Raw genomic sequence first — 46,207 nt, 5'->3', positions numbered from 1 at the left:
GTCATCGTGGACGTAGGTTTCCTCAGTCCCATCGACGTAATGCACCGTGACGCTGCCGGCGTCATCCCAGACGTAGCGCGTGTCCATCTGCGAAAACGACGCCCAATGCCGCACGCAGCGCGCCGCCTTGCCAGCACGCTCCCACTCCCAGAAGAAGCTCGCGCCACCGCTCAGTTGACGTTGCAGGATGACGTGCCGGTCGTCGTAGTCGTAACGCTCGGTCTCGCCGACCGCGTTCGACGCCTCGATCAATCGATGACGCGCATCAAAGCGGTAACTGGCCAGCGTCTGCTCGGTACGCCAGGCCGCCTCGCGCCAAACCTGATAATCGACCGCGACCAGATGCGCCCGCTCATAGCGCAACAACAAGGAACGGCCAGCGCCGTTATCCAGGCGCTGCACACGGTCGGAAAAATCCCGCTGCACCGTCAGACGATTGCCGTACGCATCGCTGATAGTGGTAAGACGCCCAGCCCGAAAGTGATAAAACCGCGCCGCGTCCCCCGCCAGCGCAACAATCAGCTCCTCCGGCTCATCCCCCAAAAAGATCGCCGCCCGCGACAAGCTGTTGTGAATCGCCGGACGCTCAACGCTCGGTAACGGAAACCGCGTGCGCCGGTTCTCATGGTCAACCCAGACCACGCCATCGCCATCAACTTCCAGCCGATGCGCCAGCGAATGACTCCAGCCAAACCCCAACCCGACATCAATCTCGGCCGCACTGGTGCGATACAACCGGCTGAACTCAAACGGCAGCAGCCCATCGAGCACGCCGTCAGTCAGCGTCAGCAGCTCTTCGCCGGTGACCATCGACACCGGACAGCCGTTGGTGCAGGTCAGCGGCGCACAATCGGCGCTGTCACCGTTGGGATTTTTCGCCTGATCCGAAGCGTCATCCCGAGGCTCATGCCGCTCCATTCGCGTCATGCCGTGGGACTTGTCACGCGCAACGGCCGCCGGATTGGGCACCGTCAGTACCTGCGCATCCGCCGTGCGAATCTCCAGCGGAATGGCAGGTGTCGGCCGCAGCGGTGCCGGATGTGCATTGACCACCAGCGGTTTCAAAACGCCCGCATGCCGGGTCAGATCGGGCGCCGAGGTCAGCTCCGCCAGCCGCAAGGCCGAAGCCGCCAGCCATTCCCGGGCGCGCGGCGACTTGATCTTGCCGAGCACCTTGGCGCTCAACCGCAGCGGCACCCCCATGCCCGCCGACACGCGCATCAACAGAAAACCGATCAGCAATTCAACCCGAACTTCAGCCACCACCTCGGCCAGATACTGCGGTGGCAGCATCTTCAGCCAACTGGTGAAGGCCGCCAGATGAATGAACAGCAGCGGTTCGTCGCTGAGCATCAGCAGGCCATTGGCGATGGCCTCGGAGGAGGCCTCGAGCAAGGCTTCCAGCTCGACGCTGGACAGGTATTGCAGAAGTTTTTCGCTGTTGGCCTGCAAGTCGGCGAGCAGGGCGAACAGCTGTTTCACGTCATCCCAGACGCCATTCAGCGCCGTTTCGAAACCGCGCCAGTCGGCTTGCTGCAACTGACCGTAACGCTCCAGAAAACCCGCGCTGGAAAACTCGGCCCATTGCGGTTGAAACCCGACCCATTCCTCACGTAACCATTTTTCCAGGCCATCGATAAGCCCCTGATACGAGGCATACAACGTCTGGATATGCGCGGTGGAAACATCGGGAAAGAAGGTGATGCGATAACGCTGGCCCCGGTCGCAGTCGCTGACCTCGAGAATGCCGCTGGGGCCAATGGTGTAACGCCGCGGCTCGCCAAAACCCAAAACGCCGTCGACATCGGAAATGACCGGTTCAAGGATCACCGGTGTGTCGCCGATCGGCACGAACCGCGCGGCTTCGAACATGTGTACCAGCGTCAGGGAGCCGCTGGCGGAACACATGGCCACGGAGGAACTGATGGGCTTGCGGCTGGCAACCGGTGCACTGAGCCGGACATCGTTGCCGACCTGGAACACTTGCTCGACAGCCAGCGCGGTGCCCGTCCAGAACTGCTCGGCCCAGGCGTCATAGTTATTGAGGCAAAGGCGAAACTCCTGAAACAGCTTTTCGACGTCGGGCTGATCAGGGTTCAGCGCAGCGACCACCAGCAAACCAATGCTGTTGTTCAGTTTCAGGAGTTGGTCAGATGGAAGCATTCGCAGTCACTCGCGCGCATCAGGGGAATGGCGCGAAACTTTGCGGGGGATCAAACAGGAAAGAAGTCAGCCGAGTAGGCGATGTCTGTAGGGCGATTCTCTAAATGTGCGGGAGGGCGTTCGGCGGACAACCGACATTGCCCGTTGCTCAACCTTGGCCGCGCTCGTTATGCTGCTGAACCCTTTAATCAGATCCGAGCAGCGGCGCTACCCGCGCCGCCCGGGATGTCTTTGATAACGGATCCGATGATGAATGCACCGCTGAAGGCGTTCGGCCCGATCAAGGCCGTGATTTTCGATATGGACGGTTTGCTGCTGGACACTGAAGGCATCTACACCGAGGTCACCTCGCTGATTGCCGAGCGTTACGGGCGCACCTTCGACTGGAGCATCAAGCAGAACATCATCGGCCGTGGCGCGGGCGACCTGGCGCGTTATGTGGTCGAGGCGCTGGACCTGCCGATCACCGCCGAAGAGTTTCTGGTGATTCGCGAGCCGCTGATGCGCGAGCGCTTTCCCACCGCGCAAGCGATGCCGGGCGCCGAGGAGCTGATCCGTCACCTCAAGGCGCACAACATTCCGATTGCGGTCGGCACCAGTTCATCGCGTCAGTCGTTCGGTCAGAAAACCACGTTGCACCGCGACTGGTTCGCGTTGTTCGACTTCATCGTCACCGCTGACGACCCGGAAGTCGGCGCCGCCAAGCCTGCGCCGGACATCTTCCTCACCGCCGCGCGCCGCCTGGGTGTAGCGCCGGAAGATTGCCTGGTGTTCGAAGACTCACCCTTCGGCGTGACGGCAGCGAAAGCAGCCGGCATGACCGCCATTGCCATTCCGGATGCCGCCATGGCCGATGAAAAATACGCACACGCCGACGGGATTCTTCGTACGTTGAAAGCGTTCACGCCGAGTGCATGCGGATTGCCGGCGCTCGACTGGGCCTGATCAAACCGCCGACATAAAAACGCCGCCCCTCTGTCAAAGGAGGGGCGGCGTTTTTCGTTATCGACCATCTGATCAATCAGGCGCCGAAACCACCATCGATGGTCAGGCTCGCACCGGTGATGTAACCGGCCTCCGGACTTGCCAGGTAGGCAACGAAGCTGGCGATCTCTTCGGCCTTGCCGTAGCGACCCACCGCCATCAATGGGATCAGGCTGTCGGCGAACTCGCCGTGAGCCGGGTTCATGTCGGTATCGACCGGGCCGGGCTGCACGTTGTTGATGGTGATGCCGCGTGGGCCGAGGTCGCGGGCCAGGCCTTTGGTCAGGCCGACCAGGGCGGACTTGCTCATCGCATACACGCCGCCACCGGCGAAGGGCATACGATCGGCGTTGGTGCTGCCGATGTTGATGATGCGCGAGCCTTCGCCCATGTGTTTGGCGGCTTCCTGGCTGGCGATGAACACGCTGCGTACGTTGATTGCCAGAGTCTGGTCGAAGTCTTCCAGTTTGAAGTCTTCCAGCGGCGCGACGGCCAACACACCGGCGTTATTGACCAGGATGTCGAGGCGGCCAAAGGTTTCGACAGTGGCGTTCACCGCGTTGCGGATGGCGCCGGCATCGGCGCTGTCAGCCTTGATCGCCAAGGCTTTGCCGCCGGTGGCGGTGATGCTGTTTTGCAGTTCTTCAGCCTTGGCGGCGGAGCTGACGTAGGTAAAGGCAACCGCGGCGCCTTCAGCGGCCAGGCGTTTGACGATGGCGGCACCGATGCCGCGAGAGCCGCCTTGAATCAGAGCGACTTTACCGCTGAGGTGGTGAGTGGTCATGTTCGATCTCCAGAAGTTTCAAGGCAGGCTGCCTTGGTGTGGTGTCGAGTATCTGCCCCCCGCCAATAGGCGGGTAGACCGTGGTTGCTATAGTCTGTGTAAACCAAAAGTTTAGAGTGGTGGCCATGGAAACCTTCAGCAGTATCGAATGCTTTGTGCGCAGCGCCGAAGTCGGCAGCTTTGCCGAGGCTGCGCGCCGCCTGAGCTTGACACCGGCCGCCGTGGGTAAAAGCGTGGCGAAACTGGAAGCGCGCCTCGGCGTGAGGCTGTTCCAGCGTAGCACTCGAAGATTGACCCTGACGGAGGCGGGGCAATTGTTTCTGAGTGAGGTCAGCGGCAGTCTGACCACCATCCAGAACGCGGTGAACAATCTGGCCAGCGCCGGCGGCCAACCGGCGGGTACGCTGAAAGTAAGCATGGGCACGGTGTTCGGCCGTTTGTACATCGTGCCGTTGCTGGGGGAGTTCCTGAAAAGATTTCCGGCAATCAACCCGGACTGGCACTTTGATAACCGACAGGTCGATCTGATCGGCCAGGGTTTCGATGCGGCGATTGGCGGAGGCTTCGAACTGCCCCAAGGCGTGGTGGCGCGCAGGCTGACACCGGCGCATCGGGTGTTGGTGGCTTCCAAGGATTATCTGGATTGGCACGCGCCGATCAGCGAGCCGGATGACCTCAAGTTGCACGACGGCATCCTGATCCGCTCACCGCAAACCGGGCGTGTGCGCTCCTGGCAGTTGACGCATCGCACCCGGCAACACAGCCCGCTGACCCTCAAGGCACGAATGACCATGAGTGATTCCGAAGCCGCCTGCGCCACGGCGGCGCAGGGGTTGGGGATTGCGCTGGTGAGTATGCCGTTTGCTGTCGGCTATTTAGAGACGGGGACTTTGCAGCGGGTCCTGCCGGACTGGTACGTCGACGACGGCAACATTTCCATCTATTACGCCGAACACAAACTGCTGCCGGGCAAGACCCGGGCGTTCGTCGATTTTGTCATCGAGCAGTTTTCAACCCTGGGCCTTGCCGAACGGTTCAACGCGCAAAACGAGCTGGCCAGCCGATGATGGTTTTCGGACGCGGCGTCGCATACGTGCGCACCTTGGATGTCGACAGCCCCAGTCGCACCAGCGATTCGGCGATGGTCACGGCCGCAGTGACGCCATCCACCACCGGCACTCCGGTGCGCTGACGGATCTTCTCGTCGAGCCCGGCCATGCCGCCGCAACCCAGGCAAATCACTTCGGCTTTATCCTGAGTCACCGCCAGTTCCGCCTGATGCACGATCGCTTCCAGCGCCCGCTGCGGCTCGTGTTCCAGTTCCAGAACCGCCAGGCCACTGGCGCGTACCGAGGCGCAGCGGTCCCACAGGCCGGACAGTTTCAGCCGATCCTCGATCAGCGGCACCGTGCGATCCAGCGTAGTGACCACCGAATAGGCGTGGCCGAGGAACATCGCGGTACTGGCCGCCGCATCGGTGATGTCCACCACCGGCACGTTGAGCAATTCCTGTAAACCTTCGCGACCGTGCTCGCCGTAGCCGGCCTGAATCACCGCGTCGAACGGCTGGTCGTAGGACATCACCCGGTCCATCACGGCGATGGCGGCCAGATAACTTTCGAAATTGCCCTCGACGGAATCGGCTCCGAAATGCGGCGTCAGGCCGATAATCTCGGTGCCGGGCGAGGCGACAGCCTGCGCCGAACGGGCGATGGCCTGGGTGATGGATTCGGTGGTGTTGACGTTGACCACGAGAATTCGCATGGGAAGTCCTTATTTCGGTTGGTTCTGCGGCCCCGCGAAGGGCCGCCAAAAGATTCAGTGGCTGACGTTGTCGACGGCGATGGCTTCACCGTCGACATCGGCGTAGTGCGGCTGGCGTTTGGCGATGATCAGATAGAGCATCCCGGCAATGCCGGCGCCGATCAGCCAGGAGAACGGCGATACGCTGTGGAAGCCCGGCACCAGCGCCAGGACGATGGCAATCAACGCGGCCGGAATGAACGCCGCCACGGCCCGCAGGTTGACCCCGCGGCTGTAGTAATACGCGCCGTTCGGGTTTTCACTGTACAACTGCGGCACGTGGATCCGGCCTTTGCGGATCAGCCAGTAGTCGACCATGATCACGCCGTACAACGGGCCGAGCAGGGCGCCGAGGCCGGACAGGAAATACACGATCACCAGCGGGCTGTTGTAGAGATTCCACGGCAGGATCAGCACGGCAATCGTTGCGCTGATCAGCCCGGCGCGGCGGAAGGTCAGGTATTTCGGCGCCAGGTTGCTGAGCACGAAGGCTGGGGCGACGAAGTTGGCCATGATGTTCACCGCCACGGTGACGATCAGGAACGCCAGGCAGCCGAGCACCAGAAAGAACGTGTTGGGGATCGACGCGATGATCTCGGTCGGGCTTTCGATGATCCGGCCGTTGATCTGAAATTGCGCACCGCACAGCAGGACGGTGATCCCGGCGAACACCAGAATATTGACCGGCAGGCCCCAGAAGTTTCCGATCTTGATCGTCTTGCGGCACGGTGAAGAACGGGCGAAGTCGCAGAAGTTGAGAATCAGCGTCCCGTAGATCGCCAGCCACAAGGCGCCGCCGGCAAAGATGTTGCGCCACATCTCGCCGCCGGTCAGCGGTTCGCGGATTGACCAGGCGATGGTCGCGTTGGCCTGGGTGTACATCCACGCGGCGAGGCAGGCGACGGTCAGCAGAATCACCGGCCCGGCGAAGGCTTCGTAGCGGCGGACCATTTCCATGCCGTAGGCGAGGATCGCCAGCTGCACGAACCAGATCGCAACGAAACACACCCAGCCCAGGCTCGACAGGCCGAGGATCGAGTTGTGGTCGTAATCGGCGAATCCGGGATGGATCGCCGTGAGCAACACGCGAAACACCACCGACGCCAGGTACGTCTGAATGCCGAACCAGGCGATGGCGATAACCGCCCGGATCAATGCAGGAATCTGTGCCCCGTGAATACCGAAACTGATCCGGCTGATGACCGGAAACGGCACGCCGGTTTTCTGCCCCATGTAGCCGGACAGGTTCATGAAGAAATACACCAGCGCCGCGCCGATCCCCAGCGACAGCAGAATCTGCCAGCCGCCCAGACCCAGGGCGTACAGACCGATGGCAAACGAGTAGTTGGCGATGTTGTGCACATCGTTGGTCCACAGGGCGAAGATGCTGTATTTGCCCCAGCGCCGTCCTTCGACCCTGGTCGGTGCGAGGTCACTGTTGTGCAGACGCGGGCTCAGTTGCAGCGGTTCGGTGATGCCGTCACCGGGCACTGAGTGGTCGAGGGTTGAAGAGGCAGGCAGATTCAGCGCGATGTTGTTGTTCGAAAGACTCGTACGCATTCCGGCAGGCTCCTGATGTTCGGGCCGCGATGACTGTGCATGAGCCGTCAGGCTCGACAAATCTTCGTCGCGGCGGTGAAGCATCACTGGTTACGGGGCATCTGCAGCCTGTACGGGATAGGGCGCTTCAGGCTTGCGGATCGAAAGTGTGGGTTCATGTTTTGCGGTTTTGTATACAAAACATGTATGCACTAAAGCCAGATCTGTGCCAGTCCGCGATCTATGAAAACGACCGCTGATTTCGAAAAGTTATTGAAGAGTGCCAAGTCGTTGAAATACGGGCGATATAAATTGACCGTTCGAACAGGTATTTATTTTTCGGGAGGAATTTTTGCGGGCGTCTGGAGGGAGTGCTTCTGGAGCTTGATGTAACTTTTCAGGGCGCAGAAACGAAAAGTGCACACATAAATGGCACCGATGGTGACAATCCTGTGTACATGTTTTTTCATGGCACCACAAAGCAGATGTGGGAGCGGGCTTGCTCGCGAAGGCGTCCTTCCAGTCAACAGATCCAGTGACTGGCAGACCGCTTTCGCGAGCAAGCCCGCTCCCACAGGGGGACATTATTGGGGCAGAGACTTAGGCCTTACTGATGATATTCCCGGCATGCAACCCGCATTCTTTCTGGGTCGCTTCTTCCCACCACCAGCGACCTTCGCGCTCGTGCTGGTTCGGCAGGACAGGGCGGGTGCACGGTTCGCAGCCGATGCTGATGAAACCGCGCTCATGCAGGCTGTTGTACGGCAGCTCCAGCATGCGGATGTAGCCCCAGATTTCCTCGCTGGTCATCTGCGCCAGCGGGTTGAACTTGTACAGGGTGCGCTCCGGGGTGGAGAACGCTGTATCGATTTCCATCACCGCCACGGCGCTGCGGGTGCCTGGGCTTTGATCGCGACGCTGGCCGGTGGCCCAGGCTTTGACGTCGGACAGCTTGCGGCGCAGCGGCTCGATCTTGCGGATGCCGCAGCATTCGCCGTGGCCGTCCTTGTAGAAACTGAACAGGCCTTTTTCCTTCACGAACGGTTCAAGTTTCGTGTAGTCCGGCGAGACCAGTTCGATGTCGATCTTGTAGTGCTCGCGCACCTGATCGATGAAGCGGTAGGTTTCCGGGTGCAGGCGACCGGTGTCGAGACTGAACACCTTGACGTTCTTGTTCAGCTTCCAGGCCATGTCCACCAGCACCACATCCTCGGCGCCGCTGAAAGATATCCACAGGTCATCGCCGAACTCGGCGAACGCGAGTTTGAGGATGTCCTGCGCGGATTTGTTGGCATAGGTCGTGGCGAGTTCCACGACGTCGAACGTTGGGCTCATCAGGGCGGCTTCCTACAGGTCGGTGGCGCTGGGCGCTCTATATGGCGGCGATGGTAACAAAAAGCAACGCCCGCCGGGGCGGCCTCTGCGTTGCGCGGTCCAGGTCGAGCCGCTAGAGTTCGGGCTCGCTCGACTCAATAAACATTACAAACGGGAGTGTCTTGTGGAAATCGCCTGTCTTGATCTTGAAGGGGTGCTGGTGCCGGAAATCTGGATCGCCTTCGCCGAAAAAACCGGAATCGAATCGCTCAAGGCCACCACCCGGGACATTCCCGACTACGACGTGCTGATGAAACAGCGCCTGCGCATCCTCGACGAACATGGCCTGAAGCTTTCGGACATCCAGGAAGTGATCGCCACCCTCAAGCCGCTGGACGGCGCGGTGGAGTTCGTCAACTGGCTGCGCGAGCGGTTTCAGGTGGTGATTCTGTCGGACACGTTCTACGAGTTTTCCCAGCCGCTGATGCGTCAGCTGGGCTTTCCGACCTTGCTCTGTCACCGACTGATCACCGATGACAGCGGGCGGGTGACCAGTTACCAGTTGCGTCAGAAAGATCCGAAACGTCAGTCGGTCCTGGCCTTCAAGGGCCTGTATTACCGAGTGATTGCGGCGGGGGATTCCTACAACGACACCAGCATGCTGGGCGAAGCGGATGCGGGGATTCTGTTCCATGCACCGGATAACGTGATTCGCGAGTTTCCGCAATTTCCGGCGGTGCATACGTTTGCAGAGTTGAAGCAGGAGTTTCTCAAAGCCTCGAACCGCGACCTGTCCCTGTAATCACATTCCTTGATCGTTCCCATGCTACGCGTGGGAATGCCGCTATGGACGCTCCGCGTCCACTGTGACGCAGAGCGTCACGGGATGCATTCCCACGCAGAGCGTGGGAACGATCAACGTAGGGCGCTTCTAGTTAAAGGGTTTGCAGGGTTTCGAGCAGTACTCTGACCTTGGTGATCGACTCCTGATACTCCGCCTGCCAGTCTGAATCGGCGACGATCCCGCCACCGCCCCAGCAACACACCTGCCCATCCTTCACCAGCAGACTGCGAATGGCGATGGAGCTGTCCATCTCGCCACGCACGTCCAGATACAGCAAAGAACCGCAATACAACCCACGTCGGGTCGGCTCCAGCTCGTCGATGATCTGCATCGCACGAATCTTCGGTGCGCCGGTGATCGAGCCGCCGGGGAAGCTGCCGGCGATCAGGTCCAGAGCGTCGCGATCTTCCGCCAGTTCACCGGTCACGCTGCTGACCAGGTGATGCACGTTCGGATAGCTTTCCAGACTGAACAACTCCGGCACCCGCACCGAGCCGATGCGGCAGGTGCGGCCCAGGTCGTTACGCAGCAGGTCGACGATCATCAGGTTTTCCGCGCGATCCTTCGGGCTGGCCAGCAGTTCGGCGGCGTTCGCCGCATCTTCGGTCGGGGTCGCGCCACGGGGGCGGGTGCCCTTGATCGGGCGGGTTTCCACCTGACGCTGGCTGACTTTGACGAAACGCTCGGGCGACAGGCTTAGTACTGCGTTGCCGTCGGGCAGGCTCTGGAATCCGGAAAACGGCGTCGGGCATGCTTCGCGCAGTTTGCAGTAGGCCAGCCATGGATCACCCTGGCACGGCGCGCGGAAACGCTGGGCGAAGTTGACCTGATAGCAGTCGCCGGCCTGGATGTAATGCTGGATACGCTCGAACGCCTGACGGTATTCAATGGCCGAGAGATCGGCTGCCATCGGGCTGTTCAGCTTGAACGGGGTCAGCTCAGTGCCCGCCGGTTGGCTGAACACGTCGATCAACCGCTGTTTCTCGCTGGCGCTGACCGAAGGGTGGAACACCAGTTGGCTGGTTGCCGATTGGTGGTCACTGATCAAGGCCCAGTCGTACAGACCAAATCGCGCATCGGGTAATTGCAGGTCATCCCGGGCCTGACTCGGCAGGTTTTCCAGATGCCGGCCGAAGTCGTAGCTCAGGTAGCCGATCAGGCCGCCGGCGAAGGGCAGCTCGTACCCGTCGGGCAATTGCGCGTCACCCAAACGGGTCAGATTGTCCCGCAGACGTTGCAGGAAATCTTCCCCGCGCTCGTCCGGCAATATCGCCAGCTGTTCCAGCGGCCAGGCACTGAGCAGGTCATAACGGCCACGGTCGGCACTCGGCCGGCCACTGTCGAGCAGCACGGCGCCCGGCGCATGGCGGACGGCCGCAAAATAGTCGGCGGGGTTGGCGCGGTAGGGCAGCGGGTGTACGGAACAGGTCAACATGGGCGGGGCAGATCGGCCATCGAGGCGGGGTGGGGATTGTAGTCCCCTCCGGGAATTGCTCCTAGAGGGGATGTCGGGGATTGGCAGATTGGCGGCAGGTATCGCGCTCGATCCACTTGATCGTTCCCACGCTCCGCGTGGGAATGCATCCCGTGACGCTCCGCGTCACAGTGGACGCGGAGCGTCCATGGCAGCGTTACCACGCAGAGCGTGGGAACGATCGTCGTGAGCTGTCAGCCCTCGACCGCCGGAATATGCCCAAACAACTCCTGAGCAAACGCCACGCGTTCTTCAACCGACTCCGTCACCCCACGCGCCTTGAGGTCTTCCAGATGCGCTTCCACCGCATGGGTGCGCAACGTCAGCCCGCAGTCGTTGGCAATCTGGATATTCAGCCCCGGCCGCGCATTCAGCTCCAGAATCAGCGGGCCTTTCTCCTGGTCCAGCACCATGTCCACGCCGATGTAACCCAGACCGCACAGCTCATAACAACCGGCCGCGAGCTTCATGAAACCGTCCCAGTAGGGCAGTTGCACGCCGTCCACCGCGTTGGTGGTGTCGGGGTGTTTGGTGATGATGTTGTTCAGCCAGGTGCCGCGCAGGGTCAGACCGGTGGCCAAGTCGACGCCGACGCCGATGGCGCCCTGGTGCAGGTTGGCCTTGCCCCCGGACTGACGGGTCGGCAGCCGCAGCATCGCCATCACCGGGTAGCCCATCAGCACGATGATGCGAATATCCGGCACGCCTTCGTAGCTGATGCTCTTGAAGATCTGGTCCGGCGTGACCCGATATTCGATCAGCGCCCGGTCGCGGTGGCCGCCCAGCGAATACAGGCCGGTGAGGATGCTGGAGATATGATGCTCAAGCTCTTCGTGGGCAATGATCTTGCCCGACACCGTGCGATAGCGGCCCTCGAAGCGGTCGGCAACAACAATGATGCCGTCACCGCCAGCGCCCTGGGCCGGCTTGATCACGAAGTCGTTGCGCCCGCCGATGATCTCGCCGAGCTTGTCGATTTCCTTCTCCGTAGAAATCACGCCATACAGTTCCGGCACATGAATGCCGGCCTTGATCGCGCGTTCCTTGGTGATGATCTTGTCATCGACGATCGGGTACAGGCTGCGCTTGTTGTACTTGAGCACGTAGTCCGCGTTACGCCGATTGATGCCCATGATGCCCCGGGCTTCCAGGGCCTTCCAGGTCTTCCAGAAACCGAACATCAGGCGTCAGCCTTCTTCAGGAAAGCCTTGAAACGCACGAGTTCAGTCAGGCGATAACCGCGATAGCGACCCATGGCCAGCATGAAGCCCACCAGAATCAGCAGGATCGCCGGGAAGGTGAACACGAAGTACACCAGCTCTGGAACGGTCATGATCAGGTGCGCCAAAGAGGCCGCGAACAGCGTGCCGATCGCCACTTTCATGGCATGGCTGGCGCCGCGTTCTTCCCAGGTGATCGACAGGCGTTCGATGGTCATGGTCAGAATCACCATCGGGAACAGCGCCACCGACAGGCCACGCTCCAGACCGAGCTTGTGACTGAACAGGCTGATCGCGGCGATCAGCACCACCACGAAGGTCAGTACCACCGACAGGCGCGGCAGCATTTGCAGCTTCAAGTGTTCCAGGTACGAGCGCAGCGATAAGCCAAGCGCGGTGATCACGGTAAACAGCAGGATGCCGAAGCCCAGCTGCGTCTCGCGGAAGGCCAGGGCGATCAGCACCGGTGTGAACGTGCCCAGGGTCTGCAGGCCGATCAGGTTGCGCAGAATCAGGATCACCAGCACGCCGATCGGGATCATCACCATGATCATGAAGGTCTGCTGGGTTTGCAGCGGCAGGCCGTACAGCGAGTATTCAAGGAAGTTGGCGTCGGTGTTTTCGTCGGTCAGCTTGGCCAGACGAATCGCGTTCATCTCGCTGTTGTTCAGGCTGAAGGTCACGTTGGCTTTCTTGCCGCCGTCGACGGTGATCAGGTTTTCATCACCGCTCCACCACAGCAGGCGGTCGGTCGGCAGGCCTTGCTCGCCGGTTTCCGGGTTGAAGTACAGCCAGTCGGTGCCGTTGAAGCTGCGCAGCCACAGTTCAGGGGTTTGCGGCTGATCGGCGACGAGGCGGATGGTGTGGACTTTCTCCACCGGCACGTGGGCGATGGACAGCAGCAGTTCGACGATTTTGGCTTTGTGCGGCGTCGACGGATCGCCGGCCAGCAGCAGTTTCACGTTGTCGTCGTTGACGTTGTTGACGCGTTTGATCGCTTCGCCAATGAAGGTCTCGACGTCGGCGGAGTGTTGACGGATCGGGGCGAGCAGGGCTTCGGCGGCGATCTTTTCCGGGCCTTCGATGGCCATGCTGTCACGGAACGTCGGGCCCTTGATCTTGGTTTTTTCAGCGGTGTAACGCTTGGTCAGCACCAGACGGTAATAAAGGGTCTGGTTGCCCTTGGCCCGGCGTGCCGACCACGTGACCTTGCGGTTGCCGTCGACCCGGTTGACCGCCACGCCGTAATTGTTGGAGATAAAGCTTTCATTGAGGCTGACGTAATCGCGGCTCAGGGGCGGCACGAACATCTGGATCTTCACCGGATCCTTGGTGCTGGCGACGAACTCGACCTTGGCGTCGATGTTCCACAAGTCGTCGGTGGCGTCTTCGGTCACCGGAATGCCGAGCACGAAAATCTGATAGGCCGTAACCGAAACGCCCAGCAACACCAGGATGGTGATCAAGACTTTCAGGTGGAAGGTTAGAGAACGCATGGAAATTACTCGGCGGTATGAGCGGCGATGGTGCAGGCGGGTTTGCCGGCAGCGTATTTAAGACTGGGATCGACCAGCGCATCGAAGCGTTTCAGCGCCTCGGAGCCAATCAAAAGCGGGTATTGGAACGCACTACGGTCGGTCAGGTTCACTTCGATGCTGCGCATTGCCGAACCCATGCAGATGTCCAGCTCGATCACCGGGCGGGCGGTGTACTTCTTGCCTTCTTCCGGGTCGTAGTCGCCGGCGCGGCGCTTGATCTTGCTGACTCGGGCCAGCGGCCGTTCGATCGGGTGCGAATGCGCGGCGTCGATGGCCAGGTAGAAACGTACCCAGGACTCGCCGTTGCGTTTGAAGCGTTTGATGTCGCGGGCGCTCAGGGAGGCGGTTTTCGCCCCGGTGTCGAGTTTCGCCGCCACTTCGAGGTTGATCCCGTCGAGGGCAGCGTATTCGTTGAGGCCGTACACGGTCTTTTCCCCCGCCGCAGCAAGGCCGGGCAGGCAAAACAATGCAAAGAATGTGGGGAAGGGCTTGAGTCTCATAAATCCTGGCGAGCAGCGTTCCGTTCTCGGTTCAGGGCCATGGCATCAGGAAATCCTGTCTGCCCATGCGCCTTCGTGTGCCTATCAGCTTTTTATGACAAGCCGTGCAAATGACTCGCAAATGCGGGCGGCATTCTAGCACGGTGGTTTTATGGCGCCAGCGTCGGGACCGGTCTATAACCCTTGGGGTTGATGCGAAGGCTTGTTAGACGATTGTCGACAATCTCGATTTATCCTTTGACTGATGCGGGTTGATTCGCTAATTTTTGCCGCATTGGATTTAAAGGTGTCGACAATATGCTGGATCAACTCGATCCCCCGGTGATCAGCGGCGACGATTCCGAGACGCTCTCGGAAAACGTCTTCCGACGCATCCAGGCGGCCATCGTCAAAGGCGAGATCGCCCCGGGCAGCAAGATCTCCGAGCCGGAACTGGCGCGCACCTATGGCATCAGCCGTGGGCCGCTGCGCGAAGCGATCCATCGTCTGGAAGGCCAGCGCCTGCTGGTGCGCGTACCACACGTCGGTGCGCGGGTGGTGTCGCTGAGCCATGCCGAATTGCTCGAACTCTACGAAATCCGCGAATCCCTCGAAGGCATGGCCTGCCGTCTGGCGGCCGAACGCATGAGCCTCGAAGAAATCGACGAACTGCGCCGGGTGCTGGAAACCCATGAGCGCGACGCGGCGTTTCAGGCCGGCGTCGGTTACTACCAACAGGAAGGCGACTTCGACTTCCACTACCGGATCATCCAGGGCAGCGGCAACCGCACCCTCACGCAAATGCTCTGCGGCGAGCTCTATCAACTGGTGCGCATGTACCGCATCCAGTTTTCCACCACGCCCAACCGCCCGCGCCAGGCCTTTGCCGAACACCACCGGATTCTCGATGCCATCGCCGACCGTGACGGCGAGCTCGCGGAATTGTTGATGCGCCGTCACATCGGCGCCTCGAAACGCAACATCGCCCGTCACTACCAGGACGGCGCCGACAATAAGACAGCCACTGAACGAGGTGAGTCATGAGTTCCAACAAGAGCACTCCAGGCCAGCGTTTCCGCGATGCGGTCGCCAGCGAACATCCGCTGCAAGTGGTCGGAGCGATCAACGCCAACCACGCGCTGCTGGCCAAGCGCGCCGGTTTCAAGGCGATCTACCTGTCGGGTGGCGGGGTGGCTGCCGGCTCCCTCGGCGTGCCGGACCTGGGCATCACCGGCCTGGATGACGTGCTGACCGACGTGCGCCGCATCACCGACGTCTGCGACCTGCCGCTGCTGGTGGACGTGGACACCGGTTTCGGCGCCTCGGCGTTCAACGTGGCGCGCACCGTCAAGTCGATGATCAAGTTCGGCGCGGCGGCGATTCACATTGAAGACCAGGTTGGCGCCAAGCGCTGCGGTCACCGTCCTAACAAAGAGATCGTGACCCAGCAGGAAATGGTCGACCGCATCAAGGCCGCCGTCGATGCCCGCACCGACGACAGCTTTGTGATCATGGCCCGCACCGATGCTCTGGCCGTTGAGGGTCTGGAATCGGCACTGGATCGCGCCGCCGCGTGCATCGAGGCTGGCGCCGACATGATCTTCCCGGAAGCCATCACTGAGCTTGAAATGTACAAGCTGTTCGCCAGTCGCGTGAAAGCGCCGATCCTGGCCAACATCACCGAATTCGGCTCGACGCCGCTGTACACCATCGAGCAACTGGCCGGCGCCGACGTGTCGCTGGTGCTGTACCCGCTGTCGGCGTTCCGCGCGATGAACAAGGCCGCGGAAAACGTCTACACCGCGATCCGCCGCGACGGCACCCAGCAGAATGTCATCGACACCATGCAGACTCGCATGGAGCTTTACGATCGCATCGATTACCACACCTTCGAGCAGAAGCTCGACGCGTTGTTTGCACAAAAGAAAGGCTGAATAAATCCCCTGTGGGAGCGAGCCCGCTCGCGATGGGCGTTAACGATAACGCGGTGTTCCTGATGTGCCGAGGTGTTCCTGCCACCTTCGCGATCAGGCTCGCTCCCACATGTTTCCCCTACAAATTCAAGAAAATTGGAGACAACGATGGCCGAAGCAAAAGTACTCAGTGGCGCCGGGCTCCGGGGCCAGGTTGCCGGGCAAACCGCACTGTCCACCGTGGGCCAGGCCGGTGCCGGGCTGACCTATCGCGGCTACGACGTGCGCGAACTGGCGGCAGACGCACAATTTGAAGAAGTGGCGTACCTGCTGCTCTACGGAGAACTGCCGACCAAGGCACAGCTCGCCGACTACCAGAACAAACTCAGCAAGCTGCGCGACCTGCCGCAAGCGCTGAAAGAAGTGCTGGAACGCATCCCCGCCGATGCCCACCCGATGGACGTGATGCGCACCGGTTGCTCGTTCCTGGGCAACATCGAGCCGGAGAAAGACTTCTCCGAGCAACGCGACAAGACCGATCGTCTGCTGGCCGCGTTCCCGGCGATCATGTGCTACTGGTATCGCTTCAGCCACGACGGCAAACGCATCAATTGCGTGACGGACGAGCAGTCCATCGGCGGCCACTTCCTGCACCTGCTGCACGACAAGAAGCCGAGCGAGCTGCACGTCAAAGTGATGAACGTCTCGCTGATCCTTTACGCCGAGCACGAATTCAACGCCTCGACCTTCACCGCTCGGGTGTGTGCTTCGACCCTGTCCGATCTGTACTCGTGCATCACGGCAGCCATCGGCTCGTTGCGCGGCCCGCTGCACGGCGGTGCCAACGAGGCGGCGATGGAAATGATCGAGCGCTTCTCGTCGCCGGAAGAGGCGATCAAGGGCACCCTCGGCATGCTTGAACGCAAAGACAAGATCATGGGCTTCGGCCACGCGATCTATAAGGACAGCGATCCGCGCAACGAGGTGATCAAGGGCTGGTCAAAAAAACTCGCCGACGAAGTGGGCGACAAGGTGTTGTTCGCGGTTTCGGAAGCCATCGACAAGACCATGTGGGAGCAAAAGAAACTGTTCCCCAACGCTGACTTCTACCATGCCTCGGCGTACCACTTCATGGGCATCCCGACCAAGCTGTTCACGCCGATCTTCGTCTGCTCGCGCCTGACCGGCTGGGCAGCGCACGTGTTCGAACAGCGCGCCAACAACCGCATCATCCGTCCAAGCGCCGAGTACACCGGCGTCGAACAGCGCAAGTTCGTGCCAATCGAACGTCGCTGAATGGTGGGCTGAGCTGGAGCTTGAGAGCACCGATAAACCCTGTGGGAGCGAGCTTGCTCGCGATGACGGACAGACATTCAACAAAGATGTCGACTGATACACCGCTATCGTCGGAACGCCGCCCGGAGCAAGCTCGCTCCCACAGTGGAGTGTGGTGAGTTCGAAGGCTGCGTCAGGCCCCACCTTTTTGTTATCACCGTGACCGAGTCCTGACCGATGAACACAGAATTTCGCAAGAACCTGCCCGGCACGCCGCTGGACTTTTTCGACGTCCGCGCGGCTGTCGATGCGATCCAGCCCGGCAGCTACGACACCCTGCCGTACACCTCTCGCGTGCTGGCGGAAAACCTCGTGCGTCGCTGCGACCCGGCCACGCTCACCGATTCCCTGAAACAACTGATCGAGCGCAAACGCGACCTCGACTTCCCGTGGTTCCCGGCCCGCGTGGTGTGCCACGACATTCTCGGCCAGACCGCGCTGGTGGATCTGGCCGGCCTGCGCGACGCCATTGCACAACAGGGCGGCGACCCGGCGCAGGTCAACCCGGTAGTGCCGACCCAACTGATCGTCGACCATTCGCTGGCGGTGGAGGCGGGCGGTTTTGACAAGCAGGCGTTCGAAAAGAACCGCGCCATCGAAGACCGTCGCAACGAAGACCGCTTCCACTTCATCAACTGGACCAGGAAGGCGTTCAAGAACGTCGACGTGATCCCGCCGGGCAACGGCATCATGCATCAGATCAACCTGGAGAAAATGTCCCCGGTGATCCAGGTGCGCGACGGCGTGGCATTCCCGGATACCTGCGTCGGCACCGACAGCCACACCCCGCACGTCGATGCGCTGGGCGTGATCGCCATCGGTGTCGGTGGGCTTGAAGCCGAGAGCGTGATGCTTGGCCGCGCGTCGTGGATGCGCCTGCCGGAAAGCGTCGGCGTCGAACTGACCGGCAAGCTGCAACCGGGTATCACCGCCACCGACATGGTGCTGGCGCTGACCGAGTACCTGCGCAAACAGAAAGTGGTCGGCGCATGGCTGGAGTTCTTCGGTGAAGGTGCTAGCGCGTTGACCCTCGGCGACCGCGCCACCATCTCCAACATGGCCCCGGAATACGGCGCCACGGCGGCGATGTTCTACATCGACCAGCAGACCATCGACTACCTGAAACTGACCGGTCGTGAAGACCAGCAAGTGCAGCTCGTCGAGCAATATGCCAAGCAGATCGGCCTGTGGGCTGACAGCCTGAAAGGGGCGCAATACGAGCGCGGCCTGACCTTCGATCTGTCTTCTGTGGTGCGCAACATGGCCGGCCCGAGCAACCCGCACGCCCGTGTGGCGGTGTCGGATCTGGCGGCCAAAGGTATCGCCGGCCAGTGGGAAGACGTGCCGGGGCAAATGCCCGACGGCGCAGTGATCATCGCGGCCATCACCAGTTGCACCAACACCAGCAATCCGCGCAACGTGATTGCCGCCGGCCTGCTGGCGCGCAATGCCAACAAGCTCGGGCTGACCCGCAAGCCGTGGGTCAAGTCGTCGCTGGCGCCGGGTTCGAAAACCGTGGCGCTGTACCTCGATGAAGCGGGGCTGACCACGGAGCTGGAGCAACTCGGTTTCGGCGTCGTCGCGTTTGCCTGCACAACCTGCAACGGCATGTCCGGGGCGCTGGATCCGGTGATTCAACAAGAAATCATCGACCGCGATCTGTACGCCACCGCTGTACTGTCCGGCAACCGCAACTTCGACGGGCGGATTCACCCGTATGCCAAACAGGCGTTCCTCGCTTCGCCGCCGCTGGTGGTGGCCTACGCGATTGCCGGGACCATCCGTTTCGACATCGAAAAAGATGTGCTCGGCGTGGTCGACGGCAAGGAAATCCGCCTGAAAGACATCTGGCCGAGCGATGAAGAAATCGACGCGGTGGTGAAATCCTCGGTCAAGCCTGAGCAGTTCCGTCAGGTCTACATTCCGATGTTCGCCGTCCATGAAGACACCGGCCCGAAAGTCACGCCGCTGTACGACTGGCGCGAAATGAGCACCTACATCCGCCGTCCTCCGTACTGGGAAGGTGCGCTGGCCGGGGCGCGGCCGCTCAAGGGCATGCGCCCGCTGGCGGTGCTGCCGGACAACATCACCACCGATCACCTGTCGCCGTCGAACGCGATCATGCTCGACAGCGCCGCCGGCGAATACCTGGCGAAAATGGGCCTGCCGGAAGAGGACTTCAACTCTTACGCGACCCATCGGGGCGACCACCTGACCGCGCAGCGTGCGACCTTCGCCAACCCGAAACTGTTCAACGAAATGGTGGTGGAAAACGGCAAGGTCAAGCAGGGTTCGCTGGCGCGCGTTGAGCCGGAAGGCAAAGTGATGCGCATGTGGGAAGCCATCGAAACCTACATGGAGCGCAAGCAGCCGCTGATCATCATCGCCGGCGCCGACTACGGCCAGGGTTCGTCCCGCGACTGGGCGGCCAAAGGCGTGCGTCTGGCGGGTGTGGAAGCGATTGTCGCCGAAGGTTTCGAGCGCATTCACCGCACCAACCTGGTGGGCATGGGCGTGTTGCCGCTGGAATTCAAACCGGGTACTGACCGCAAGACCCTGGGCATCGACGGCAGCGAAACCTACGACGTGATCGGTGAGCGCACGCCGCGCGCCGACCTGACGCTGGTGATCCATCGCAAGAACGGCGAGCGTGTCGAAGTGCCGGTGACCTGCCGCCTCGACACCGCCGAAGAAGTGTCGATCTACGAGGCTGGCGGCGTGTTGCAACGCTTCGCTCAGGACTTCCTCGAAGAGTCGGCGGTTGCCGTTTAATCAAGTCAGGCGACCAAGGGATGATGAGTCCCTTGGTCACTTTTGAGGAGCACTCATGGCTCACGCAGCTAATTTCGCACCGCAGATCAAAATCCCCGCCACCTACATGCGCGGCGGCACCAGCAAAGGCGTGTTTTTCAGCCTGAAAGATCTACCCGAAGCCGCGCAGATTCCCGGCCCGACCCGCGACGCGCTATTGCTGCGGGTAATCGGCAGCCCCGACCCGTACGACAAACAGATCGACGGCATGGGCGGCGCCACTTCGAGCACCAGCAAAACCGTGATCCTGTCGAAAAGCATCAAGGCCGATCACGACGTCGATTACCTGTTCGGTCAGGTGTCCATCGACAAGCCTTTCGTGGACTGGAGCGGCAACTGCGGCAACCTGTCGGCAGCGGTCGGTTCGTTCGCCATCAGCAATGGCCTGGTGGACGCCAGCCGCATTCCGCACAACGGCGTGGCGGTGGTTCGCGTGTGGCAGGCCAATATCGGCAAAACCATCATTGCCCACGTGCCGATCACCAATGGCGAAGTCCAGGAAACCGGTGATTTCGAACTCGACGGCGTGACCTTTCCGGCGGCCGAAGTCCAAGTCGAATTCCTGGACCCGGCGGCGGAAGAAGAGGGCGGCGGTGGCTCGATGTTCCCCACCGGCAACCTGATCGATGAGCTGGAAGTGCCGGGCGTCGGCACGCTCAAAGCGACGATGATCAACGCGGGTATCCCGACGATTTTCGTCAACGCCGAAGACATTGGTTACACCGGGACCGAATTGCAGAACGCGATCAACAGCGACCCGAAAGCGTTGCAGATGTTCGAGACCATTCGCGCTTACGGTGCTTTGCGCATGGGGCTGATTTCCAATCTGGATGAAGCGGCCAAGCGTCAGCACACGCCGAAAGTGGCCTTCGTCGCCAAACCTGCTGATTACGTGGCCTCGAGTGGCAAGGCGATTGGCGCCGGGGATGTGGATTTGCTGGTGCGGGCGTTGTCGATGGGCAAGTTGCACCACGCGATGATGGGGACGGCGGCGGTGGCGATTGGCACCGCAGCAGCCATCTCGGGCACTTTGGTGAACCTGGCGGCTGGCGGTGTTGAACGCAATGCGGTGCGTTTTGGACATCCGTCCGGGACGTTGCGCGTCGGGGCTGAAGCGAGTCTGGAAAACGGTGAGTGGGTTGTGAAGAAAGCGATCATGAGCCGTAGCGCCCGCGTGCTGATGGAGGGCTACGTGCGCATCCCCGGAGATTCTTTCTGACGTAATACAGATCCAAATGTGGGAGCGGGCTTGCTCGCGAAAGCGGTGTATCAGGCAACATCAACGCTGGATATGCCGGCCGGCAAATCGAATCGTCGCACCGCCGCTCCCACAGGTTCTGTATTTCAACAATAAGAATGGTTTAAAACCAAGACTCAGCCTGAACCGAGGTCCCATCAACGAACCACTTTGAAGAGTGAATCGAACATGAGCGCCAACGTCGACCTGAACAACCGCCCCGACTACGACCGTGTCCTGCAGGACATCGCCGATTACGTCCTCACCTACAAAATCGAATCCACCGAAGCCCTCGACACCGCCCGCAACTGCCTGATGGACACCTTGGGCTGCGGCCTGCTGGCCCTGCGTTTCCCTGAATGCACCAAACACCTTGGCCCCATCGTCGAAGGCACCGTCGTCCCATTCGGCGCACGAGTCCCGGGCACGTCCTGGCGCCTCGACCCGGTGAAAGCCGCGTGGGACATCGGCTGCATCGTGCGCTGGCTCGATTACAACGACACCTGGCTCGCCGCCGAGTGGGGGCATCCGTCGGACAATCTCGGCGGGATTCTCGCGGTGGCCGATCACCTGTCGCAAAAGCGTCTGGCCAATGGCGAGGCGCCGCTGACGGTGCGCGATGTGCTTGAAGCGATGATCATGGCCCACGAGATTCAGGGCGTGATTGCCCTGGAAAACTCCTTCAACCGCGTAGGACTCGATCACGTCATTCTGGTGAAAGTCGCCTCGACTGCCGTGACCGCCAAACTGATGGGCGCCAACCGTGAGCAGCTGTTATCCGCGTTGTCCCATGCGTTCGCCGATGGTCAGGCATTGCGTACTTACCGCCATGCGCCGAACGCCGGTTCGCGAAAATCCTGGGCGGCAGGGGATGCATCGAGCCGGGGCGTGCGGCTCGCGGATATCGCGATGCGTGGAGAAATGGGGATTCCCGGCGTCTTGAGCGCCAGACAATGGGGCTTTTACGACGTTTTGTTCAGCCACACCAACAACGACCTGGCGCTCAAGCCCGAAGACAGACGCACCTTCAGTTTCTCGCGGCCCTTCGGCAGTTACGTGATGGAAAACGTGTTGTTCAAGATCAGCTTCCCGGCAGAGTTCCACGCACAAACCGCCTGCGAAGCCGCCGTGACCCTGCACCCGCAGGTGCGCAATCGTCTGCATGAGATCGACCGGATCGTCATCACCACCCACGAATCGGCGATCCGCATTATTTCCAAGGTCGGGCCGCTGGCCAACGCCGCCGACCGCGATCACTGCCTCCAGTACATGACCGCCGTGCCGCTGGCGTTCGGCAATCTGGTGGCCGAGCAGTACGAGGATGATTTCCACAAGGCCCATCCGGTCATCGATGTGCTGCGCGAGAAAATGGTCATCGTCGAAGATCCGCGTTTCACCCGCGAATATCTGGAAGCCGACAAGCGCTCGATTGCCAACGCGGTGCAGGTGTTTTTCAAGGACGGTTCGAGCACGGAAAACGTGGTGGTGGAGTACCCGATCGGGCATCGCCGGCGCCGCGCCGAGGGCATTCCATTGCTGGAGGACAAATTCCGGGCAAATCTGGCCACCCGTTTCACCGGGCAGCGCAGCGGGGAGATTCTGGTGTTGTGCAAGGATCAGGCGCGGCTTGAAGCCACGCCGGTGAACAAATTTGTCGATTTGTTTGTGATCTGAGAGACCGCGTTATCGTTCTTCGCGGGCAAGCCACGCTCCCACAGGGTTTTGTGTCGGATGCAATTTTTGCAAACGCCACGACACCTGTGGGAGCCGGGCTTGCCCGCGAAGGCATCAGATCAGACACCGCTGAGCTATTTGAAGCGCCGCTCGACGCCTTTTTCCACGAGAATCTTCGCGGAAATCTCTTCCACTGAAAAATGCGTGGAGTTGATGTTCGGGATGTTCTCGCGGCGAAACAGGTTTTCCACCTCGCGCACTTCGAACTCGCACTGGGCGTAGCTCGAATAACGGCTGTTGGGTTTGCGTTCGTTGCGGATCGCGGTGAGGCGGTCCGGGTCGATGGTCAGGCCGAACAGCTTGTGCTGGTGGGCGCGCAGGGCTGCCGGCAGTTGCAGGCGTTCCATGTCGTCTTCGGTCAGCGGGTAGTTGGCCGCGCGGATGCCGAACTGCATCGCCATGTACAGACACGTCGGCGTCTTACCACAACGCGACACGCCCACTAGTATCAGGTCGGCCTTGTCGTAATAGTGCGTGCGGGCGCCGTCGTCGTTGTCGAGGGCGAAGTTCACCGCCTCGATCCGCTCCATGTAATTGGAGTTGTGACCGATGGAGTGGGACTTGCCGACGGTGTAGGAAGAGTGCTCGGTCAGTTCCTGTTCGAGCGGGGCGAGAAACGTCGAGAAGATGTCGATCATGAAACCATTGGAGGTTGCGAGAATCTCACGAATGTCTTGATTGACGATGGTGTCGAAGATGATCGGCCGGAAACCGTCGGTTTCAGCGGCTTTGTTGATTTGTTGTACCATGGCCCGCGCTTTTTCAACGCTGTCGATGTACGGTCGCGTGAATTTGCTGAAGGTAATGTTTTCGAACTGCGCCAGAAGGCTTTGACCCAGGGTTTCGGCGGTGATGCCGGTGCCATCGGAGATAAAGAAAGCAGATCGTTTCATTTGCACCTTGGGCCTTAAGCTAGTGACGAATCTTGGATATGATAGGCGCGATTTGCCGGCCGCCATTGGCCCGCATTTTCACTTATTTTCCAGGTCCAGGCCATACAGCCGGCCAACGCTCCCCCGAGCCGCCGGTTTCTGAGCTTTTCCAACACAGTTAGTGGAGAGATCACCTTGGTAGAGTACGTAGTTTCCCTCGATAAGCTCGGCAAACACGATGTTGAGCATGTGGGGGGCAAGAACGCATCCCTGGGCGAGATGATCAGTAACCTGGCCGGTGCCGGTGTTTCGGTCCCCGGCGGCTTCGCCACCACGGCGCAAGCCTATCGCGACTTCCTGGAACTGAGCGGTCTGAACGATCAGATCCACAAGGCCCTCGATGCGCTGGACGTCGATGACGTCAATGCCCTGGCCAAGACCGGCGCCCAGATCCGCCAATGGATCATGGAAGCCGAATTCCCTGAAAAACTGAACACCGAGATCCGCACCGCGTTCGCCGCGCTGTCGGCCGGTAATCCTGACGTCGCCGTGGCCGTGCGCTCCTCCGCCACCGCCGAAGACTTGCCGGACGCTTCGTTCGCCGGTCAGCAGGAAACTTTCCTGAACATCCGTGGCGTGGAAAACGTTATCCGCGCGGCCAAGGAAGTGTTCGCTTCCCTTTTCAACGACCGTGCTATTTCCTACCGCGTGCACCAGGGCTTCGACCACAAGCTGGTCGCCCTGTCCGCTGGTGTGCAGCGCATGGTGCGTTCGGAAACCGGCACCGCCGGCGTGATGTTCACCCTCGATACCGAATCCGGCTTCCGTGACGTGGTGTTCATCACCGGCGCCTACGGCCTGGGCGAAACCGTTGTTCAAGGCGCGGTGAACCCGGACGAATTCTATGTCCACAAGGGCACGCTGGCGGCTGGTCGCCCGGCGATCCTGCGTCGTAATCTGGGCAGCAAAGCCATCAAGATGATCTACGGCGACGAGGCCAAGGCCGGTCGTTCCGTGAAAACCGTCGATGTAGACAAGGCCGAGCGCGCGCGTTTCTGCCTGACCGACGCTGAAGTCAGCGAGCTGGCCAAGCAGGCAATGATCATCGAGAAGCACTATGGCTGCCCGATGGACATCGAGTGGGCCAAGGACGGTGACGACGGCAAGCTGTACATCGTGCAGGCCCGTCCGGAAACCGTGAAGAGCCGTACCCAGGCCAACGTCATGGAACGTTACCTGTTGAAAGAAACCGGCACCGTGCTGGTGGAAGGTCGTGCGATCGGCCAGCGCATCGGCGCCGGCAAGGTGCGGATCATCAAGGACGTCTCCGAGATGGACAAAGTCCAGCCGGGCGACGTACTGGTTTCCGACATGACCGACCCGGACTGGGAACCGGTAATGAAGCGCGCCAGTGCCATCGTCACCAACCGTGGCGGCCGTACCTGCCACGCGGCGATCATCGCCCGTGAATTGGGGATTCCGGCAGTCGTCGGTTGCGGCAACGCCACCCAACTGCTGAAGGATGGTCAGGGCGTGACCGTGTCCTGCGCCGAAGGTGACACCGGTTACATCTTCGAAGGCGAACTGGGCTTCGACATCAAGAAGAACTCCGTGGACGCCATGCCGGAGCTGCCGTTCAAGATCATGATGAACGTCGGCAACCCGGACCGCGCCTTCGACTTCGCGCAACTGCCGAACGCCGGTGTGGGCTTGGCCCGCCTGGAATTCATCATCAACCGCATGATCGGCGTCCACCCGAAAGCGCTGTTGAACTACGACGGCCTGCCGCAGGACATCAAGGAAAGCGTCGACAAGCGCATCGCCGGTTACGACGATCCGGTCGGTTTCTATGTCGAGAAGCTGGTTGAAGGCATCAGCACCCTGGCCGCTGCGTTCGCACCGAAGAAGGTCATCGTGCGTCTGTCGGACTTCAAGTCCAACGAGTACGCCAACCTGATCGGCGGCAAACTCTACGAGCCGGAAGAAGAAAACCCGATGCTGGGCTTCCGTGGCGCTTCGCGTTACATCAGCGAATCGTTCCGTGACTGCTTCGAACTCGAGTGCCGTGCGCTGAAGCGCGTGCGCAACGAGATGGGCCTGACCAACGTCGAAATCATGGTGCCGTTCGTCCGTACCCTCGGCGAAGCCAGCCAGGTTGTGGATCTGCTCGCCGAAAACGGCCTGGCCCGTGGCGACAACGGCCTGCGCGTGATCATGATGTGCGAACTGCCATCCAACGCGATTCTGGCTGAAGAATTCCTCGAATTCTTCGACGGCTTCTCGATCGGCTCCAACGACCTGACTCAGCTGACACTGGGTCTGGACCGTGACTCCGGGATCATCGCGCACCTGTTCGACGAGCGTAATCCGGCGGTCAAAAAGCTGCTGGCCAACGCGATTGCCGCGTGCAACAAGGCCGGCAAGTACATCGGCATCTGCGGTCAGGGGCCTTCGGACCACCCGGACCTGGCCAAGTGGCTCATGGAGCAGGGCATCGAAAGCGTGTCGTTGAACCCGGATACCGTGCTGGAAACCTGGTTCTTCCTGGCTGAGGGTCAGGCTCAGGCCTGATCAGTGAGCGAAGCGGCCGGTGATTGACCGGCTGCTTCAGGATTCAAGTAGGGCGGGCTCCTCTGGATGCCGCCCTTTTTTGTGCAAGAGCATTATGCAAAGCAGCAGCAACCTGTTTCCTGTCGCTCTGATCAGCGCCGAACGACGCGGCGATCTGAGCGAAGATGTCTACCGTTTGAAACCGGGCAACAGCCCTGACTGGTCCGTGGAAATCGCGGTGACCCGACTCGGCATGGCGGATGAGCCGGCGTCGCGCGGCGTGCCGGTGATCTTGCTGCACGGCAGTTTTTCCAACCGGCGCTTCTGGTTTTCGCCCAAAGGTCTGGGGCTGGGCGCGTATCTGACGCGTCTGGGTTTCGACGTATGGATCCCGGAAATGCGCGGTCACGGTCTGTCCCAGCGCAACGAGGACTACCGCCGCAACCGCGTCGCCGACTATGCCCGTTACGATCTGCCGGCCATCGCCGCGTTCGTCCGTGAGCAGAGCGGGCAGATTCCGCACTGGATCGGTCACTCGCTGGGCGGCATCACGTTGGCGGCCGCGCTGGGCGGCGAATACCTCGGCGAGCCGGCGGTGGCGTCGGCGGCGTTTTTCGGCACCCAGGTCAGCCGCACGTACTGGCCGCTGAAAATTCCGCCTGTGGAGTGGAGCGGGCGCTTCATTCTCAAGCGTTTCGCCCAGTTGTCCGGCTCGCGACTCAAGCGCGGCCCCGAGGACGAGCCGATTGGCCTGGCGCTGGAAAGCATGCGCTGGTACGGGCTGTTCGGCCGTTTCGGCGACAAGGACAAGGATTGGTGGGCAGGCCTTGCCGATGTGCAGGTGCCAGTGCTGGCGGTGAGCGCGGCGGGGGATCATCAGGATCCGGCCTGGGCGTGCCAGAAGCTGTTCGAACAGATCGGCTCCGAGCACAAGCAGTTCATCAACCTGGGCCGTGAACAGGGTTTCAACGACCAGTTCGGGCATGTCGAGATGCTGGTCAGCAAGGCGGCGCAGGCTGAGGTCTGGCCGCTGGTGGCGCGTTGGCTGGCGGATCAGCACACGCCGTTGCTCGGCGAGAAGCCGGAATTGGCGGCAGCGGTGTGAGCGCGGCGCCCTGAAAAGGGCATTTCGTTCGAGTCGGCTTGCGGCTAAGATATGACGCATTGGACGGTTCTGGTCATATTTGGTGGCTATTTCGCTATTACGTTTCAGCTTGTGTTCAGGTTCGTTCAGCGACCATGACATGGGCTAAGGTAAACGGCGACCGCCGGAACTCGTTTCAAAAGAGTGCGACATCCTTGATCGTCTTCCTTGTTACAGGAGTTATTCGATGAACCATTACCTTACGCCTGACCTGTGCGACGCCTATCCGGAGCTGGTTCAGGTGCTGGAACCGATGTTCAGCAATTTCGGTGGCCGTGATTCGTTCGGCGGCGAAATCGTGACCATCAAGTGCTTCGAAGACAACTCGCTGGTCAAGGAACAAGCTGAGCTCAAGGGTAACGGCAAGGTGTTGGTGGTCGATGGCGGCGGCTCTTTGCGCTGCGCGCTGCTGGGCGACATGATCGCCGAGAAAGCCTCGAAAAACGGTTGGGAAGGGCTGGTCATCTACGGCTGCATCCGTGATGTGGATGTTATCGCCCAGACCGATCTCGGCGTGCAGGCGCTGGCCAGCCACCCGAAAAAGACTGAAAAACGCGGTCTCGGCGATCTCAACGTGCCGGTGACCTTCGCGGGTGTCACTTTCCATCCCGGCCAGTACATCTATGCGGATAACAATGGCGTGATCATCTCGCCAAGTCCGCTGAAAATGCCTGAATAAATCGCGGTAACCACAGGGGTGAGGATGTTCGAGGAAGAAAACGCGCAATGGGGGCTGGTGCATGCCCTGGTGCTGGACGGTAAAGGCGGTGCGCGTTCGATAGCCCGGACTGATCTCGACGATCTGCAACTGCAGGCTCATGAAAGCCTGTGGTTGCATTGGGATCGTAGTCACCCGCAGACCCAGACCTGGCTGCGCAAATCCAGTGGGCTCAACGAATTCACCTGTGATCTGCTGCTGGAAGAAAACACCCGTCCACGCCTGTTGCCGCTGCCGGACTCCGAGCTGCTGCTGTTTTTGCGCGGGGTCAATCTCAACCCGGGTGCCGAGCCGGAGGACATGGTGTCGGTGCGGATTTTCGCTTCGGCCCAGCGGGTGATTTCCCTGCGCTTGCGCCCATTGCGCGCCACCGACGAGTTGCTGGTGATGCTGGGCGAGGGCAAGGGGCCGAAAACCTCGTCCGAGCTGATGCTGTATCTGGCGCAATTCCTCACCAACAAGGTGCAGGATCTGGTGACTTGCCTCTCCGAAGTGGTCGATGAAGAGGAAGAAAAACTGGATGCCGACGAACGGTATACCCCCGAGCATGGCGCCATTTTGCACATCCGTCGCCGGGCTGCCGGACTGAAGCGTTTTCTGGCACCGCAGCGGGATATTTTCGGACAGCTGACGCGGATAAAACTGCCGTGGTTCGTCGACGACGATGCCGACTACTGGAACGAATTGAACAACAGCCTGACCCGTTATCTCGAAGAGCTCGAATTGACCCGAGAGCGCGTGGGGCTTGTGCTGGAGGCCGAAGACCGGCGCTTGAGCGTGCGCATGAATCGCACCATGTATCGCTTCGGGATCATCACCTGCATCTTTTTGCCGATGAGTTTTTTGACCGGTCTGCTGGGCATCAATGTCGGCGGTATTCCGTTCGCTAGCAGCCCTTATGGTTTCCTGATTGCGTGCCTGACGGTGCTCGCCCTGGCGTTCGGGCAATGGTGGTTGTTCCGCCGTTTGCGCTGGGTATGACGATGCGCCATGTGACCCGACCAAATTTGCCCGCGTCTTTCACAGACATCACGAGAGGTGCGTATGCACGATCCGTTTGAACAGTCTTTGCGCGACATGCTCAACGCCTCGCCGTCCAGCCGCGACGACGATGCCTGTCTGGGCCGCGTACTCAAAACCGCCAACCGCCAGGTCGGCGCCGGCGATCTGTTCAGCCTGCTGGGCCGCTGGTTGCCCGCGCTGATGATCGCTCTGAATAACGGCTCGGCCCATGTCGCGCCGGTTTCCCGTCTCCGTAAACCTACCGCCCGCACTGCTGATAAGGCTGATTGAATATGGAACTTGATCTCTGGACTCAGAGCCTCGTCACTGCAATGACTGCGTTGTGGACCAAAGTCGCTAACTTCATTCCGAACCTGTTCGGCGCACTGGTCGTGCTGCTGTTGGGTTTTGTCGTGGCCAAGCTGCTGGACACCTTGCTGTCCAAATTGCTGGCCAAACTGGGCCTTGATCGCCTGATGGGTGGCACCGGCCTGACCAAATTGATGTCCCGCGCGGGGCTGCAAGTACCGATCTCTACCCTGATCGGCAAAATCGTCTATTGGTTCGTTCTGCTGATTTTCCTGGTTTCGGCAGCAGAATCCCTTGGACTTGAGCGAGTTTCAGCTACGCTTGACATGCTGGCGCTGTATTTGCCGAAAGTGTTCGGTGCCGCGCTGGTGCTGCTGGTCGGTGTTCTGCTCGCGCAATTGGCCAATGGCCTGGTTCGCGGGGCGGCAGAAGGCGTAGGCCTGGACTACGCTTCAGGACTTGGGCGAATTGCTCAGGGCCTGGTGATCATCATCAGCATTTCGGTCGCGATCAGTCAGCTGGAGGTCAAGACCGACCTGCTGAACCATGTGATCGTCATCGTATTGATTACCGTTGGTCTGGCGGTTGCGCTGGCCATGGGTTTGGGAAGCCGGGAAATTGCCGGTCAGATTCTTGCGGGAATCTATGTGCGTGAGTTGTATCAGGTTGGGCAACAAGTGCGTGTTGGCGAGGTCGAAGGCCAGATCGAAGAGATCGGCACGGTTAAAACCACATTGCTGACCGATGAGGGTGAGCTAGTCTCTCTCTCCAATCGGATCCTGCTGGAGCAGCATGTGAGTAGCCGCTAACCCGGCAAACCCTGCTAATGTATGCCGCCGCAAAATGCCAGCTTTCGCTGGCTGCGGTGGACATTGACCTGACTGTCGGCACGACTTGTTTTGAATAAAGCCCAAACGCTATCCACGCGCTACGACCCCCGCGAGCTCTCTGATGAGGAGTTGGTCGCGCGCTCGCATACCGAGCTGTTTCACGTGACGCGCGCCTATGAAGAACTGATGCGGCGTTACCAGCGAACATTATTTAACGTTTGTGCGCGGTATCTTGGGAACGATCGCGACGCAGACGATGTCTGTCAGGAAGTGATGTTGAAGGTGCTGTACGGCCTGAAGAACTTCGAGGGGAAATCGAAGTTCAAGACATGGCTCTATAGCATCACCTACAACGAATGCATCACACAGTATCGGAAGGAACGGCGAAAGCGTCGCTTGATGGACGCACTGAGTCTTGACCCCCTTGAGGAAGCGTCCGAAGAAAAGGCGCCGAAACCCGAGGAAAAGGGCGGACTTGATCGCTGGCTGGTGTATGTGAACCCGATTGACCGGGAAATTCTGGTGCTACGATTTGTCGCAGAGCTGGAGTTTCAGGAGATCGCAGACATCATGCACATGGGTTTGAGTGCGACAAAAATGCGTTACAAACGCGCTCTAGATAAATTGCGTGAGAAATTTGCAGGCATTGCTGAAACTTAGTTCGGCGCAAATATCTCTTACGTGTAGGCAAGTTCTGATAGACTTGCCGCCGAGTTGTCCCCCGGTTTGCGGGACTGCTTCACAATCACCAGATGGGGATTTAACGGATGAAACTGAAAAACACCTTGGGCTTGGCCATTGGTTCTTTGATTGCCGCCACTTCTTTCGGCGCTCTGGCACAAGGCCAAGGCGCAGTTGAAATCGAAGGCTTCGCAAAGAAAGAACAATTCGACAGCGCTCGTAACTTCAAGAACAACGGCAACCTGTTCGGCGGTTCGATCGGTTACTTCCTGACCGACGACGTTGAACTGCGTCTGGGCTACGACGAAGTGCACAACGTGCGTGCCGACGATGGCAAGAACGTCAAAGGCGCTAACACCGCTCTGGACGCTCTGTACCACTTCAACAACCCAGGCGACATGCTGCGTCCATACGTCTCGGCCGGTTTCTCCGACCAGAGCATCGACCAGAACGGCTCGAACGGTCGTAACCGTTCCACCTTCGCCAACCTGGGCGCTGGTGCCAAGCTGTACTTCACCGACAACTTCTACGCCCGTGCTGGCGTTGAAGCTCAGTACAACATCGACCAGGGCGACACCGAGTGGGCTCCTAGCGTCGGTATCGGTGTGAACTTCGGTGGCGGCTCCAAGCCTGCTGCTGCTCCAGTTCCAGCTCCGGCTGAAGTCTGCTCCGACAGCGACAACGACGGCGTTTGCGACAACGTTGACAAGTGCCCAGACACCCCAGCCAACGTAACTGTTGACGCTGATGGCTGCCCGGCAGTTGCTGAAGTTGTTCGTGTTGAGCTGGACGTCAAGTTCGACTTCGACAAGTCGGTTGTGAAGCCAAACAGCTACGGCGACATCAAGAACCTGGCTGACTTCATGAAGCAGTACCCATCCACCACCACTACTGTTGAAGGTCACACTGACTCCGTCGGTCCTGACGCTTACAACCAGAAACTGTCCGAGCGTCGTGCAAACGCCGTTAAGCAAGTTCTGACCAACCAGTACGGTGTTGAGTCGTCCCGCGTTCAGTCGATCGGCTACGGCGAATCCCGCCCAGTTGCTGACAACAAAACTGAAGCTGGCCGTGCTGTTAACCGTCGCGTAGAAGCGCAGGTTGAAGCTCAAGCTAAGTAATTAGCTGCCGCTCCGAGAAAAGCCCGGCTTAGGCCGGGCTTTTCTTTGCCTGCGATTTGGTGAAATCGGGGATTGTCAGGCCAATCGGTCGGCTGGCCAGTGAATCGAATCGACCTGGGTCGCAGTCGCTGCGACGGCACCTATGACCAGAATCGCAGGGCTCTTGAGCTGGAAACCAAGGGCATCGTCTTCCATCGCTGTCAGATTGCTGCGGCATTCCCGTTGCTCTGGCAACGAGGCGTTCTCGATCATCGCCACCGGCGTATCCGCCGCCATGCCGCCCGCCAGCAGTTGCTCGCGAATCTCGCCGAGCTTTGCCACACCCATGTAAATCACCAGCGTCGTCCCGCCTTGCGCCAGCGCCCGCCAGTTCAACTGGCTATCGTCCTGGGTGTGAGCAGTAACCAGCGTCACGCCCCGGGCCACGCCGCGCAACGTCAGCGGAATATCACACTGCGTCGCGCCGGCCAGTCCGGCGGTGATGCCATTGACCAGTTCCACTTCGACCCCGCGCTCGCGCAACCACAGCGCCTCTTCACCGCCACGCCCGAAAATGCATGGATCGCCACCCTTGAGTCGCACTACGCATTTGCCCTGACGGGCGTAACGCAGCATCAATCGATGAATGAACGCCTGGGGCGTCGAGCGGCAGCCGCCACGTTTACCGACCGCGATGATCCGCGCAGCATGGCAGTGCTCAAGTACCGCCTCATTGACCAGATCGTCGATCAGCACCACCTCGGCTTCGCGCAAGGCACGCACCGCTTTGAGCGTCAGCAATTCAGGATCACCGGGACCTGCACCTACCAGCCAGACTTTAGCGTTCATGGTGTTTCCCTCTTCAGATGACAGCGACCGGCCGTGCTTCGGCGACCAGCAAACGCTTGATTTCCGGGACGCAGGAACCGCATTGCGTGCCGCAGCCCAATTTGTTTTTCAAACCCTGTAAATCCAGGCCTTCACGGATCCCGGCGCAGATCGCGTTGTGGCTGACGTTTTTGCAATTGCACAGAGTCTTGTCCGCCACAACTTGCGCACCGGCATTGCCTGGCGGTGCACTCATCGGTGCCAGCAGCCAGCGCCGCAGTTGTTCGTCGGCTCGGCCTTCCAGCCACAGGCCTTGCAACCAGTGTTGGGCGAGGGTTTCGCCGGCCAGACGGATCGCAGTGATTCGCCCGTTTTCGATGCGCACCCGTTTGCCAATGGCGCGGCGTGGATCGTCATAAGCCAGCACCGGCCCGTCGATCAGCGCCAGGCACTGGTCGATGTCTCGCAGCAATTGCGGCTCCGGCGCCACGGCGCTGGCTGCGCGTATCAGCAGCGCAGGCCGTTCACGTCCGACGAGGCTTAGACTTGCGTAGGAAAAGGCCTCACAGAGCGGTCGAAGCGTCTCGAAATGCCATTGAACATCGCCCTCGATCAGTGCGAACAGTTGCCATGGCAATTCCACCGGTTCCAGCCGCACACCGCTGTGCTTGAGTTCCGGTTGTTTCGATAAAGGATCGAAGGCGGGCAGGGTCAGGCTGTTAACGCCGCCCTTGAGGAAACGATCGCCCCAGTGCATCGGCAGGAACGCTTGGCCCGGACGCACGCTTTCATCGCTGGCAACCGCCACGATCACCGCGCCCCGACGACTTTTCAGGTTCACCAGGTCACCCGGCTGCAAGCGGTGGCGGCGCAATTCGTCCGGATGCAGGCTCAACACCGCTTCGCTGACATGGCCGAACAACTGCGCCGCCGTACCTGTGCGGCTCATACCGTGCCATTGATCACGCAGGCGACCGGTGATCAGGGTCAGAGGAAAGCGCGCGTCGCGTTGTTCCTTGGCGGCGCGATAGGGATCGGCAACGAATTGCGCGCGCCCGTTTGGCGTAGGAAAGATCCCGTCGCCATACAGCCGGGCCGTGCCTTGGCGGGCGCCAGCGGGGAAGGGCCATTGCTGTGGCCCCAGCTCATCAATCAATCCGTGGCTGATCCCGGACAGATCCAGATCGCGCCCCCGGGTCAGTTGTTTGTACTCGTCAAACAACTGACCCGGTTGCTCGAAGGCAAACAGACCGGGCTGCTGCGGGCGCAGACGTTTCTCCAGCCGTTGTGCGAAATCAACGGTAATCGCCCAGTCCGGGCGCGCTTCACCCGGTGCGGCAATGGCCTGGCGAACGTGGGAAATCCGCCGCTCGGAGTTGGTCACCGAGCCTTCCTTCTCGCCCCAACTGGCCGCCGGCAACAGCAGATCGGCAAACGCCGCTGTTTCGGTGGTACGAAACGCCTCCTGCAACACCACGAACGGACAAGCTTCCAACGCTGCACGTATAGCGTTCTGATCCGGCATCGATTGCGCGGGGTTGGTGCAGGCAATCCACAGGGCCTTGATCTTGCCGATGCGCACTTGTTCAAACAGTTCGATGGCGCTGAGACCGGTGTTTTCCGGCAGCTTATCCACACCCCAGTACGCTGCCACTTCGGCGCGATGCTCCGGATTGGCGACTTCACGGTGACCTGGCAACAAGTTGGAAAGGCTGCCGGTTTCCCGTCCGCCCATGGCATTTGGCTGACCGGTCAGGGAGAAAGGTCCTGCACCCGGACGGCCGATTTGCCCGGTGGCCAAGTGCAGATTGATTAGCGCGCTGTTCTTCGCGCTACCAGCGGTGGACTGGTTCAGGCCCATGCACCACAGCGACAGAAAACTCGGCGCGGTGCCGATCCATTCGGCGCATTGCTGCAACTGCTCGACACCGATCCCGCACAGCTGCGACACCATCGCCGGGGTGTAATCGCGCACCAGGCTTTTCAGCTCGGCGAGGCCATCGGTGTGGGCCTTGATGAAGTCACGGTCGATCCAGTCTTCCCACAACAGCAGATGCAAAATCCCATGGAACAAGGCGACATCGGTGCCCGGCAGAATCGCCAGATGCAGGTCGGCCAGATCGCAGGTGTCGGTGCGTCGAGGGTCGATGACGACGACTTTCATGTGAGGGCGGTGGGACTTGGCTTCTTCGAGGCGGCGAAAAAGTACCGGATGGGCGTAAGCCATATTACTGCCGACGATCACCACGCAATCGCTCAACTCCAGGTCTTCGTAGCTGCACGGTGGTGCGTCGGCGCCGAGGCTGCGTTTGTAACCGACCACCGCCGAAGACATGCACAGCCGCGAATTGCTGTCGATGTTATTGGTGCCGACCAGCGCCCGCGCCAGTTTGTTGAAGGCGTAGTAGTCCTCGGTCAGCAACTGCCCGGAGATGTAGAACGCCACGCTGTCCGGGCCGTGTTCGGCGATGGTGTCGGCGAACACGTTGGTGGCGTGATCCAGCGCGGTGTCCCAGTCGCAACGACTGCGCGCCAAGCCTTTGCCCAGGCGCAATTCCGGATACAACGCCCGTGCTGCCAAATCACCGGTCAGGTGCAGGGTCGAGCCTTTGCTGCACAGTTTGCCGAAGTTGGCCGGATGCGCCGGATCGCCGCTGACGCCGAGAATGCGCTCGCCGTCATGCTCGATCAGCACGCCGCAGCCGACCCCGCAATAACAGCAGGTCGAGGCGGTCGTCTGGCGGTTCATCAGACGGCGTCCCGCAGGGCCAGTTGCACGCGGCCGTTTTCGACCCGGGCCGGATGATGATGCGCGCAACCGACGTCCGGCGCCTGGGCTTCGCCGGATTGCAGGTCGATCTGCCAGTTGTGCAGCGGGCAGGCCACGCGCTTGCCGTAGATCAGGCCTTGGGACAAGGGGCCGCCCTTGTGCGGGCAGCGGTCATCGAGTGCGAAAACTTCGTCGTCGCTTGTGCGAAAGATCGCGATGTCACCTTTGGGCCCGGCGATGATCCGCGAGCCGAGGGCGTTGATCTCTTCCAGGGCACAGATATCGAGCCAGTTCATGCCGGCACCTCCAGATTTTTCACAGGGATCACGTCGAATTCTTTCTTCAGTTGCGGCTGGGCGAGGCGTTCTTTCCACGGGTCCTGTTCGAACGACAGGGAGAATTGCAGGCGCTCGTTCAGGGCCTTGCGACGCTCGGGATCTTCCAGCACGGCTTTCTTGATGTGCTCCATGCCGACCCGTTGCAGGTAGTGCACGGTGCGTTCGAGGTAGAAGGCTTCTTCGCGGTACAACTGCAGGAACGCGCCGTTGTATTCGCGCACCTCCTCGGCAGTCTTGAGCTTGACGAAGAACTCGGCGACTTCGGTCTTGATCCCGCCGTTGCCACCGATGTACATCTCCCAGCCGGAATCAACGCCGATGATTCCTACGTCCTTGATCCCAGCTTCCGAGCAGTTGCGTGGGCATCCGGAGACCGCCAGTTTCACTTTGTGCGGCGACCACATGTTGAACAGGTCGTGTTCGAGGTCGATGCCCAACTGGGTCGAATTCTGCGTGCCGAAACGGCAGAATTCGCTGCCGACGCAGGTTTTCACCGTGCGGATCGATTTGCCGTAGGCGTGGCCGGACGGCATGTCGAGGTCTTTCCACACACCGGGCAGGTCCTGCTTTTTGATCCCCAGCAAGTCGATGCGCTGGCCGCCGGTGACCTTGACCATCGGTACCTGATATTTGTCTGCCACGTCGGCGATCCGCCGCAGTTCCGACGGGTTGGTCACGCCGCCCCACATCCGTGGCACCACCGAATAAGTGCCGTCCTTCTGGATGTTGGCGTGGGCCCGCTCGTTGATCAGGCGCGACTGCGGATCGTCCTTGGCTTCGCCGGGCCAGGTTGAAATCAGGTAATAGTTGAGGGCCGGGCGGCAAGTGGCGCAGCCGTTCGGGGTGCGCCAGTTGAGGTAGCTCATGGTGCCGGCGATGGTCAGCAGGTGCTGCTCGCGAATGGCCTGACGGATCTGGCCATGGTTGAGATCGCTGCAACCGCAGATGGCTTTTTCGCTTTTCGGTTTGACGTCGGCTGCACCGCCGACGGTGTTGATCAGGATCTGCTCGACCAGCCCGGCGCAAGAGCCGCAGGAACTGGCAGCCTTGGTGTGTTTCTTCACTTCGTCGACGCTGAACAGGCCGTGTTCCTGAATCGCCTTGACGATGGTGCCCTTGCACACGCCGTTGCAGCCGCAGACTTCGGCGTTGTCGGCCATGCTCATGGCTTTGTCCTGGCCTTGGTGTCCTACGTCGCCGAGGGCGTTTTCGCCAAACATCAGATGATCGCGGATCTCGCCGATGGCGTGATTCTCACGAATCTGCCGGAAATACCAACCGCCATCTGCCGTATCGCCGTACAGACAGGCGCCGACCAGCACGTCATCCTTGATCACCAGTTTTTTGTACACCCCGCCGATCGGGTCGGAGAGGGTGATGGTCTCGGTGCCTTCGCCGCCCATGAAGTCGCCGGCGGAAAACAGGTCGATGCCGGTGACCTTCAATTTGGTCGACGTCACCGAGCCCTGATAACGGGCGAAACCCAATTGGGCCAAGTGATTGGCGCAGACCTTGGCCTGTTCGAACAACGGCGCCACCAGGCCGTAGGCAATGCCGCGATGGCTGGCGCATTCGCCGATGGCATAGATGCGCGGGTCGTAGGTTTGCAGGGTGTCGTTGACCAGGATCCCGCGATTGCACGGGATGCCGGCCTTTTCCGCCAGTTCGGTATTGGGGCGAATGCCGGCGGCCATGACCACCAGGTCGGCGGGAATGATGTCGCCGTTCTTGAATTGCACCGAGCCCACGCGACCGTTGCCAGCGTCGTGCAGGGCCTGGGTCTGTTCGCACAGGCGAAAGTGCAGACCACGGGATTCGAGGGCGGTTTGCAGGAGCTGGCCGCTGGTCTTGTCCAGTTGCCGCTCCAGCAGCCATTCACCGAGGTGCACCACGGTGACGTGCATGCCGCGCAGCATCAGGCCGTTGGCCGCTTCGAGGCCGAGCAGGCCGCCGCCGATCACCACGGCGTGCTTGTGGGTCTTGGCGGTGTCGATCATCGCCTGGGTGTCGGCGATGTCGCGGTAGCCGATCACGCCCTGCAAGGTGTTGCCGGGGATCGGCAGGATGAACGGGGTCGAGCCAGTGGCGATCAGCAGGCGGTCGTATTCGGCCTCAGTGCCATCCTCGGCGATCACCCGGCGTTTGACCCGGTCGATCTCGACCACTTTGCGGTTGAGCAGCAGTTTGATGCCGTTTTCCAGGTACCAGTCGAGGTCGTTGAGCACGATCTCTTCGAAGGTCTGTTCGCCGGCCAATACCGGTGACAACAGGATGCGGTTGTAGTTGGTGTGCGGTTCGGCGCCGAAGACCGTGATGTCGTACAGCTCGTTGCTGAGCTTGAGCAGTTCTTCCAGGGTACGAACCCCGGCCATGCCATTGCCGATCATCACCAGTTTGAGTTTTTTCATCAGGTTCTCCGGGAGCTTCGGGCTTGCCTCTTGTGGGCAGTCAGGCCTTGCTCGACAAAAATGGCGCAAACAAAAAAGGCGTCCCGCCAGTTACCTGGCGAGGACGCCTTTGTCCTTGTCCCGTTCTCTCGGGAAGCCCGGCCTTCGTCGTTGAAGGTCGGGCTTTTATGTCAGTTGAAAACGTTAATGCAGTGGTTGTGCCAAGTCGCGGTGAGGCTTGAATTCACTGGGTGAGTGGTGGAATTGGCCAGATGTTCATTATGGTTTTTGCACTGAATGGAAGCGGCGCGCCCGTTTATGGAGCGCCGCCTCAGCCATGAAACAACAGAAACAGCAGCACCAGATTGCCCAGCAACGCCAGCAACGCCAACGTCCGCCAGACCTTCAGCGGCTCACGCTCCAGCAAGGGGCGAGGGCGTACATTCAGGCTGCGGCGCTCACCTTGCTCCAAAATCAACAGCCATTCCTTGGCGGTTTCATAGCGTTGCAAGGGATCGGCCGCCACACCGCGCTCCAGACACTGCGCTAGCCACTCCGGCAGATCCGGGCGATAACGACCGGCGCTCACCGGCACCCCGAAACGCGGGCGCTGGAAGGCTTCGATCTCGCCGTAGGGAAAATGCCCGGTGAGCAGGAAATACAAAGTCACGCCGACCGCATACAGATCCTGTTGTGCGCTGGGTGCTGCGCTTTGAAAAGCTTCCGGTGCGATGTAGCTAGGGGTTCCGGGCAAGGTCGACGGTGCGTCCTGTGACAGGCCGGGGCAATACGCCAGGCCGAAATCCAGCAGGCGCAACTCGCCGTCGTCCCCCAGGTGCAGGTTTTCCGGTTTGATGTCGCGGTGCAGGATCTGCCGTCGATGCAGCAGGCCGACAGCCCGCAGCAGGCGTTCGGCCAGATCCTGCCACTGGGCCAGCGGCAGCGGGCCGCTTTGTTCGAACAGTTGCGCCAGAGTTGTCCCCGAATATTCACGCATCACGTAGTACAAATGCTGACGCTGACCGGCGCTATGGACTTCAGGGAAATGCCGCCCGGCGACGCGTTTGAGAAACCATTCCTCTGCCAGCAAGGCCTGACCGGCCTGGGCATCGTCTGCCAGTTGTGCAGGCAAGGTCTTCAACAGCCACGCCTGACCCTGACCATCGAGCACGCGATACAGCAACGATTGCTGGCTCTGACCTATAACTTCTTGAACCCGCCAGCCTTCAAAAACCTGACCCGGTTTCAGCGGCGAGGGCAGCGGCCACTGCTGCAAATGAATCAGCGCATCGCCAAGGCTGGCCTCGCCAACAGCATCCACCCGCACCAACAGCGCGCTGGCGTTGTCCTGACTGCCGGCCAGGTGCGCGGCGTTGACCAACGTTTGCGCGGCACTGTGCAGATCCGGTTGATCGCGCAGAATCCCGGCGATGGCGTTATCGCCAAGCACCGCCCACACGCCATCACTGAGCAGCACGAAACATTCGCCGTCACGCAATTCGCCATCGAGAAAGTCCAGCACCAGATGCTGATCCAGACCCAGTGCCCGCTTGAGCACATGCTGCATGCCCGGTTGATCCCAGACGTGATCCTCGCTGATCCGTTGCAAGGTCTCGGCGTACCAGCGATAGACCCGGCAATCACCGACGTGCGCCAGGGTAAACCGCCGGCCCCGCAGGACCAGCGCACTGACCGTAGTGAGCAGCGGCTGTCCGCCACCGTTGGCCTGCAACCAGCGATTTTGTGCGAGCAGCAGACGATCGAGGGCCTGGGCCACGCTCCAGGTTTCCGGAGTGGCGTAGTAGTCCAGCGCCAGCGCCTGCAAGGTCGAACGCGCCGCCAGACCGCCATCGGCGCACTGGCTGACGCCGTCGGCGATGGCGAACAGAAACCCTTTGCTGGCGGCCAGTGCCGGGGCCGGGGTGACCAGGCGCAGGGCGTCTTGATTCTCCGCGCGTGGTCCGGTGGCGCTGGCTTCGGCGAAGCTCAGTTGCAAAGCCATTCAGGCCTCAGACCCGGGCAGCGGTCACGGCCGCCGAACCCCAGGTGGTTCTCCAGCGACGCTTGACGCCATGCAGGCCGAACCACGCCAGCACGCCAAGGCTGGCAAACAACCATAGAGCCAGTTGATAGCTGCCGGTGCTCTGTTTGATCGCGCCCATGCCTGCCGCCAAGGCAAAACCGCCGATGCCGCCGGCCATGCCGATCAGCCCGGTCATCACGCCGATTTCACGACGGAAACGCTGCGGCACCAGTTGGAACACCGCGCCGTTACCTGCGCCGAGGCCGAGCATGGTGCAGACGAAAAGTGCCAGCGCCGCGTAGGAACTTGGCAGGTTGAAGCCGACCGCTGCAATACAAACCGCTGCAACCGTGTACATCGCCAAGAGGGTGCGGATGCCACCGAAACGGTCAGCCAGCGCGCCGCCCAGTGGACGCATCAGGCTGCCACCGAACACGCAGGCGGCGGTGTAGTAACCGGCGGTCACCGGGCTCAGGCCGTATTGATCGTTGAAGTAGCCGGGCAGGGCGCTGGCCAGGCCGATGAAGCCGCCGAAGGTGACGCTGTAAAAAAACATGAACCACCAGCTGTCGCGATCACCCAGGGCCTTGAAATAGTCGGCCATGGACTTGGCTTTCGGCCGCTCCGGCGCGTTTTTCGCCAGCCAGGCGAACAGCACCAGCGTCAGGATCAGCGGAATCAGGGCGAAACCGAACACATTGCTCCAGCCAAACGCCGCCGCCAGTACCGGGGCGATCAGTGCCGCGAACACGGTGCCGGAGTTGCCGGCCCCGGCGATGCCCATCGCCTTGCCTTGGTGCTCCGGCGGATACCATTGCGAGGCCAGCGGCAGCGCCACGGCAAACGAGGCGCCGGCCATGCCGAGGAACAGGCCGAGCAGCAAAGCCTGTTCATAACTGTGGATGCCGAGTTTCCAGGCGCCGAGCAGCGCGCAGATCACGATCACCTGGCCGATCAGCCCGGCGGTTTTCGGCGACAGGCGATCGGCGAGCATGCCCATCGCAAAGCGCAGCACCGCGCCGGCCAGAATCGGCGTCGCCACCACGAGCCCGCGCTGTTGGGTAGTCAGATGCAGGTCGGCGGCAATCTGCACCGCCAGCGGGCCGAGCAGGTACCAGACCATGAAGCTCAGGTCGAAATACAGGAAGGCCGCGAACAGAGTCGGGGTGTGGCCGGATTTCCAGAAGCTTTTATTCATCGCGCACCTCAGCTGTAGAGAATCTCGAGAAGGAGTCAGAACCAGCACAGTGGGGCGCCGCCACGGCCGCACCACCGGCCCCGGGCTGTGGGGCCAAAACGCAAAAACGCCGCTACCCGGATCGCCGAAAGGAGCGAACAAGGTGAGCGACGTCTTTGTCGTGGGTGGGGCAACCGCCGTTGGTTACCTGTGGTGATTGCTTAGCGAGATTTGTGCCACATCGATGTGGCTCGTTCCCATGCTCTGCGAGGGAATGCATTCGGTGACGCTCTGCGTCATGTTCTGAAGCGGACGCGGAGCGTCCATGGCTGCGTTCCCACGCGGAGCGTGGGAACGATCAAAAGCAGCGCAGGACCTCAGCCAAGCAACTCGCTCATGGCAATGATCTGCTCCGCCACCTGAATCAGTTTCTGCTGACGGCTCATGGCCTGGCGGCGCATCAGGGTGTAGGCCTCTTCTTCGTTGCAGTCCTTCATTTTCATCAGCAGACCTTTGGCCAGTTCGATGCGCTTGCGCTCGGCCAGTTGCTGGTCGCGGGCCTGAAGCTGGGCGCGCAAGGCCTGATCGCTCTCGAAGCGGGCCATGGCCACGTCGAGAATCGGCTGCAAGCGTTGTGCATGAATGCCTTCAACGATGTAGGCACTGACCCCGGATTTGATCGCCTGACGCATCACGCCGGGGTCATGCTCGTCGGTGAACATCACGATTGGTCGGGGCTGGTCGCGGCTGACCAGCACTACTTGTTCCATCACATCGCGGCTCGGTGACTCGGTATCGATCAGGATCACGTCCGGACGCACCGTTTCGACGCGCGCCGGCAGGTCGATGGTCAGGCCCGACTCGTCGATCACCTCGAAACCGGCCTCGGTCAGCGCGGCTTTCAGGCGTCCGACTTTTTTCGCGGTGTCGTTGATCAGCAGAATGCGCAGCATGTTCGCGGTCTCCTGTCAGCGCTGGGCGAGAAGGGGCGCGCTGTCGCTCAGCGCGTGGAGCTTGAAGCTCCGGGCGTAGGCGGCCGGGTCGCTGCCGTCCCAGATTTTGCCGTCGATCAACTGGCTGCTGCGCAGGTCTTCGGTGCCGAACGGCACGCCGACAGCGTTGGCCGCGTCGCGGTACAGCGCCAGTTGTTGCACCTGACGGGCAATGGCGAGGTAGTCCGGGTCATCGCGCAGCAAACCCCAACGACGGAACTGGGTCATGAACCACATGCCATCCGAGAGATACGGCAGGTTCACCGCGCCATCGCCGTGAAAGCGCAGGGCGTGCGGATCCTGCCAGCGATTGCCGAGGCCATCGTCGTAGTCGCCGAGAAAGCGCGGCTCGATGCAGGAGACCGGGGCGTCGAGGTATTCCGCAGCGCTCAGCAACTGCGCGGTGCTGCGGCGGTTTTCCGGGCTTTCTTCGATGAAGCGGCTGGCTTCGAGGATCGCCATTACCAGCGCGCGCGCGGTGTTGGGGTATTGCTCGACGAAGGCGCGAGTGCAGCCGAGGACCTTTTCCGGGTGATCGGGCCAGATGGTCTGGCTGGTGGCCAGCGTGAAACCGAGATCCTGCTGCACGGCGCTGGCCGCCCACGGCTCGCCGACGCAGAGGCCATCAATACGTCCGGCCTGCAAGTGCGCGACCATTTGCGGCGGCGGTACGACCACGCTGTCGACATCCTGCAACGGATGGATGCCTTGGCTCGCCAGCCAGTAATACAGCCACATGGCATGGGTGCCGGTCGGGAAGGTCTGGGCGAAGGTCAGTTTTGCGCGGGTTTGGTGCACATGCCGGTGCAGCGCTTCAGGACCGGTCACGCCCAGGCCCTGCAAACCGTGGGACAGGTTGAGGCTCTGACCGTTCTGGTTCAGGCCCATCAGCACCGCCATGTCGGTCGGCGCGACACCACCGATGCCCAAATGCACCGCGTAAATCAGGCCGTAAAGGCTGTGTGCAGCATCGAGTTCGCCGCTGACCAGGTTGTCCCGCAGGTTGGCCCAGGAACTCTGGCGCTTGAGATTCAAGGTCAGGCCGTAAGGCTGGGCGAAGCCTTGGGTGGCGGCGACCACCAGCGAGGCGCAGTCGCTCAAGGCCATGAAGCCGAGGTTGATTGCGCTTTTTTCCGGGGCATCGCTGCCGTTGACCCAGGCCAGCGGCCCGGCGGAAGTTTGAGTCATAAAAGCCCCCTCAAAAAAAACGTCGTCCCAGGCTTTGCCCGCGCAAAACCGAGAGACGACGCCATTGTCCTTGCCTGCACGCCACCATTGGCCAGCGGGCTGATGCCGGGGAAGGTGCAAGGCATATGCCATGCGCACGGATTTACCCGTGCGCCTCGCGCGCTGGGGCGATGCCCGGCTATAATCGCGGCCTCTTTTCGCCGCCCGAGTCATAGCCGCCCATGTACACCCTGGCCCGTCAGCTGTTGTTCAAACTTTCCCCGGAAACCTCCCATGATCTGTCGCTGGATCTGATCGGCGCGGGCGGGCGTTTGGGCCTCAACGGCTTGCTGTGCAAGGCCCCGGCGTCGCTGCCGGTGAATGTCATGGGCTTGCAATTCCCGAACCCTGTCGGTCTGGCGGCCGGTCTGGACAAGAACGGCGCGGCCATCGATGGCTTCGCACAGCTGGGTTTCGGCTTTGTCGAAATCGGCACCGTGACCCCGCGTCCGCAGCCGGGCAACCCGAAACCACGGATTTTCCGCCTGCCGGAAGCCGAGGCGATCATCAACCGCATGGGGTTCAACAACCTCGGTGTGGACAATCTGCTGGCGCGGGTGGCAGCGGCCAAATACAAAGGCGTGCTGGGGATCAACATCGGCAAGAACTTCGACACCCCGGTCGAGCGTGCGGTGGAGGACTACCTGATCTGCCTGGACAAGGTCTACGCCCACGCCAGCTACGTCACGGTCAACGTCAGTTCGCCGAACACTCCGGGCCTGCGCAGTCTGCAATTCGGCGATTCGCTCAAGCAATTGCTGGCTGACCTGGCCACGCGCCGCGCCGAACTGGCCCTGCGCCACGGCAAGCATGTACCGTTGGCGATCAAGATCGCGCCGGACATGACCGACGAAGAAACCGCGCAAGTCGCCCAGGCGCTGATCGAAACCGGGATGGACGCGGTGATCGCCACCAACACTACCCTCAGCCGCGTGGGCGTCGAAGGCATGGAACACGGTGACGAGGCGGGCGGTCTGTCCGGCGCGCCAGTGCGTGAGAAGAGTACCCACACCGTGAAAGTGCTGGCGTCCGAGCTGGGCGGCAAGCTGCCGATCATCGCGGCGGGCGGCATCACCGAAGGCAAGCATGCGGCCGAGAAGATCGCTGCCGGCGCGAGCCTGGTGCAGATCTACTCCGGCTTCATCTATAAGGGTCCGGCGCTGATCCGCGAGTCCGTGGACGCGATCGCCGCCAGGCGCTGATCCTTTGTGAGAGCGAGCTTGCTCGCGATGGCGTCCGTTCAGTCAACATTTCGTGTGACTGATGCACCGCCATCGCGAGCAAGTCGAGTCGTCGCACCGTCGCTCCCACAGGTTTTGTGTATGGCATAAATAATGTGGCAGGCATAAAAAAGGGCTCCTCGAAGGAGCCCCTGGGCCGTGGCCCGCCGTCCGGGAAGGACGTGCATGGTGATCAGGTCGTTACGAAATCAGATTGTCGTGTCGCAATAAGTGCCCTGTGTCAGCCGACGGCGTGAAGTTCGTTGAGTCTGTGGATTCCCGCAGTGCCGGTCATACCGTCCCAGTTGTCGCCGCGTCCTTCTCGCCAGCCGTTGATCCAGGCTTGACGTACCGACGGTAGAGTAAATGGGCAAAGCTCACGGGATTTGCCACCAACGCCATATTGATATCCGCGCAAAAAAGCTCTTTCCAACGGATCACGCTTAAGTCTTCTCATAGGGTGTTTCCCTCACTTGTTGACTGTTTTTGTCGCGTCGACCTCAATTGAGGTCTGGCAGAAAAACTCTGCCGTTGGCGGCTCGCTGCCGGCGTGGCGAGCCAAGGTGTTGACGCCGTTGCGACGTCAACCTGTGTGCAGTTCTAACCAATGAGTCACATCGATGGAATGACCGTTTTGTCATAAGGACGTAACGAAAAAGATGCTATGGCCATAAGTAACCGCGTATTTATCCAGTATTTATTGGCCAAACCCCGGTATGATCGGCCCCGCGCTGGATGATGAGGTTAATCCTTTAGTGAGAATGACCCACGTTTACGCTGGGTTACTATTCGACGAAGGGTTGCTTTGAGTCATTTTGTTGCTTCAACTTTTTTATCTGTCCCGGCATCTAAGCTCTTTTAAACCCG

The 46,207-nt window shown here is 60.8% G+C and carries 37 protein-coding genes; 18 read left to right on the top strand and 19 right to left on the bottom strand.

The window, feature by feature from the left end:
- Nucleotides 1–2,163 (bottom strand): DUF6531 domain-containing protein (locus tag CAF63_RS26405; RefSeq protein WP_143492494.1); only part of this gene is annotated, 2,163 nt, incomplete at its 3' end.
- Between the two features lie 249 nt (nucleotides 2,164–2,412).
- Here CAF63_RS26405 and CAF63_RS26400 point away from each other — a divergent pair.
- The gene (locus tag CAF63_RS26400; RefSeq protein ID WP_007960113.1) at nucleotides 2,413–3,108 is read left to right on the top strand and encodes an HAD-IA family hydrolase; all 696 of its coding nucleotides are present in this window, start codon (nucleotides 2,413–2,415) and stop codon (nucleotides 3,106–3,108) included.
- A gap of 76 nt (nucleotides 3,109–3,184) precedes the next feature.
- On the opposite strand, the gene CAF63_RS26395 is transcribed toward CAF63_RS26400, so the two are convergent.
- Nucleotides 3,185–3,931 carry a 3-oxoacyl-ACP reductase family protein gene (locus CAF63_RS26395; RefSeq protein WP_085690238.1) on the bottom strand — a complete coding sequence of 249 codons (747 nt, stop codon included), beginning with the start codon at nucleotides 3,929–3,931 and terminating at the stop codon, nucleotides 3,185–3,187.
- Between the two features lie 125 nt (nucleotides 3,932–4,056).
- Between CAF63_RS26395 and CAF63_RS26390 the strand changes: the two genes are divergently transcribed.
- On the top strand, nucleotides 4,057–4,998 hold the full coding sequence (locus CAF63_RS26390; RefSeq protein WP_085690236.1) for a LysR family transcriptional regulator: 942 nt from the start codon (nucleotides 4,057–4,059) through the stop codon (nucleotides 4,996–4,998).
- Here the strand turns inward: CAF63_RS26390 and CAF63_RS26385 are convergent.
- From CAF63_RS26385 to CAF63_RS26375, 3 genes are all read right to left on the bottom strand, one after another.
- Nucleotides 4,967–5,695 carry an aspartate/glutamate racemase family protein gene (locus CAF63_RS26385; protein ID WP_085690234.1) on the bottom strand — a complete coding sequence of 243 codons (729 nt, stop codon included), beginning with the start codon at nucleotides 5,693–5,695 and terminating at the stop codon, nucleotides 4,967–4,969. The genes CAF63_RS26390 and CAF63_RS26385 overlap by 32 nt on opposite strands.
- A 54-nt stretch (nucleotides 5,696–5,749) precedes the next feature.
- Complete coding sequence (locus CAF63_RS26380; protein ID WP_085690232.1) at nucleotides 5,750–7,294, bottom strand: NCS1 family nucleobase:cation symporter-1; 1,545 nt, start codon at nucleotides 7,292–7,294, stop codon at nucleotides 5,750–5,752.
- Between the two features lie 579 nt (nucleotides 7,295–7,873).
- A complete protein-coding gene (locus CAF63_RS26375) occupies nucleotides 7,874–8,608 on the bottom strand; it encodes a phosphoadenylyl-sulfate reductase (RefSeq protein ID WP_039769972.1) in 735 nt (244 codons plus the stop codon).
- A 163-nt stretch (nucleotides 8,609–8,771) separates the two neighbouring features.
- Here CAF63_RS26375 and thrH point away from each other — a divergent pair, with 163 nt between their 5' ends.
- Nucleotides 8,772–9,389, top strand: coding sequence for a bifunctional phosphoserine phosphatase/homoserine phosphotransferase ThrH (thrH, locus tag CAF63_RS26370; RefSeq protein ID WP_085690230.1), 618 nt, complete (start codon nucleotides 8,772–8,774; stop codon nucleotides 9,387–9,389).
- A 133-nt stretch (nucleotides 9,390–9,522) separates the two neighbouring features.
- Here thrH and pabB read toward each other — a convergent pair whose 3' ends face one another.
- The 4 genes from pabB to CAF63_RS26345 form a co-directional block, all read right to left on the bottom strand.
- Entirely contained in the window at nucleotides 9,523–10,866 is a 1,344-nt protein-coding gene (gene pabB, locus CAF63_RS26365) for an aminodeoxychorismate synthase component I (protein ID WP_085690228.1), read from the bottom strand.
- 233 nt (nucleotides 10,867–11,099) lie between these two features.
- On the bottom strand, nucleotides 11,100–12,086 hold the full coding sequence (locus tag CAF63_RS26355; protein ID WP_085690223.1) for an alpha-L-glutamate ligase-like protein: 987 nt from the start codon (nucleotides 12,084–12,086) through the stop codon (nucleotides 11,100–11,102).
- A complete protein-coding gene (locus CAF63_RS26350; RefSeq protein WP_007951967.1) occupies nucleotides 12,086–13,621 on the bottom strand; it encodes an inactive transglutaminase family protein in 1,536 nt (511 codons plus the stop codon). Before CAF63_RS26350 ends, CAF63_RS26355 begins: the two co-directional genes overlap by 1 nt.
- A gap of 5 nt (nucleotides 13,622–13,626) precedes the next feature.
- Complete coding sequence (locus CAF63_RS26345; protein ID WP_085690221.1) at nucleotides 13,627–14,163, bottom strand: ATP-dependent zinc protease; 537 nt, start codon at nucleotides 14,161–14,163, stop codon at nucleotides 13,627–13,629.
- Between the two features lie 300 nt (nucleotides 14,164–14,463).
- Between CAF63_RS26345 and CAF63_RS26340 the strand changes: the two genes are divergently transcribed.
- The 6 genes from CAF63_RS26340 to prpD all read left to right on the top strand — a co-directional run bounded on the left by CAF63_RS26340 (nucleotide 14,464) and on the right by prpD (nucleotide 23,112).
- Nucleotides 14,464–15,186 (top strand): GntR family transcriptional regulator, encoded by a 723-nt coding sequence (locus CAF63_RS26340; RefSeq protein WP_178081327.1) that lies wholly within the window; start codon nucleotides 14,464–14,466, stop codon nucleotides 15,184–15,186.
- The gene (gene prpB, locus CAF63_RS26335) at nucleotides 15,183–16,076 is read left to right on the top strand and encodes a methylisocitrate lyase (protein ID WP_085690217.1); all 894 of its coding nucleotides are present in this window, start codon (nucleotides 15,183–15,185) and stop codon (nucleotides 16,074–16,076) included. Before CAF63_RS26340 ends, prpB begins: the two co-directional genes overlap by 4 nt.
- A 147-nt stretch (nucleotides 16,077–16,223) precedes the next feature.
- Complete coding sequence (prpC, locus tag CAF63_RS26330; protein ID WP_085690215.1) at nucleotides 16,224–17,351, top strand: 2-methylcitrate synthase; 1,128 nt, start codon at nucleotides 16,224–16,226, stop codon at nucleotides 17,349–17,351.
- Nucleotides 17,352–17,567: 216 nt separating this feature from the next.
- Nucleotides 17,568–20,162, top strand: coding sequence for a Fe/S-dependent 2-methylisocitrate dehydratase AcnD (gene acnD, locus CAF63_RS26325; protein WP_085690213.1), 2,595 nt, complete (start codon nucleotides 17,568–17,570; stop codon nucleotides 20,160–20,162).
- Between the two features lie 55 nt (nucleotides 20,163–20,217).
- A complete protein-coding gene (gene prpF / locus CAF63_RS26320; protein WP_085690211.1) occupies nucleotides 20,218–21,420 on the top strand; it encodes a 2-methylaconitate cis-trans isomerase PrpF in 1,203 nt (400 codons plus the stop codon).
- Nucleotides 21,421–21,627: 207 nt separating this feature from the next.
- Nucleotides 21,628–23,112, top strand: coding sequence for a 2-methylcitrate dehydratase (gene prpD / locus CAF63_RS26315; RefSeq protein ID WP_085690209.1), 1,485 nt, complete (start codon nucleotides 21,628–21,630; stop codon nucleotides 23,110–23,112).
- A gap of 134 nt (nucleotides 23,113–23,246) precedes the next feature.
- On the opposite strand, the gene CAF63_RS26310 is transcribed toward prpD, so the two are convergent.
- A complete protein-coding gene (locus CAF63_RS26310; RefSeq protein WP_007951980.1) occupies nucleotides 23,247–24,065 on the bottom strand; it encodes a pyruvate, water dikinase regulatory protein in 819 nt (272 codons plus the stop codon).
- Between the two features lie 174 nt (nucleotides 24,066–24,239).
- Here CAF63_RS26310 and ppsA point away from each other — a divergent pair, with 174 nt between their 5' ends.
- From ppsA to CAF63_RS26270, 8 genes are all read left to right on the top strand, one after another.
- Nucleotides 24,240–26,615 (top strand): phosphoenolpyruvate synthase, encoded by a 2,376-nt coding sequence (gene ppsA / locus CAF63_RS26305; RefSeq protein ID WP_085690207.1) that lies wholly within the window; start codon nucleotides 24,240–24,242, stop codon nucleotides 26,613–26,615.
- 94 nt (nucleotides 26,616–26,709) lie between these two features.
- Nucleotides 26,710–27,699 carry an alpha/beta fold hydrolase gene (locus CAF63_RS26300; protein WP_085690205.1) on the top strand — a complete coding sequence of 330 codons (990 nt, stop codon included), beginning with the start codon at nucleotides 26,710–26,712 and terminating at the stop codon, nucleotides 27,697–27,699.
- Between the two features lie 226 nt (nucleotides 27,700–27,925).
- Nucleotides 27,926–28,417, top strand: coding sequence for a ribonuclease E activity regulator RraA (gene rraA / locus CAF63_RS26295; RefSeq protein ID WP_064594678.1), 492 nt, complete (start codon nucleotides 27,926–27,928; stop codon nucleotides 28,415–28,417).
- A 24-nt stretch (nucleotides 28,418–28,441) separates the two neighbouring features.
- Nucleotides 28,442–29,437, top strand: a complete 996-nt coding sequence (locus tag CAF63_RS26290) for a zinc transporter ZntB (protein WP_007951985.1) — start codon at nucleotides 28,442–28,444, stop codon at nucleotides 29,435–29,437.
- Nucleotides 29,438–29,500: 63 nt separating this feature from the next.
- The gene (locus CAF63_RS26285) at nucleotides 29,501–29,749 is read left to right on the top strand and encodes a hypothetical protein (protein WP_007951986.1); all 249 of its coding nucleotides are present in this window, start codon (nucleotides 29,501–29,503) and stop codon (nucleotides 29,747–29,749) included.
- A 2-nt stretch (nucleotides 29,750–29,751) separates the two neighbouring features.
- On the top strand, nucleotides 29,752–30,576 hold the full coding sequence (locus CAF63_RS26280) for a mechanosensitive ion channel domain-containing protein (RefSeq protein ID WP_007916401.1): 825 nt from the start codon (nucleotides 29,752–29,754) through the stop codon (nucleotides 30,574–30,576).
- A gap of 90 nt (nucleotides 30,577–30,666) precedes the next feature.
- Nucleotides 30,667–31,257, top strand: a complete 591-nt coding sequence (gene sigX, locus CAF63_RS26275; protein ID WP_011333251.1) for an RNA polymerase sigma factor SigX — start codon at nucleotides 30,667–30,669, stop codon at nucleotides 31,255–31,257.
- 107 nt (nucleotides 31,258–31,364) lie between these two features.
- Complete coding sequence (locus CAF63_RS26270) at nucleotides 31,365–32,399, top strand: OmpA family protein (RefSeq protein ID WP_011333252.1); 1,035 nt, start codon at nucleotides 31,365–31,367, stop codon at nucleotides 32,397–32,399.
- A 75-nt stretch (nucleotides 32,400–32,474) separates the two neighbouring features.
- Here CAF63_RS26270 and cobA read toward each other — a convergent pair whose 3' ends face one another.
- The 8 genes from cobA to CAF63_RS26230 all read right to left on the bottom strand — a co-directional run bounded on the left by cobA (nucleotide 32,475) and on the right by CAF63_RS26230 (nucleotide 44,081).
- Nucleotides 32,475–33,227 carry a uroporphyrinogen-III C-methyltransferase gene (gene cobA / locus CAF63_RS26265; protein WP_085690203.1) on the bottom strand — a complete coding sequence of 251 codons (753 nt, stop codon included), beginning with the start codon at nucleotides 33,225–33,227 and terminating at the stop codon, nucleotides 32,475–32,477.
- Nucleotides 33,228–33,240: 13 nt separating this feature from the next.
- Nucleotides 33,241–35,955, bottom strand: coding sequence for a nitrate reductase (locus CAF63_RS26260; RefSeq protein ID WP_085690201.1), 2,715 nt, complete (start codon nucleotides 35,953–35,955; stop codon nucleotides 33,241–33,243).
- Complete coding sequence (gene nirD, locus CAF63_RS26255) at nucleotides 35,955–36,272, bottom strand: nitrite reductase small subunit NirD (protein ID WP_007951992.1); 318 nt, start codon at nucleotides 36,270–36,272, stop codon at nucleotides 35,955–35,957. The genes CAF63_RS26260 and nirD overlap by 1 nt, the downstream gene beginning before the upstream one ends.
- A complete protein-coding gene (gene nirB / locus CAF63_RS26250) occupies nucleotides 36,269–38,722 on the bottom strand; it encodes a nitrite reductase large subunit NirB (protein WP_064384028.1) in 2,454 nt (817 codons plus the stop codon). The genes nirD and nirB overlap by 4 nt, the downstream gene beginning before the upstream one ends.
- A 310-nt stretch (nucleotides 38,723–39,032) precedes the next feature.
- The gene (locus tag CAF63_RS26245) at nucleotides 39,033–40,703 is read right to left on the bottom strand and encodes a bifunctional protein-serine/threonine kinase/phosphatase (protein ID WP_085690199.1); all 1,671 of its coding nucleotides are present in this window, start codon (nucleotides 40,701–40,703) and stop codon (nucleotides 39,033–39,035) included.
- 7 nt (nucleotides 40,704–40,710) lie between these two features.
- Nucleotides 40,711–41,922 carry a NarK/NasA family nitrate transporter gene (locus CAF63_RS26240; RefSeq protein ID WP_085690197.1) on the bottom strand — a complete coding sequence of 404 codons (1,212 nt, stop codon included), beginning with the start codon at nucleotides 41,920–41,922 and terminating at the stop codon, nucleotides 40,711–40,713.
- A gap of 356 nt (nucleotides 41,923–42,278) precedes the next feature.
- Entirely contained in the window at nucleotides 42,279–42,854 is a 576-nt protein-coding gene (locus tag CAF63_RS26235; RefSeq protein ID WP_007916390.1) for an ANTAR domain-containing response regulator, read from the bottom strand.
- Nucleotides 42,855–42,869: 15 nt separating this feature from the next.
- The gene (locus CAF63_RS26230; protein ID WP_085690195.1) at nucleotides 42,870–44,081 is read right to left on the bottom strand and encodes a CmpA/NrtA family ABC transporter substrate-binding protein; all 1,212 of its coding nucleotides are present in this window, start codon (nucleotides 44,079–44,081) and stop codon (nucleotides 42,870–42,872) included.
- Between the two features lie 221 nt (nucleotides 44,082–44,302).
- Between CAF63_RS26230 and CAF63_RS26225 the strand changes: the two genes are divergently transcribed.
- Complete coding sequence (locus tag CAF63_RS26225) at nucleotides 44,303–45,322, top strand: quinone-dependent dihydroorotate dehydrogenase (RefSeq protein ID WP_085690193.1); 1,020 nt, start codon at nucleotides 44,303–44,305, stop codon at nucleotides 45,320–45,322.
- A gap of 259 nt (nucleotides 45,323–45,581) precedes the next feature.
- On the opposite strand, the gene rmf is transcribed toward CAF63_RS26225, so the two are convergent.
- Nucleotides 45,582–45,797 carry a ribosome modulation factor gene (gene rmf, locus CAF63_RS26220; protein WP_003223300.1) on the bottom strand — a complete coding sequence of 72 codons (216 nt, stop codon included), beginning with the start codon at nucleotides 45,795–45,797 and terminating at the stop codon, nucleotides 45,582–45,584.
- Nucleotides 45,798–46,207: the final 410 nt, after the last annotated feature.

The organism is Pseudomonas sp. B20(2017) (genome assembly GCF_002113125.1).
GTDB lineage: Bacteria > Pseudomonadota > Gammaproteobacteria > Pseudomonadales > Pseudomonadaceae > Aquipseudomonas.
The sequence above is the reverse complement of the archived record's forward strand: the minus strand, read 5'-3'. Positions and strand labels throughout refer to the sequence as shown.

Excerpts from the sequence above, each read along its gene's own strand:
- acnD (WP_085690213.1), top strand. The coding sequence starts at position 17,568 with ATGAACACAGAATTTCGCAAGAACCTGCCCGGCACGCCGCTGGACTTT.
- CAF63_RS26400 (WP_007960113.1), top strand. The coding sequence starts at position 2,413 with ATGAATGCACCGCTGAAGGCGTTCGGCCCGATCAAGGCCGTGATTTTC.
- CAF63_RS26245 (WP_085690199.1), bottom strand. The coding sequence starts at position 40,703 with ATGGCTTTGCAACTGAGCTTCGCCGAAGCCAGCGCCACCGGACCACGC.
- CAF63_RS26390 (WP_085690236.1), top strand. The coding sequence starts at position 4,057 with ATGGAAACCTTCAGCAGTATCGAATGCTTTGTGCGCAGCGCCGAAGTC.
- CAF63_RS26230 (WP_085690195.1), bottom strand. The coding sequence starts at position 44,081 with ATGACTCAAACTTCCGCCGGGCCGCTGGCCTGGGTCAACGGCAGCGAT.
- nirD (WP_007951992.1), bottom strand. The coding sequence starts at position 36,272 with ATGAACTGGCTCGATATCTGTGCCCTGGAAGAGATCAACGCCCTCGGC.
- nirB (WP_064384028.1), bottom strand. The coding sequence starts at position 38,722 with ATGAAAAAACTCAAACTGGTGATGATCGGCAATGGCATGGCCGGGGTT.
- prpC (WP_085690215.1), top strand. The coding sequence starts at position 16,224 with ATGGCCGAAGCAAAAGTACTCAGTGGCGCCGGGCTCCGGGGCCAGGTT.
- CAF63_RS26235 (WP_007916390.1), bottom strand. The coding sequence starts at position 42,854 with ATGCTGCGCATTCTGCTGATCAACGACACCGCGAAAAAAGTCGGACGC.
- rmf (WP_003223300.1), bottom strand. The coding sequence starts at position 45,797 with ATGAGAAGACTTAAGCGTGATCCGTTGGAAAGAGCTTTTTTGCGCGGA.
- CAF63_RS26355 (WP_085690223.1), bottom strand. The coding sequence starts at position 12,086 with ATGTTCGGTTTCTGGAAGACCTGGAAGGCCCTGGAAGCCCGGGGCATC.
- CAF63_RS26380 (WP_085690232.1), bottom strand. The coding sequence starts at position 7,294 with ATGCGTACGAGTCTTTCGAACAACAACATCGCGCTGAATCTGCCTGCC.
- CAF63_RS26270 (WP_011333252.1), top strand. The coding sequence starts at position 31,365 with ATGAAACTGAAAAACACCTTGGGCTTGGCCATTGGTTCTTTGATTGCC.
- CAF63_RS26285 (WP_007951986.1), top strand. The coding sequence starts at position 29,501 with ATGCACGATCCGTTTGAACAGTCTTTGCGCGACATGCTCAACGCCTCG.
- CAF63_RS26310 (WP_007951980.1), bottom strand. The coding sequence starts at position 24,065 with ATGAAACGATCTGCTTTCTTTATCTCCGATGGCACCGGCATCACCGCC.
- CAF63_RS26260 (WP_085690201.1), bottom strand. The coding sequence starts at position 35,955 with ATGAACCGCCAGACGACCGCCTCGACCTGCTGTTATTGCGGGGTCGGC.
- CAF63_RS26375 (WP_039769972.1), bottom strand. The coding sequence starts at position 8,608 with ATGAGCCCAACGTTCGACGTCGTGGAACTCGCCACGACCTATGCCAAC.
- CAF63_RS26385 (WP_085690234.1), bottom strand. The coding sequence starts at position 5,695 with ATGCGAATTCTCGTGGTCAACGTCAACACCACCGAATCCATCACCCAG.
- CAF63_RS26280 (WP_007916401.1), top strand. The coding sequence starts at position 29,752 with ATGGAACTTGATCTCTGGACTCAGAGCCTCGTCACTGCAATGACTGCG.
- CAF63_RS26300 (WP_085690205.1), top strand. The coding sequence starts at position 26,710 with ATGCAAAGCAGCAGCAACCTGTTTCCTGTCGCTCTGATCAGCGCCGAA.
- cobA (WP_085690203.1), bottom strand. The coding sequence starts at position 33,227 with ATGAACGCTAAAGTCTGGCTGGTAGGTGCAGGTCCCGGTGATCCTGAA.
- prpF (WP_085690211.1), top strand. The coding sequence starts at position 20,218 with ATGGCTCACGCAGCTAATTTCGCACCGCAGATCAAAATCCCCGCCACC.
- pabB (WP_085690228.1), bottom strand. The coding sequence starts at position 10,866 with ATGTTGACCTGTTCCGTACACCCGCTGCCCTACCGCGCCAACCCCGCC.
- prpB (WP_085690217.1), top strand. The coding sequence starts at position 15,183 with ATGAGTTCCAACAAGAGCACTCCAGGCCAGCGTTTCCGCGATGCGGTC.
- CAF63_RS26345 (WP_085690221.1), bottom strand. The coding sequence starts at position 14,163 with ATGAGACTCAAGCCCTTCCCCACATTCTTTGCATTGTTTTGCCTGCCC.
- CAF63_RS26395 (WP_085690238.1), bottom strand. The coding sequence starts at position 3,931 with ATGACCACTCACCACCTCAGCGGTAAAGTCGCTCTGATTCAAGGCGGC.
- CAF63_RS26225 (WP_085690193.1), top strand. The coding sequence starts at position 44,303 with ATGTACACCCTGGCCCGTCAGCTGTTGTTCAAACTTTCCCCGGAAACC.
- rraA (WP_064594678.1), top strand. The coding sequence starts at position 27,926 with ATGAACCATTACCTTACGCCTGACCTGTGCGACGCCTATCCGGAGCTG.
- CAF63_RS26240 (WP_085690197.1), bottom strand. The coding sequence starts at position 41,922 with ATGAATAAAAGCTTCTGGAAATCCGGCCACACCCCGACTCTGTTCGCG.
- CAF63_RS26350 (WP_007951967.1), bottom strand. The coding sequence starts at position 13,621 with ATGCGTTCTCTAACCTTCCACCTGAAAGTCTTGATCACCATCCTGGTG.
- CAF63_RS26290 (WP_007951985.1), top strand. The coding sequence starts at position 28,442 with ATGTTCGAGGAAGAAAACGCGCAATGGGGGCTGGTGCATGCCCTGGTG.
- prpD (WP_085690209.1), top strand. The coding sequence starts at position 21,628 with ATGAGCGCCAACGTCGACCTGAACAACCGCCCCGACTACGACCGTGTC.